This window comes from Fluviibacter sp., assembly GCF_057744235.1.
Genome location: NZ_JBIJFP010000011.1, coordinates 1 through 57671 on the forward strand (window position 1 = coordinate 1; position 57671 = coordinate 57671).

The 57671-nt window shown below is 56.5% G+C and carries 51 protein-coding genes, 2 tRNA genes, 1 other RNA gene and 1 pseudogene; 39 read left to right on the plus strand and 16 right to left on the minus strand.

Features of this window, described 5'->3' with window-relative positions; translation table 11 throughout:
• Positions 1–488: 488 nt before the first annotated feature.
• From AC3GOJ_RS06810 to AC3GOJ_RS06830, 5 genes are all read left to right on the plus strand, one after another.
• Positions 489–1217, plus strand: coding sequence for a glycosyltransferase (locus tag AC3GOJ_RS06810; RefSeq protein WP_488236715.1), 729 nt, complete (start codon positions 489–491; stop codon positions 1215–1217).
• A 66-nt stretch (positions 1218–1283) separates the two neighbouring features.
• A complete protein-coding gene (locus AC3GOJ_RS06815; protein WP_488236716.1) occupies positions 1284–2345 on the plus strand; it encodes a tetratricopeptide repeat protein in 1062 nt (353 codons plus the stop codon).
• Positions 2346–2430: 85 nt separating this feature from the next.
• Positions 2431–2505, plus strand: a tRNA-Arg gene (locus tag AC3GOJ_RS06820).
• A 28-nt stretch (positions 2506–2533) separates the two neighbouring features.
• A complete protein-coding gene (locus AC3GOJ_RS06825; protein WP_488236717.1) occupies positions 2534–3079 on the plus strand; it encodes a peroxiredoxin in 546 nt (181 codons plus the stop codon).
• Between the two features lies 1 nt (position 3080).
• Positions 3081–5006 carry an ATP-binding cassette domain-containing protein gene (locus tag AC3GOJ_RS06830; RefSeq protein ID WP_488236718.1) on the plus strand — a complete coding sequence of 642 codons (1926 nt, stop codon included), beginning with the start codon at positions 3081–3083 and terminating at the stop codon, positions 5004–5006.
• 9 nt (positions 5007–5015) lie between these two features.
• Here AC3GOJ_RS06830 and AC3GOJ_RS06835 read toward each other — a convergent pair whose 3' ends face one another.
• Genes AC3GOJ_RS06835 through cls form a run of 3 tightly spaced genes read right to left on the minus strand, consistent with a single transcriptional unit; the run spans position 5016 to position 8477 of the window.
• Entirely contained in the window at positions 5016–6110 is a 1095-nt protein-coding gene (locus AC3GOJ_RS06835) for an alkene reductase (RefSeq protein WP_488236719.1), read from the minus strand.
• 32 nt (positions 6111–6142) lie between these two features.
• Positions 6143–6994 (minus strand): 23S rRNA (adenine(2030)-N(6))-methyltransferase RlmJ, encoded by an 852-nt coding sequence (locus tag AC3GOJ_RS06840; protein WP_488236720.1) that lies wholly within the window; start codon positions 6992–6994, stop codon positions 6143–6145.
• A 13-nt stretch (positions 6995–7007) separates the two neighbouring features.
• Complete coding sequence (cls, locus tag AC3GOJ_RS06845; protein WP_488236721.1) at positions 7008–8477, minus strand: cardiolipin synthase; 1470 nt, start codon at positions 8475–8477, stop codon at positions 7008–7010.
• A 168-nt stretch (positions 8478–8645) separates the two neighbouring features.
• Between cls and AC3GOJ_RS06850 the strand changes: the two genes are divergently transcribed.
• Genes AC3GOJ_RS06850 through AC3GOJ_RS06860 form a run of 3 tightly spaced genes read left to right on the plus strand, consistent with a single transcriptional unit; the run spans position 8646 to position 12165 of the window.
• Entirely contained in the window at positions 8646–10616 is a 1971-nt protein-coding gene (locus AC3GOJ_RS06850) for a heme lyase CcmF/NrfE family subunit (protein ID WP_488236722.1), read from the plus strand.
• On the plus strand, positions 10616–11149 hold the full coding sequence (locus tag AC3GOJ_RS06855; RefSeq protein ID WP_488236723.1) for a DsbE family thiol:disulfide interchange protein: 534 nt from the start codon (positions 10616–10618) through the stop codon (positions 11147–11149). The genes AC3GOJ_RS06850 and AC3GOJ_RS06855 overlap by 1 nt, the downstream gene beginning before the upstream one ends.
• Complete coding sequence (locus AC3GOJ_RS06860; protein ID WP_488236724.1) at positions 11149–12165, plus strand: cytochrome c-type biogenesis protein CcmH; 1017 nt, start codon at positions 11149–11151, stop codon at positions 12163–12165. The genes AC3GOJ_RS06855 and AC3GOJ_RS06860 overlap by 1 nt, the downstream gene beginning before the upstream one ends.
• 72 nt (positions 12166–12237) lie before the next feature.
• Here the strand turns inward: AC3GOJ_RS06860 and ccmE are convergent, their stop codons facing one another.
• On the minus strand, positions 12238–12684 hold the full coding sequence (ccmE, locus tag AC3GOJ_RS06865; protein WP_488236725.1) for a cytochrome c maturation protein CcmE: 447 nt from the start codon (positions 12682–12684) through the stop codon (positions 12238–12240).
• Positions 12685–12773: 89 nt separating this feature from the next.
• On the opposite strand from ccmE, the gene AC3GOJ_RS06870 reads away from it, so the two are divergent.
• The 4 genes from AC3GOJ_RS06870 to AC3GOJ_RS06885 all read left to right on the plus strand — a co-directional run bounded on the left by AC3GOJ_RS06870 (position 12774) and on the right by AC3GOJ_RS06885 (position 16172).
• Positions 12774–12941, plus strand: a complete 168-nt coding sequence (locus tag AC3GOJ_RS06870) for a hypothetical protein (RefSeq protein ID WP_488236726.1) — start codon at positions 12774–12776, stop codon at positions 12939–12941.
• A gap of 154 nt (positions 12942–13095) precedes the next feature.
• Positions 13096–14946, plus strand: a complete 1851-nt coding sequence (locus AC3GOJ_RS06875) for a sensor histidine kinase (protein WP_488236763.1) — start codon at positions 13096–13098, stop codon at positions 14944–14946.
• A gap of 108 nt (positions 14947–15054) precedes the next feature.
• Positions 15055–15735, plus strand: coding sequence for a response regulator transcription factor (locus tag AC3GOJ_RS06880; RefSeq protein ID WP_488236727.1), 681 nt, complete (start codon positions 15055–15057; stop codon positions 15733–15735).
• A gap of 80 nt (positions 15736–15815) precedes the next feature.
• On the plus strand, positions 15816–16172 hold the full coding sequence (locus AC3GOJ_RS06885) for a hypothetical protein (RefSeq protein ID WP_488236728.1): 357 nt from the start codon (positions 15816–15818) through the stop codon (positions 16170–16172).
• Between the two features lie 4 nt (positions 16173–16176).
• On the opposite strand, the gene ccmD is transcribed toward AC3GOJ_RS06885, so the two are convergent.
• Genes ccmD through AC3GOJ_RS06910 form a run of 5 tightly spaced genes read right to left on the minus strand, consistent with a single transcriptional unit; the run spans position 16177 to position 19357 of the window.
• Positions 16177–16344, minus strand: a complete 168-nt coding sequence (ccmD, locus tag AC3GOJ_RS06890) for a heme exporter protein CcmD (protein ID WP_488236729.1) — start codon at positions 16342–16344, stop codon at positions 16177–16179.
• Positions 16344–17087, minus strand: coding sequence for a heme ABC transporter permease CcmC (ccmC, locus tag AC3GOJ_RS06895; protein WP_488236730.1), 744 nt, complete (start codon positions 17085–17087; stop codon positions 16344–16346). The genes ccmD and ccmC overlap by 1 nt, the downstream gene beginning before the upstream one ends.
• Positions 17088–17110: 23 nt before the next feature.
• On the minus strand, positions 17111–17779 hold the full coding sequence (gene ccmB / locus AC3GOJ_RS06900) for a heme exporter protein CcmB (RefSeq protein ID WP_488236764.1): 669 nt from the start codon (positions 17777–17779) through the stop codon (positions 17111–17113).
• Between the two features lie 5 nt (positions 17780–17784).
• Complete coding sequence (gene ccmA, locus AC3GOJ_RS06905; protein WP_488236731.1) at positions 17785–18417, minus strand: cytochrome c biogenesis heme-transporting ATPase CcmA; 633 nt, start codon at positions 18415–18417, stop codon at positions 17785–17787.
• A 7-nt stretch (positions 18418–18424) separates the two neighbouring features.
• Positions 18425–19357 carry a ZIP family metal transporter gene (locus AC3GOJ_RS06910; RefSeq protein WP_488236732.1) on the minus strand — a complete coding sequence of 311 codons (933 nt, stop codon included), beginning with the start codon at positions 19355–19357 and terminating at the stop codon, positions 18425–18427.
• A gap of 131 nt (positions 19358–19488) precedes the next feature.
• On the opposite strand from AC3GOJ_RS06910, the gene AC3GOJ_RS06915 reads away from it, so the two are divergent.
• Both AC3GOJ_RS06915 and AC3GOJ_RS06920 read left to right on the plus strand, forming a co-directional pair.
• Positions 19489–21645, plus strand: coding sequence for a site-specific recombinase (locus AC3GOJ_RS06915; protein WP_488236733.1), 2157 nt, complete (start codon positions 19489–19491; stop codon positions 21643–21645).
• Positions 21642–22259 carry a methyltransferase domain-containing protein gene (locus AC3GOJ_RS06920; protein ID WP_488236734.1) on the plus strand — a complete coding sequence of 206 codons (618 nt, stop codon included), beginning with the start codon at positions 21642–21644 and terminating at the stop codon, positions 22257–22259. The genes AC3GOJ_RS06915 and AC3GOJ_RS06920 overlap by 4 nt, the downstream gene beginning before the upstream one ends.
• Before the next feature lie 3 nt (positions 22260–22262).
• Here the strand turns inward: AC3GOJ_RS06920 and cphA are convergent, their stop codons facing one another.
• Both cphA and AC3GOJ_RS06930 read right to left on the minus strand, forming a co-directional pair.
• Positions 22263–24842, minus strand: a complete 2580-nt coding sequence (gene cphA, locus AC3GOJ_RS06925) for a cyanophycin synthetase (RefSeq protein ID WP_488236735.1) — start codon at positions 24840–24842, stop codon at positions 22263–22265.
• Positions 24843–24845: 3 nt separating this feature from the next.
• Entirely contained in the window at positions 24846–27002 is a 2157-nt protein-coding gene (locus tag AC3GOJ_RS06930; protein ID WP_488236736.1) for a cyanophycin synthetase, read from the minus strand.
• Positions 27003–27245: 243 nt separating this feature from the next.
• On the opposite strand from AC3GOJ_RS06930, the gene AC3GOJ_RS06935 reads away from it, so the two are divergent.
• The 6 genes from AC3GOJ_RS06935 to AC3GOJ_RS06960 all read left to right on the plus strand — a co-directional run bounded on the left by AC3GOJ_RS06935 (position 27246) and on the right by AC3GOJ_RS06960 (position 32340).
• Positions 27246–29549 carry a cyanophycin metabolism-associated ABC transporter gene (locus AC3GOJ_RS06935; RefSeq protein WP_488236737.1) on the plus strand — a complete coding sequence of 768 codons (2304 nt, stop codon included), beginning with the start codon at positions 27246–27248 and terminating at the stop codon, positions 29547–29549.
• Positions 29546–30043 (plus strand): cyanophycin metabolism-associated DUF1854 family protein, encoded by a 498-nt coding sequence (locus tag AC3GOJ_RS06940; protein ID WP_488236738.1) that lies wholly within the window; start codon positions 29546–29548, stop codon positions 30041–30043. The genes AC3GOJ_RS06935 and AC3GOJ_RS06940 overlap by 4 nt, the downstream gene beginning before the upstream one ends.
• Before the next feature lie 13 nt (positions 30044–30056).
• Positions 30057–30398 (plus strand): YkgJ family cysteine cluster protein, encoded by a 342-nt coding sequence (locus tag AC3GOJ_RS06945; protein ID WP_488236739.1) that lies wholly within the window; start codon positions 30057–30059, stop codon positions 30396–30398.
• A gap of 72 nt (positions 30399–30470) precedes the next feature.
• A complete protein-coding gene (locus tag AC3GOJ_RS06950) occupies positions 30471–30800 on the plus strand; it encodes a type II toxin-antitoxin system PrlF family antitoxin (protein WP_488236740.1) in 330 nt (109 codons plus the stop codon).
• A complete protein-coding gene (locus tag AC3GOJ_RS06955) occupies positions 30797–31297 on the plus strand; it encodes a type II toxin-antitoxin system YhaV family toxin (protein WP_488236741.1) in 501 nt (166 codons plus the stop codon). The genes AC3GOJ_RS06950 and AC3GOJ_RS06955 overlap by 4 nt, the downstream gene beginning before the upstream one ends.
• Before the next feature lie 71 nt (positions 31298–31368).
• Complete coding sequence (locus AC3GOJ_RS06960; RefSeq protein ID WP_488236742.1) at positions 31369–32340, plus strand: MBL fold metallo-hydrolase; 972 nt, start codon at positions 31369–31371, stop codon at positions 32338–32340.
• A 61-nt stretch (positions 32341–32401) separates the two neighbouring features.
• On the opposite strand, the gene ssrA is transcribed toward AC3GOJ_RS06960, so the two are convergent.
• The 5 genes from ssrA to AC3GOJ_RS06985 form a co-directional block, all read right to left on the minus strand.
• Positions 32402–32765: a transfer-messenger RNA gene (ssrA, locus tag AC3GOJ_RS06965) on the minus strand.
• 29 nt (positions 32766–32794) lie between these two features.
• Positions 32795–33460, minus strand: a complete 666-nt coding sequence (gene gph / locus AC3GOJ_RS06970; protein WP_488236743.1) for a phosphoglycolate phosphatase — start codon at positions 33458–33460, stop codon at positions 32795–32797.
• The gene (ubiG, locus tag AC3GOJ_RS06975) at positions 33460–34179 is read right to left on the minus strand and encodes a bifunctional 2-polyprenyl-6-hydroxyphenol methylase/3-demethylubiquinol 3-O-methyltransferase UbiG (protein WP_488236744.1); all 720 of its coding nucleotides are present in this window, start codon (positions 34177–34179) and stop codon (positions 33460–33462) included. Before ubiG ends, gph begins: the two co-directional genes overlap by 1 nt.
• Before the next feature lie 133 nt (positions 34180–34312).
• A complete protein-coding gene (locus tag AC3GOJ_RS06980; RefSeq protein WP_488236745.1) occupies positions 34313–34948 on the minus strand; it encodes an OmpA family protein in 636 nt (211 codons plus the stop codon).
• 65 nt (positions 34949–35013) lie between these two features.
• On the minus strand, positions 35014–36354 hold the full coding sequence (locus tag AC3GOJ_RS06985; RefSeq protein ID WP_488236746.1) for a TRZ/ATZ family hydrolase: 1341 nt from the start codon (positions 36352–36354) through the stop codon (positions 35014–35016).
• A 125-nt stretch (positions 36355–36479) separates the two neighbouring features.
• Between AC3GOJ_RS06985 and gyrA the strand changes: the two genes are divergently transcribed.
• From gyrA to AC3GOJ_RS07080, 19 genes and pseudogenes are all read left to right on the plus strand, one after another.
• Positions 36480–39038 carry a DNA gyrase subunit A gene (gene gyrA, locus AC3GOJ_RS06990; protein ID WP_488236747.1) on the plus strand — a complete coding sequence of 853 codons (2559 nt, stop codon included), beginning with the start codon at positions 36480–36482 and terminating at the stop codon, positions 39036–39038.
• 15 nt (positions 39039–39053) lie between these two features.
• Positions 39054–40154, plus strand: a complete 1101-nt coding sequence (gene serC, locus AC3GOJ_RS06995; RefSeq protein ID WP_488236748.1) for a 3-phosphoserine/phosphohydroxythreonine transaminase — start codon at positions 39054–39056, stop codon at positions 40152–40154.
• A gap of 59 nt (positions 40155–40213) precedes the next feature.
• Complete coding sequence (gene pheA / locus AC3GOJ_RS07000; RefSeq protein WP_488236765.1) at positions 40214–41293, plus strand: prephenate dehydratase; 1080 nt, start codon at positions 40214–40216, stop codon at positions 41291–41293.
• A 49-nt stretch (positions 41294–41342) separates the two neighbouring features.
• Positions 41343–42455, plus strand: coding sequence for a histidinol-phosphate transaminase (gene hisC, locus AC3GOJ_RS07005; RefSeq protein WP_488236749.1), 1113 nt, complete (start codon positions 41343–41345; stop codon positions 42453–42455).
• Between the two features lie 12 nt (positions 42456–42467).
• Entirely contained in the window at positions 42468–43328 is an 861-nt protein-coding gene (locus AC3GOJ_RS07010; RefSeq protein WP_488236750.1) for a prephenate dehydrogenase, read from the plus strand.
• A gap of 9 nt (positions 43329–43337) precedes the next feature.
• Positions 43338–45296 carry a bifunctional 3-phosphoshikimate 1-carboxyvinyltransferase/cytidylate kinase gene (locus AC3GOJ_RS07015; protein WP_488236766.1) on the plus strand — a complete coding sequence of 653 codons (1959 nt, stop codon included), beginning with the start codon at positions 43338–43340 and terminating at the stop codon, positions 45294–45296.
• A gap of 131 nt (positions 45297–45427) precedes the next feature.
• The gene (rpsA, locus tag AC3GOJ_RS07020; protein ID WP_488236751.1) at positions 45428–47125 is read left to right on the plus strand and encodes a 30S ribosomal protein S1; all 1698 of its coding nucleotides are present in this window, start codon (positions 45428–45430) and stop codon (positions 47123–47125) included.
• Between the two features lie 7 nt (positions 47126–47132).
• Positions 47133–47411 (plus strand): annotated as a pseudogene (locus AC3GOJ_RS07025) (integration host factor subunit beta); the annotation flags it as partial.
• Positions 47412–47577: 166 nt separating this feature from the next.
• Positions 47578–47874 carry a lipopolysaccharide assembly protein LapA domain-containing protein gene (locus tag AC3GOJ_RS07030; protein WP_488236752.1) on the plus strand — a complete coding sequence of 99 codons (297 nt, stop codon included), beginning with the start codon at positions 47578–47580 and terminating at the stop codon, positions 47872–47874.
• Between the two features lie 13 nt (positions 47875–47887).
• A complete protein-coding gene (gene lapB / locus AC3GOJ_RS07035) occupies positions 47888–49054 on the plus strand; it encodes a lipopolysaccharide assembly protein LapB (RefSeq protein WP_488236767.1) in 1167 nt (388 codons plus the stop codon).
• Between the two features lie 116 nt (positions 49055–49170).
• Positions 49171–50340: a nucleotide sugar dehydrogenase gene (locus AC3GOJ_RS07040; protein ID WP_488236753.1), complete on the plus strand. Its 1170-nt coding sequence runs from the start codon at positions 49171–49173 to the stop codon at positions 50338–50340.
• Entirely contained in the window at positions 50340–51410 is a 1071-nt protein-coding gene (gene rfbB / locus AC3GOJ_RS07045; protein WP_488236754.1) for a dTDP-glucose 4,6-dehydratase, read from the plus strand. Before AC3GOJ_RS07040 ends, rfbB begins: the two co-directional genes overlap by 1 nt.
• An 8-nt stretch (positions 51411–51418) precedes the next feature.
• On the plus strand, positions 51419–52315 hold the full coding sequence (gene rfbD, locus AC3GOJ_RS07050; protein WP_488236755.1) for a dTDP-4-dehydrorhamnose reductase: 897 nt from the start codon (positions 51419–51421) through the stop codon (positions 52313–52315).
• Positions 52316–52338: 23 nt separating this feature from the next.
• A complete protein-coding gene (gene rfaE1, locus AC3GOJ_RS07055) occupies positions 52339–53268 on the plus strand; it encodes a D-glycero-beta-D-manno-heptose-7-phosphate kinase (protein ID WP_488236756.1) in 930 nt (309 codons plus the stop codon).
• Between the two features lie 20 nt (positions 53269–53288).
• Positions 53289–54293 carry an ADP-glyceromanno-heptose 6-epimerase gene (rfaD, locus tag AC3GOJ_RS07060; protein WP_488236757.1) on the plus strand — a complete coding sequence of 335 codons (1005 nt, stop codon included), beginning with the start codon at positions 53289–53291 and terminating at the stop codon, positions 54291–54293.
• A complete protein-coding gene (cysM, locus tag AC3GOJ_RS07065) occupies positions 54271–55185 on the plus strand; it encodes a cysteine synthase CysM (RefSeq protein WP_488236758.1) in 915 nt (304 codons plus the stop codon). Before rfaD ends, cysM begins: the two co-directional genes overlap by 23 nt.
• Before the next feature lie 12 nt (positions 55186–55197).
• Positions 55198–55995 (plus strand): 3'-5' exonuclease, encoded by a 798-nt coding sequence (locus AC3GOJ_RS07070; RefSeq protein ID WP_488236759.1) that lies wholly within the window; start codon positions 55198–55200, stop codon positions 55993–55995.
• Between the two features lie 23 nt (positions 55996–56018).
• Positions 56019–56109 (plus strand) — tRNA-Ser (locus tag AC3GOJ_RS07075).
• A gap of 168 nt (positions 56110–56277) precedes the next feature.
• Positions 56278–57516 carry a tyrosine-type recombinase/integrase gene (locus tag AC3GOJ_RS07080; protein WP_488236760.1) on the plus strand — a complete coding sequence of 413 codons (1239 nt, stop codon included), beginning with the start codon at positions 56278–56280 and terminating at the stop codon, positions 57514–57516.
• Positions 57517–57671: the final 155 nt, after the last annotated feature.

The window sequence follows — 57671 nt, forward strand, 5'->3', positions numbered from 1 at the left end:
TGATTGAAACCAATATCTTTGAAAAAATCTCGCTGGATCAACTGGTCAATAATGCAATGTCGGGTGATTTTGAACCAGACGTCGCTAACCAATTGATCCTCCTTTAAAATCTACCGGACAGTAGTGACAGTCAAGATTTGTTTGCATCGATTTCGCATGGTCATGATGAGCGCTTTAAGTATACAAACATGAACGGCGTGAGGCCAACACGAGAATATTTGATAGCTTTAAATATGTTGTACAGCACAGTTAAGTATGACCTTGAAGCAATCAAAGGGGGGGTGAGTCAGCCTGATCGAAATTTGATTAGAGAGCTTGCGACAAATTCGATCAATAAATTTATAGAGCAAAATTATCAACCAGTGGAAATGTATTTAGACATTGGCGAGCGCACCGATTGTACAAGGCTGTCAGATTTAAAGTTTGGGCGCAGGATCTTATATAAGATAGAAAAGATATAAATAAAAATATGCTCAAGGAAAATTGGCGTGAAAATTAATCAAATATTAATTACTGAAGATGATTCGCTCCCTATTTCGCCGTATCTGTTAGATGCGATTGGGACTGTGAGAAAACATTATCCCTATGCTGATTATCGACTGTATAGGCATGAGGATTTGCGTTCATTTATTGAGTCGGCCTATGGTTCGACTATGCTAAAGGCTTTTGACAAGCTCCGCCCTTATGCGTACAAGGCTGATTTAGCAAGATATTTACTGCTCTACGAATTTGGCGGCTGGTATTTTGATATTTCAACGCGCCTTATGTCACACGTGGCGATATCTGATGAAGTTGATCTTGTCGCATTCATTGATCCTCCTCAATATACCGGTACATCGTTTGCTTGTAGTCAGGGGGTTGTCTATTCTTCTGCAAAGAATCAATTATTTGGTGATTTGATAGATAGAGTCTTGGCTAATATAAAAAACGAGTATTACGGGTTTAATTCTTTATGCCCAACTGGGCCAATACTATTTGGGCAGTCGATAGCGATGTTAGGGCCAAATAAGAGAAATGTTTTTGGGACTTTTATGGAGTTGACTCCAGGGTTTCAAAATAGAAACAGAGCTCATGTTTTTCACGATGGCACAATTTTTGCTTTGCACAAGCCGGGAAATTTAGGTGGAGATTTGACTCGTTTGGGAGTTGTTGGTGCAAATAACTACGGTGAATTGTATAGCCAAGGACAGGTTTATGACCCAAACATAACTTTTTGATATCTAGTTGTCACTTTATATGTTCGCATCCATATGCGCTTTGGTTATTAGTGGTAGACGTTTAAGATGAGGGTGGATATAACTAATTGTCCGCATAGCCGCTATGAGTATGGTGAATCAGACATTCTGGTCAAATTTGCTTTACTTTACGCGCTTCGCCACATTTTCTACTTGATGCCCATCATCCGACAGATGTTGGGGAACTGGACGGAGGTGGAAGCTAATGTCTGGTTTTTGGCCGGTGACCTAGTCGCCATCGTTTTGCTCTACACTTGGTTCAATCGTGTTCCTACGGCGGGTAGCGGCTTCAGAACGATTTGGCGCTACGGCCGTGAGTTGTTGACGTTTGCTTACCTGTGGTCTGCGGGATGCCTGCTTTGGCTAAATTGGGCAGCGTTATTTAATGCCGATCACCGACATTTTGTGGCTGTCGTTGTTCTGTTGGCCTTGGATGGATTGGTTATCGCCTATTTGTTAGGTTCGTCACAGGTCAAGGCGGTTTTTGCGAGTTTCCCGCCGCCAGATCAGGCAGATGAATTAAAACGCCTTGCGACTGAATCAGCTAACGCGAAGCGCCAACTGATAGCGGCTGCAAAGCTGGCGGTGCCAATCGCTAAAGAGGGCACACCTGAAAGCGTGCGAGAAAATGAGCTTCGAGCGCTTGTTGACGTTGAGCCGAGCGATGCCATGGCATGGTTTGAGCTTGGTGTACTGGCCTACCAGCACCAGAAAAGCGAGCAGGCGCAGGCTTTCATGAATAAAGCCTTGTCATGCGATGCTCAAAACGCCATCATCTTGCGCAGCCTGTGTGAGTTAAACCGCCAACAGGGCAGGGTTTCCGATGCCGTCCGTTATGGTCTACAAGCCGTTAAATTTGCGCAGGAGGATGAAATAGCCCATCTGAACCTGGCGCTAGCGCTCACTGACAAAAAAGACTTTGATGCTGCCATAACTCACTATCACCGTGTTCTTGATAGTAATCCGCAAAATCTCCAGGCTTGGTTGAATATGGCGGTGTTGCTTGCGCAGCAGAAGCGACGAGACGATGCGCTAGCTGCACTGGAGGCAGTAATGTTGATTGAGCCGGAAAACCCACACGCGACATCACTTAAAAGCCAGTTGCAATAGATTTTTTGGGACGATTCAGTCAGGTTGATTGTTAGAATTTCAGCCATATTGGCCTCCTGTTCATACCGGTATAATCCGTTATGGCGTCTCCGTAGTTAAATGGATATAACTTTCCCCTCCTAAGGGAAGATTAGTGGTTCGATTCCACTCGGGGACACCACGTTACTTATCCGTGGATACCGCACCCCATGAAATATTTTATTACCCTGGCAATCATTGGCCTGCTGGTTTGGCTGTGGCGTGCGCAATCACGCAACAAAGCCACAGACTTAGGTTTGCCTATGGTGGGTGCGCCAGCGCCAGCCTTTGAGTTGCCCGATACCCGGGGTAATCGTCATACGCTGGCTGATTACCGTGGTCGCTGGGTCGTGCTCTATTTCTACCCCAAGGCTGATACGCCGGGTTGCACACGTCAGTCTTGCAAGTTCCGTGATGACTGGCACAGCTTTCAGCAAATGGGCGTAGCCCTGGCGGGCATTAGTGCCGATTCGCCAGCGGCCAATGCGGCCTTTGCCCTCAAGTTTCATCTGCCGTTTCCGCTTTTTTCAGACACCGGCGGTGCGTTTGCCCGCCAATATGGCGCCTGGATGAATTTGGGTATCACCGGTTTTCCGCGTCGTTACACGTACATCATTGATCCGGATGGTCGTATTGCCAAGGTCTACACCGACGTTTCGGTCTCTGAGCACAGCGAAGAAGTCCTGGCAGACCTCCAGCGTTTGATGGGGTTCTGAGATGCCATTGTTATCGGTCAATGCAGGCTGTTTGGCCTATGGCGATGTGCCATTGCTGGATCATGTAGATTTTCAAATTGATGCCGGAGAGCGTGTTGCGTTGATCGGTCGCAATGGCACGGGTAAATCCTCTTTGCTGGCGGCCATTGCCGGTTTACGCGCACTGGATGATGGCCAGGTCTGGAAAGCGCCGAATCTGCGTATTACCTATGTCGCCCAGGAACCCGAATTTGAACCGGGTGCGACCGTGTTTGATGCGGTGGTGGGCGGATTGGGCGATCAGTCCCGGTTACTGGCGGCTTATCACGAGTTGTCGCACCGCCTGGCGGATCTGCCAGAAGCCGAGCGGTCCAGTGCCCTCGATGAATTGGCGAGATTGCAGCATGAGCTGGAAGCCAGCGATGCCTGGCAACAGAATGCCCTGGCCGAACGGGTGATTGCCGAGTTTCATCTCAATGCCGATGCCCGTATTGACGATCTGTCCGGTGGACAGAAGAAACGGGTGGCCCTGGCCTGTGGCCTGGTTTGCGAACCCGATGTGTTGTTGCTCGATGAGCCGACCAACCACCTGGATATTGCCGCCATCGACTGGCTGGAAAATTTGTTGCTGGTCCGCAATGTCGCGTTGTTGTTCATTACCCACGATCGGCGGTTTCTGGATCGCCTGGCAACACGCATTGTTGAATTAGACCGTGGCCTATTGAGTAGCTACCCCGGTTCGTTTACCAAATACCAGGAGCGCAAAGCCCAGCGCTTGCATGAAGAATCGCTGGAGCAGGCACGCGCCGATAAGCTGCTGGCGCAGGAAGAAATCTGGATCCGCAAAGGCGTGGAGGCTCGCCGTACGCGTGCCGTCTTTCGAGTGCAACGGCTCGATCAATTGCGCGCTGAACGTGCGGCACGACGCAATCAGCAGGGCCAGGTCGCGATGCGCGTTGATTCGGGGGATGCCTCTGGTGCATTGGTGGCTGATCTGATCAATGTTTCCAAATCTTATGGCGACCGCAAGATTATTGATGACTTCAGTGGACGCATCATGCGCGGTGATCGTGTCGGCCTGATTGGTCCGAACGGCGCCGGTAAAACCACGATGCTGCGATTGATATTGGGTGAGATCGAACCCGATAGTGGCACGGTGCGCAGAGGCACGAAACAGCAGGTGGCGTACTTTGACCAGTTCCGCACGGCGCTGGACCCGGATGCACCACTGCATGAAGTCATTTCCCCGGGTTCGGATTATGTCGAGGTCGGTGGTCATCGCACGCATGTCATGAGCTACCTGGGTGACTTTCTATTCTCGCCGCAGCGTGCGCGTTCTCCGGTTAAATCGCTCTCTGGTGGCGAGCGTAACCGCCTGCTGCTCGCCCGATTGTTCGCCCGACCGGCCAATATTCTGGTACTCGATGAGCCGACCAATGATCTCGATATCGACACGCTGGAATTGCTGGAAAGCTTGTTGCAGGACTACCAGGGCACCATTCTTCTGGTCAGTCACGACCGGAGCTTTCTCGATAATGTGGTGACGCAAGTCATTGCTGCGGAGGGCGACGGGCAGTGGCGCGAATTCGTGGGCGGCTATAGCGATTGGGCTGCGTGGCATGCTGCACAGAGCAAAGCCGTAGAAAAAGTCGGTACGGCCAAACCGGCGAACAAGGCTGCTGAAACGGTAGCATCCCCTGCCACTGGTAGCCGCGCCACCAAGTTGAGTTACAAGGAACGGCAGCAGTTGAATGCGCTACCGGGACAGATTGAAGCCCTGGAAGCCGAACAGGCCGCGTTAATGGCACAGGTCAACGATCCGGCTACTTACGCCAGCGACCCCGGGGCCGCGCAGGTGATGGCGAATCGGCTGGCAGCGATTGACGAAGAACTGCTGGAACTCCTCGAGCGCTGGGAGGCGCTCGAGGCTAAAACCGGTAAAGCTTAAACCAAGTGATCAGCTCAGTGCCGGGTAATCGGTGTAGCCCACTTCGGCGCCACCATAAAAGGTATTCGGGTCCGGTTCGTTGAGCGGGGCGTTTTCTCGCAGTCGGCGCACCAGATCCGGGTTGGCGATAAAAGGCCGGCCAAAGGCCACCATATCGACCAGATTGGCACCCAACAAGGCTTCCGCCGTCGTTGCGTTATAGCCTCCGCAAGTAATCAGTGTGCCGACAAAGGCTTCACGGAGTTGTAGACGGAATGCCGGTGTCAGTGGGGCGCCACCGGCCCAGTCCGGTTCTGCAATGTGCAGGAAGGCGATGTTGCGCTGGCTGAAGGCTTTCGCCAGGTAAAGCGCCATTGCGGTGGATTCCGGGTCGTCGATGTCGTTGAACACACCCTGCGGCGAGAGGCGGACGCCGACCTTGTTGGCACCAATGGCGGCAACCACGGCATCGAGTACTTCCAGCACAAAGCGTGCCCGGTTTTCCAGGCTGCCACCGTAGGCATCCGTGCGCTGGTTGCTGTTGGGCGACAGAAACTGGTTCAGCAGGTAGCCGTTGGCGGCATGCACTTCCACAAAATCAAAACCGGCCTTCACGGCGTTATGGGCGGCGGTTGCGTATTCGGCCACGATGCCGGGCAGTTCGTTGGCTTCCAGTGCGCGGGGCATGGCCGTGGGCACATTGGCCGGTGTGCCATCGGGCTGGATGACAAAGCACTGGCCTTTGGCCTGAATGGCTGACGGCGCCACCGGGTCGGTGCCGCCCGGTTGCAGGAGTGGGTGAGAGATGCGGCCGACGTGCCAGAGTTGCAGCGCCATGTGGCCAGCTTTGGCATGGACAGCATCAACGACGCTTTTCCAGCCGGCAATCTGCGCATCACTGTAAATACCGGGTGTCCAGGCATAGCCCTGACCCTGTTGTGAAATCTGCGAGGCTTCACTGATGATGAGTCCTGCGCTGGCACGTTGTGCATAGTAGGTGGCGTTGAGTGCTGTTGCGGCATCACCGGCACCTGCGCGGGAGCGGGTCATGGGTGCCATGGCGATACGGTTACTCAGGCGGGTATTGCCAACGGTGGTGGGTGTAAACAGTAGGGCGTCACTCATACGAAGCTCCGTCTTTAAAAAGTTGCTGAGGGTTACTGAATCTGCCAATCCAGGGTGAATTCGCCGTAACCGTTGGTGGCCAGGTGTTCGGCCAGCCAGGGCATGCAGTTTTCCAGTGTTTCGGGCAGTGTCCAGGGTGGGTTAATGATGAACATGCCGCTTCCGGTCATGCCCAGGCCATCACTCGCTGCTGGCTGGGTCGATAGCGTGACATGCAGCCAGTTAGGTGTGCCCAGTTTCAACAGGCGCTGCGGCAGTTCAACGGCTTCCCGGCGCGCCAGTTGCGGATACCACACGGCATAGGTGCCGGTGGCAAATCGTTGGAGGGTGTCCTTCAGGCTGGCGACGACTTTGCCGTAGTCGGTCTTGTCTTCATACGACGGGTCAATCAGCACGGCAGCACGGCGGGCCGGTGGCGGCATCAGTGCCTTGAGCCCGGCCAGGCCATCGGCCACATTAATCTGTGTACGCTTCTGAACAAACTTCATGGTCTGAGCGAGTAGCGGGGCATCGGTGCTATGCCGCTCGAAAAAACGCAGCGGATCGGCAAAGCGCGTGCAGTAGCCCGAAATCCAGGGAGAGCCCGGGTAGTGTTTCAAGGCCGGGCTGGCGTTGGCCGCTTTCACGATTTCACGATAGCGGGCCACGGCCTCCGGGAGTTCGTCTTCCGGGAGCTCCCAGAGCTTGCCAATGCCGGTGATCCATTCACCGGTTTTGCGGGCCATGGTGCTTTCCACCAGATACATACCGGCGCCAGCATGGGTGTCCAGCACCATGAAGGGTTTGTCCTTCTGGCTGTAATAATCCAGGATCTGGATCCAGACCAGGTGTTTGAGCACGTCAGCAGGGTTGCCGGCATGAAAGGCGTGGCGATAACTCAGCATGGGGTTTCTAAGGTTAGAGGAGAGGCGCCATCAACTGGGCGGCGTTTTCTTTCAGGCGTTCGAGTAATGGGCGATCCTGCCAGCCGGTGGCATCGACGGGCACTGATCGTGCCAGATAATGCGCTTGCAAGTCACGGACCTGACGGCTGAAGGCCGCATCATAGATCATGAGGGTGATTTCATAGTTCAGACGCAGGCTACGCATGTCCAGATTGACGGAACCAAAAATGGTGAAGCGGCGATCAACCACCAGACTCTTGGTGTGCAGTAGCCCGCCAGTAAATTGCTGAATCTTCACACCCGCTGACAGCAGATCGCCCATATAACTGCGGCTGGCGTAACGCACCAGCTTGGAGTCCACCCGTTGCGGCACAATCAGTGTGACATCCACGCCACGGCAGGCGGCTGTTTGCAGGGCCTGGAACAGGGCATCATCCGGTACAAAATACGGGGTCGTCAGCACCACTTCCTCGCGCGCGTCGAGCACGGCACTCAGAAGGATATGTGACATGTTGGCGACCTTGTAGCTCGGGCCTGAGGGCACAGCCTGTACCATCAGATCCCCCGATGGCGGCGGAATTTCGGTGTCGCGCATCTGATCCAGAAAGCGACTGAAACCTTTGATGTTGCCAGTCTCGACAGCCCAGTCACTTTCAAAGACCGCGGTCAGCGCGCAGGCGACCGGGCCAACCCCCCGCGCCATAGCATCAACCCACTCGCCCACACCGGCGTCCTGTTTGAAAAAGGCGGGGTCGACCAGGTTCAGGCTGCCAGTCCAGGCAATATGCTGGTCAATCGCCACAATCTTGCGGTGCAGGCGCAAATCGGCACGGCCGAACTGCAGCCGCAGCGGGTGAATGGCACAGGCTTTGGCTAAGTGGATGCCGGCAGCGCGCAGGCGCTCCGGCCAGTGGCTCTTCCAGAACGTCGCGCTACCCAATTCATCCAGCAGTACCCGGCAGGCAATGCCGCGCTGCGCGGCACGAATCAGGGCTTCGCCCACTTCATCGGCCGTACCGCCGGGATTCCAGATGTAGAACTCGATGTCACAGCGGGACCGGGCTGCGTCAATGTCGTCGATGATGCCATGCAGAATGGTCTGAGCATCGGAAAACAGGTTGAGCTGATTGCCGGGCAGGGGTGGCATACCGCCATGGTGTTCGGCCAACATGGCCATGGACTGAAAATGTGCTTCGATGCGGTCTGTGACGTCGGGAAAGCGCGCGTCAAAAAGTGCCGTCATATCTTCGTATGCGGGCTTGATGGCTTCGATGTGCTGTTTTCGGGTTCGACCTGTAGGTCGTTCTCCGATCAGCAGATAGGAACAGACGCCAATGACCGGCATCATCGTGACGATCAGAATCCAGGCCATAGCCACCCCGGGTGGTCGGCGGACCCAGATAATGCGTAGTGCAAAAAGCAGTACGATGACCGGATGAATCAGATATAACCAGATGGAATCAGTGGCGAAGGCCCAGACCATGTCTTTACCAGGATGTCTTAACAGGTAGTTGGCAGTTTACCCTGTTCTTCCGACTTGCATCGGACGGCGGGCTCCTTTAGCATCACGGGTTCAATAAACGTAAAGTGTCCACGCCAAGACCGGGGTTTTACCCGCGATAGTCGACATCGGTTGTAAAAGGGTTGAATAATGATTCCTGAACTTGGGCAGTTGGCCCTGTCGCTGTCGTTGTTTGTGGCGTTGTCATTGTCCGTTTCGGGCCTTGCCGGTCCACAACTTGCCATGCCTGTCTGGGTCCGTCTGGCCAAGCCCCTGGCGCTCACCCTGTTCGCGCTTTTAGCGGCCGCTTTCTTCTGCCTCACCTGGAGCTTTGTCACTAACGATTTCTCAGTGGCGTATGTGGCCGGGCATTCCAATACCCAATTGCCTATGGAATACCGCTTTGGTGCCGTCTGGGGGGGGCATGAGGGTTCGTTGCTCCTGTGGGTATTCATGCTCACTGCCTGGACAGGCGCTGTCGCGATATTTTCTCGGACCCTGCCGGCCGAGGTGGTGGCGCGAGTCCTGGGTGTCCTGGGTCTGGTCAGCTTTGGTTTCATTCTGTTTATTCTCTTTACGTCGAATCCCTTCACTCGCTTGCTACCGGCCGTGATGGAAGGACGTGATCTGAATCCGCTGCTGCAGGATCCGGGCCTCGTTTACCACCCGCCCATGCTCTATATGGGGTATGTCGGCTTCTCGGTCGCGTTTGCTTTTGCCATTGCCGCTTTGTTGGCCGGTCGGCTGGATGCCACCTGGGCCCGCTGGTCGCGCCCCTGGACGTTAGCGGCCTGGGTGTTTCTGACCATCGGTATTGCGCTGGGTTCCAACTGGGCCTACTACGAATTGGGCTGGGGTGGCTGGTGGTTCTGGGATCCGGTAGAAAATGCCTCGTTTATGCCTTGGCTGGTGGGGACGGCCCTGATTCACTCACTGGCCGTGTCAGAAAAGCGCGGTAGTTTCAAAAACTGGACGGTATTGTTGGCTATTGGTGCTTTCTCGCTGTCGCTGCTGGGCACCTTTATCGTCCGTTCCGGTGTGCTGACTTCGGTGCATGCCTTTGCTGCTGATCCGGCACGGGGCGTTTTTATTCTCGTGTTTCTGGTCATGGTGGTGGGCGGCTCACTGGGCCTGTTTGCCTGGCGCGCGCCGACAGTGGGTCGTGGTGGCGCATTTGCCCTGGTATCTCGTGAAACCCTGCTGCTGATGAATAATGTGCTGCTTCTGGCCGGCACGGGTGCTGTGCTGTTGGGTACCGTGTACCCGATGGTCATTGATGCGCTCAATCTGGGTAAGCTGTCCGTGGGCCCGCCGTACTTCAATGCGGTGTTTGTGCCGATCATGCTGCCGTTGTTGTTGCTGTTGCCGTTTGGGCCGGTTGCACGCTGGAAGCAGGATCAGCTGTTGCCGCTGATCAAACGCCTGCGTATCGAAGCGGTGCTGGCAATTATTGCTGCTATCGTCTTGCCGCTACTCATGGGTAGTTGGCGGCCGATGGTGGCGGTCGGTGCCGGGCTGGCTGTTTGGGTTATGGCGGGCGTGGTGCGCCAGGTGGTTGTGCGGGTTAAAACCAGTTGGCCACCGCGTGCCTTCTGGGGCATGCAGTGCGCGCACTTAGGTTTGGCTGTGTTTGTGATCGGTGTCACCTTCGTGAGTAGTTATCAGGTGGAGCGCGATGTCAGCATGGCGCCAGGGGATACAGTCTCCATTCACAACATTCAGCTCACGCTCAAGGGTGTGAGCCCGGTGCGTGGCCCCAACTATGAGGGTGCACGCGGCGAGGTCCTTTACGGCCCTTTGGATCAACCCGAAAAAACCACCGGCACGCTCTATAGTGAAAAGCGGACGTATTTTTCCTCCACCATGCCGATGACCGAAGTGGGCATTGACAGCAGTATTACCCGCGATCTGTATGTGTCCATGGGCGAACCCACGGGCAACAATGCCTGGGCCGTGCGTGTGTATTACAAACCGTTTGTTAGCTGGATCTGGGCCGGTTGCGCCCTGATGGCGCTGGGCGGCATTCTAGCGGCATCGGATCGCCGCTACCGTGCGCGCCCCTCGGAAGCGGATGAGGTGTCGGCACAGAACGATACTAACGAAGAAAAGAGTACATCCTGATGAAACGTTTCTGGTGGTTTCTGATCCCGCTGCTCGCCTTTGCCGTACTGGTGTTTTTCCTGGCGAAGGGTCTGACCAAGAACCCGAGCTATGTGCCGTCACCGCTGGTGGGCAAGCCAGCACCCACCTTCGATTTGCCGCAATTGCATGATGCCAAGCAGACCTTCGCCCCGGAAGATCTGAAGGGCCGCGTCTGGCTGTTGAACGTCTGGGCTTCGTGGTGTGTGTCCTGTCGTGCCGAGCACCCGGTGCTCATCGACTTTGCCCGGTCGCACCCGGATGTGCCGCTGATTGGTCTGGACTACAAGGATCAGCGTCCGGATGCGCTGGCCTGGCTCAAGCAACATGGCAACCCTTATGTGCTCTCGGTCTTTGATGCGGATGGCCGTGTCGGTATCGACTACGGTGTTTACGGCGTACCGGAAACCTATGTGATCGATCAGACAGGTGTTATTCGTTACAAGCATGTGGGCCCGCTGACCCCGGAGGTGGTGCAGACCCTTATTGATCCCATGCTGAAAGGGTTGAAGTAATGAAGGGGCTCCTTAAGTACGTGGTCGCATTGCTGTTGCTCACCAGCGGTGCCGTTTATGCCGCAGAGGCCCAGCCGCTAGCGCAGAACCCGGTGGTGGAACAGCGCCTCAATGCCATTTCAGAAAACTTGCGCTGTCTGGTTTGTCAGAACGAATCGCTGGCCGGCTCCCGGGCCGATCTGGCCGAAGACCTGCGCCGCGAAGTGCGCCATCTGATCGAAGCTGGCAAGTCCGATAAGGAAATCATCGACTTCCTGGTCAGTCGTTATGGGGATTATGTGCTTTACGATCCTCCCTTTAAGGCCACAACCTTGCTGCTCTGGCTGGGCCCGTTTGCACTCCTGGCGGGTGGTCTGATTGGCCTGGTGGTTTTTTTGCGTCGGCGCAGCCGGCAAGGGCTGGTCGATGAAGACGATGCGCCTGTGGCGCTGGATGCATCTGCCGCTGGCGTAACACCGGTTGCCAAACCTCGGACCGCCGGGCGCTGGCTGGTCTGGCTAATCATGGTGCTCATCCCTGCGGGTGGGGTTCTGGTTTACCTCAAGGTGGGGAATCCGGCCGCGCTCAATGCCGCTAACGTCAAACCGGCCCCGGATCCCAATGTCATGGTGGCCCGCCTGCAGGCCAAAATGGATGCCAATCCGGATGATCCTGCTGGCTGGCAACTGCTGGCACGTGCCTATATGGTCATGAACCGGCCGGATGATGCGGTGAAAGCCTTTAACCATATCCTGCCCATCATCAAGCAGGAGCCGCAGTTGATGGCCGACTATGCCGAAGCGCTGGCTGCATCAGGGGATATCAAGGGTGCACGCGTCTGGATCCAAAATGCCGTCAAGCAAGGCAGTCAAGATCCCAAGGTCCTGTTTATGGCTGGTGGTTTGGCTTTTGATGACGGCAACTACAAGCAGGCGATCCAGTATTGGGAGCGTGTGATCAAGATCGTCGGCCCGGATTCACCGGAAGGCAAGTTTGTGCAGGAAAACCTGGGTGAAGCCAAAGCCCGTCTGAAATAAGCCCGCGGATTACTGTTGCCAGAAATGCAAAGGGAGCCTAGGGCTCCCTTTGTGGTTGGAACGCTGCAAAATTTACTTCAAGGTCTTCGACGCTTTTTCTACAGCGGCTTTGTCCAGCGCCTGTTGTGCTTCGGGCGGCATGTAGTTTTCGTCATGCTTGGCCAGCACTTCCGAGGCTTTGAACAATGAACCGTTGTCCTCCAGCTTGCCTTGGGCAACCACGCCTTTGCCTTCGCGGAAGAGGTCCGGCAGGATGCCGGTATACGTCACCGGCACATCGTGGGCCGTATCTGTGACGATAAATCGGACATTGACGCCATCTCGCTGGACGCTACCGTCTTTCACCATGCCACCAATGCGGAAGGCGCGGTTCTTGGGGGCCTCTCCAGTCGCCACCTGCGTTGGGGTGAAGAAGAACACCAGGTTTTCTTCAAAGGCGTTGAGTACCAGTGCTGCCGCGGTGCCAATGACAGCCAGCGCTCCAATGATCAGGGCAAATCGTTTGTGTCGTGCTTTCATCTGCACATTTTATCAATTTATAGACGGGCAGGTTTTATTTTTAGTGCCTTATTATGTAGAATCAGTGTGTTAGATCAACGGGCAGACCAATGCTGCGTGAACAGAAAGTCCAATTATTTGATTTTCTTGCGGGCCAGGCTAAAGCCTTTAATAAGGCGGACGCGCTGGCTGGTGCGGTGTTGTTCGCACATCCCTCGATTTTGGCAGCTGTGCTATTTTTTCTTGGCCAGCATCGCCGATATTCGGGTGTTTGCTAAAAAAACTTTGTACTGCTCATGAATTTGAATAGCGAGCCCTGGATGCGGCTAATGGCTGCCCGTGTAACCGGGAGCGAACGCTCAGTTCCCTTCGGCTCCTGGTTGAGAAGATCAACGCCTTGTGATTCTTAGAAGCATTCGAGCGCTCCTCTGTGTGTGGTTGTTGGCAAGTGCATGGGTTGCACATGCTCACGACTTCGTTACTGAGCGCACCTGGGTTGAAGACCCGACGGGCACCATGAGCCTGGCTGAGGCACAGCGGGCCAAAAGCACGCCTTTCGAGACCAAATACTTCACCCGCGGTTTCAGTCAGTCCACATTCTGGTTACGTTTGCGCATCAACCCGGACCTGAGACAGGATCATTCGCCCGTAGACAAACTGGTCATCCGGATCCGCCCACCGTATCAGGATCAGATTCGTCTTTATGATCCATTGGTATCCCAGGATCGTATTCGAGAGACCGGGGATTACTTTGACTGGGCGCATGACGAATACCGTTCACTGAATCTGAATTTCGTCATCCCGGTCGGTGATGCCCCGCGCGATGTCTGGCTAAGGCTGCGGACTGAACAGAGCACCATGACCGTGGTTGAAGTGATGTCGGAAGACGAAATACGGGCAGCCGATCGACGTCAGGAAATTGCGACGACGCTTTACTTTGCGGTTTTGCTCGTCTGTATGGGTTGGGGCTTGCTCAGCTATCTGAATCACAGAGACCGACTCGTCGGTATCTATATTGTTCGTGAATTGCTCGCCATTGCCTATGCGATGGTTATGTTGGGCTACTGCCGGGTTTTTACCTCCGGCTGGTTGCCAGCAGACTGGCTTGATGCCCTATCCAGCAACATTGTCTGGATCTTTGTGGCGTATGTGATCTGGTTCGACACCCAACTGATACGCGACTTCAAGCCACATCCGTGGCTGCTTAAAGTATTGCGGATACTACCTTTCGTCCTTCCTCTCAACTTGCTTCTCTTTGTTTGGGGAAAGGCCTATCTGGCGAATCTGATCAACTCCTATCTGGTCATTTTTGCAATCGTCGTTATTTTACTGGCGGCGCTGTCAACCCGTGCCTGGGATGAGGCTTGCGGTAAACCCGAAGACGAACAGCCGGTTTTTTCCAAAGCCTTTCTCGTTGGCATCTACAGCATTGTGTTGCTCGTGGTCTTCTTTAACCGCTTGCCGATTATGGGGTACGTGCCGGCACAGGATGGTTTTCTTTATCTGAACCTTGTGTATGCGCTTCTGAGTAGTATCGCCATGATGGTGCTGATTCAGGTGCGGGCACACCGTTTGGCCAAGCGTCAGCAGGAGGCCCAGCACCGGTTGGAACTGGCGAAACTGGAAGCTGCACAGGAACGTGCGCAACGCGTCGAGCAGTCGAACTTCCTCAAGATGCTGGCTCATGAAATGAAGACGCCGCTTTCGGTTGTGCGTATGACGATTGGTGCAGATCATCCTGACCCGCGATTTACGGATATGGCGGATCGCGCTGTTCAGGATATGAATAGCATCATCGAGCGTCTGCTGGAAGTGGAGAAGCTGAAGGATCATCAATTATCTGTTCATCAGTCCGAATTTGATCTGGTGAGCATGATTCATGGTGTCCGCGAGGCTTTGCCCTCAGGCTTGCGCGTGGCCGTTATGCTCCCGGATTCATTCACGATCAAAAGCGATGCGCGCTTTGTTCAGATCGTACTTTCCAATCTGATGGAGAATGCGCTGAAGTATGGTGCTGCGGATCGGCCTGTATCGGTGACTCTGCAGGCTATGGCAGCGGGACAGATCAGATTGTCGATCTGCAATGGCATCGGGAGTGCCGGTGTCCCGGATCCGGAACAGATCTTTGAAAAATATTATCGTGCGCCTGGAGCTCACGAACGAACGGGGTCAGGTCTTGGACTCTATCTGACTAAAGCACTGGTTGAATTGTTGCGTGGACAAATCCGTTTTAGTGCCGAAAATCAACGGGTATGTTTCGATGTCATTTTGCCTGTTGCATAGGCCTGAAAGTTTTTGTAAGTTTTAAAAGGCGCGACTAGGTACATTATTGCCTAAATCTATTTAGGACTATGATGCTGTTTGCATTCAGCTGAAATCCTGTTTCGACCTATGAACATCGTTGTCGTTGAAGACCATCAGGATTTGCGAGAACTATTCGTGCAACATCTGTTGCGGGATGGGTTTCATGTCGTCGGTGTTAACTGTGGCGAAGAGCTGGATGATTATCTGGCTAATGCAACGGTCGATCTGCTGATCCTTGATCTGAATCTGCCCGGTGAGAATGGCCTGGATATTGCACGTCGGATGCGTGCAGCGCATACCGCTCTGAGTATCATCATGCTGACCGCCCGGACCTCGGAAAGCGACCGGATCATCGGTTATGAAAGCGGCGCTGATCTCTATCTCCCTAAACCGATTTCCGCACAGGAGTTATCGGCAGCGGTGAAGGCAGTTGATCGACGCTTGCGATCGACAACTGAGATGGGGTCTTTGCTCACGTTGAATTTATCCCGGATGGTCATGGTCTCATCGATGGGTGAGGTCAGTTTGAGCAAGTCGGATACATCGTTACTCAAAGCCTTGGCCTCAGCGCCTGATCGACGTCTAGCCTATTGGCGATTGTTTGAAGTCACTGAACGTGGTCAGAGTGAGCTGGCTAAAGGTCAGCTCGAACTTCAAGTCTACCGGCTGCGCAGGAAGCTCGCAGAGATTGGTATTGACGAAGATTTGATTAAGGCCGTCCGACGAGAAGGGTATCAACTCACACAGCCACTCAACGTACAGAACTGAGGTGCGTTGTCAGTATTGGTTGCAGTTGCTTTGTTGATGTCATTCAGAATTTGTAGTCATTTTGATGTTCCTCGTTTTTTATGAATTTATTTCTTTCCAATATGCTGCATGGTCGTTTGTCGACCGATGTGCCCAAAGGTCAGGGCCGGGTGGTCTCGTTTGCCGGGTCGGATGCCGATATCCGTCTTGCCACCGGCTCCATGCGCGAACGCGTGCTGGGTTACCTGTATCTGAGTGGTGTTCCCAGTGTGGCGCGGGATATAGCCACAGCAATTAGAAGCAACCCGAGCCGTGTGACAAAAACACTCAGAGATCTGATTGATCTGGACGATGTGGTTGCCATCAAGCATGACGGCTGTGTCACGGAATACGGACTGACACCACAGGGATTGAAGACGCTAAAGGGGTCCCCGGTATTTGCCGGATTAAAACCCTGAGGCTTTAGGTATCGTCCTGATTCTGCTGAATCTGACGGATTGCCCGTTGACGGCGTTGGCGAACGAGTAAAGGCTCGGCCAGCATGGCGAGAGCACAGACGCCAAAGCTGCCCCAGACATACAGGCCATAGCCGCCCATGGCGAAGAATTCAGCAGGGCTATTCCAGAGCATTATGCAGCTTCCTTCACGTCGGGCAGGTGGTTAACCCATTCGGTTGTGGCTTCGCGTTCCAGCATGATGGTGCGGGCGCGCATCAATGCAACGGCAATCGTGTAAGCCCAGAAAGCCAGGGCCATGATCAACATGCCCCAGAGCATGGTGCTGGCCATGCTGGGGGATTTGGTCAGTGACACCGAAGCACCCTGATGCAGGGTGTTCCACCATTTGACCGAGAAGTAGATGATGGGTACGTTGACGACACCTACCAGCGACAGCAGGGCACCGGCACGGTCCGCACGGCGCGGATCATCAATGGCAGCATGCAAGGCCATGTAGCCGAGGTAGAGGAAGAAGAGAATCAGTTCGGAGGTGAGACGGGCATCCCAGACCCACCAGGCACCCCACATGGGTTTTCCCCAGAGTGCACCCGTCCACAGTGACAGAAAAGCGAACAGGGCACCGGTCGGCGCTAGCGCGCTGGTCATCATGCCTGAGAGGCGAGTGTTGAAGGTCAGGCCGAGCAGGGACCAGAAGGCCATGACGCAGTAGATGAACATCGACATCCAGCTGGCTGGCACATGAATGAAAATGATGCGGTAGCCTTCACCTTGTTGGGCGTCCGTGGGGGCAACGAAGAAGCTGATATAGAGGCCAATAGCGCCAAGGATGGCGGTGAGCGTCCAGAACACGGGGATAAGCTTGCCAGCGAGAGGATAAAAGGTGCTGGGAGCGCTGTATTTGAACCAGTTGATCATGATGCGATTTTATTCCAACAAAATTATTCCAGCGAAATCCGGAGTGCTGCGGTGGTGGCCCACGGAGAGAAGGCAGCGGCCAGCATGAGTAGCGCGCCGAGCAGCGACAGATGGCCGTCGGCCCCAAGGCCGGCAATATAGGATTCCACGGCACCCGCACCAAAAATCAGTGTGGGGATATACAGCGGCAAAACCAGCAGAGAAACGAGCAGGGCGCTACCACGCGCGCCCAGCGTGAGGGCGGCACCAATGGCGCCAATAAACGACAGCAGCGGGGTGCCGATAAGCAGGGTGAGCATAAGAATCCCGATGGCATCAGCTGGCAGGTCAAACTGCAAGCCGATCACGGGTGCCAGCAAGACCAGGGGTAAACCACAGACCAGCCAGTGGGCGGTGATTTTGCCGGCAATCAGAATGCTTAAGGGTTCCGGCGATAGCACCATCTGTTCCAGTGTCCCATCGGCATGGTCAGCCGCAAACAGACGTTGCAGGCCGAGCAGGGTGGCCAGCAGTGCGGCAATCCACATGGCACCGGGTGCGATTTTGCGCAAGAGATCGGGCTCCGGGCCGATGCCGAGCGGGAGTAGTGTGGTGACGATGACGAAAAAGAACAGTGCCGTGAGCACCTCGGTCTTGCGTCGCATGACCAGGAGCAGATCGCGCTGCAGAGCGGCAAAGTAGGCAGACAGCATCGGCATCAGTGTGGCACCGACAGGTTGAGGATGAAGCCCGGGGCATCGCCACCCAGGTCCGGTGTTTGATGGCTGGTCAACACCAGCATCCCACCACCGGCCAGGTGATCCTTGAGCAATGTTTGCACATCCGCGATGGCGTTGATGTCCAGCGCATTGAAGGGTTCATCCAGAATCCACAGTCTGGCAGGACGCAACAGCGCCCGTGCCAGTAGGCCCCGGCGTTTCTGCCCGGCAGAAAGTACACGGGCCGGCAGATGCTGGCGCTTGGCGAGCCCCATGCGGGTCAGTGCCTCGCGGATGGCGATGTCGGAGACCTTGACGCCATCCATGGTGAGTTGTGCACGCAGATTCTCGGTGAGTGTCAGGTCTTCTTTCAGACCGGCGTGGTGGCCGATGTAGAGCAGATCCTGATGAAACTGGCTGCGTTGCTTGCCGATAGGTGAGCCCTGCCAGAGCACCTCGCCATCGGCAGGGAGGGTCAGGCCGGCCAGAATACGTAACAGACTGGTTTTGCCCGCCCCGTTTTCGCCTTGTAGGTAAAGCCACTGGCCCTGATCCAGTTGCAGATCCAGACACTGGAAGAGCGTCTGATTGCCACGAATGCAGCACAGATTGCGGGCTTGGAGTGTAGGCATCTGCATATCAGCCCAGAACCGTATCCAGTGTCATCATCAGCGCAAAGCCGATTACGAGCCCGACCGTCGCGAATTTCTGATGTCCGTTGCGATGGGTTTCGGGAATCACTTCGTTCGATACAACAAAAATCATGGCCCCCGCGGCCAGGCCCAGACCGACGGGGTAGGCAACAGCCAGACCACTGGATAGCGTGAGGCCGATAATCGAACCCAGGGGTTCCAAGAGGCCGGTGAGGGAGGCGATACTGACGGATTTGAGTGGGCTGTATCCGACGCTGCGTAATGCCATGACCACAGCCAGGCCTTCGGGAATATCCTGCATCGCAATGGCAGAGGTGAGCGGAATACCAACCTGCAGGTCGCCCTGGGCAAAGCTGACGCCGATTGCCATGCCTTCGGGCAGATTGTGCAGGGCAATGGCCAGCACAAATAGCCAGATCCGGCTGACACGATGAGATTCTGGGCCGTAAGTGCCGGTCTTAGCATGCTCATGAGGCGTGAATTCGTCCATGCCCAACATCATCATGACGCCCAGGGCCATGCCTAGAACCACGGTCATGGCACCAAGAAAAGCATTGCCGGCAATGACCTCACCGGCTTTGATGCCGGGCAGAATGAGCGAAAATGAGCTGGCCGCCAGCATCATGCCGGCTGCCAGACCGAGTAGGCCATCCTCGATGCGTTGCGGCAGTGCCTTGAGGAAGAAGCCGGGAAATGCGCCAGCGGTGGTCAGCGCAAACCCGGCAAAGCCACCCCACAAGGCATAACGCAGATGGGTACCGGTGTTGTCGGTCAGCAGATCATGTAGCCCACCGAGAAAGAGCAGCAAAACCGCCAGGCAAGAAACGGCCAGCCCGATGGCGGTCAACGGGTGTGCTTCAACATGACGCCACCAGGCGTGCTGTCGTAGGGAGCCGGGTAAGCGACCAGATAAGGCCATCAGGCTGCCGTCGGGTCGCAAAAGTTACAAAAACTCATAAGTGATATCGTACCGGAGGGGGCGCATCCCGTCATCTTTGTTGGTCCGCCGCATGTCATGAATGCTTTGTTGCGCTGCGTTAGAATGCACTCATGAAGAACCTGAAGGACGACATTCGAGACGGGCTTAGCGGGCTGAGCGATGCTGTCCGGCGTTTGCGTGGTGGATCTGATGACCCGTTGACGACGGCGTTGGTGGCGTTTGGCCATGCCGAGGCCGATGATCTGGTGTTGCTACAGCAGCTTTTTGGCGTATTACGGCCACACCGGGGTGAGTCGGCCGAGGAGGCCGTTGAGCGCTTTAACCGGATGGTGGGAATTCTGCGGGAAGATCCGGCACTGGCTGCCAGTTTCCGGCGGCATTTCGTAGGCTTTTTCACCCACCGTCGGATGATTGGTTTTTTTGCGGATAGCGGCATTCTGCCGGCGACGGGGTTTTTCTCCGAATGGTCGCGCATGCTGGTGCATCGGGTATTGCCGGCCGTACCAGATGAGCGGGATGTGAAGGACTGTCTGCATGTCTTTCTGACCCATCCGGACGACTGGCAATGGCTGGCGACCATTTCCCAGGAGTCGATGATGCGCTTCTGGCAGCTGCAGGCACCGGCCGATGAAATGGAAACCCAGGACTGGCAGCAGCTGATCCATGAGCTGCTTGATGCCATCCGTTTGCTGGCGCACCGGATCAGTGGTCTCGGTATGGATTCGGCGTTGCTCAATGCGTCGACGCACCTGGAGAACTTTGCCCCCAGTTTTCTGGAGTTGCCCTCCGAAGCCCACCATTATTATCAATCGCTGCATGCGCACTTTGCTGACCCGTCGGTGTTACCCGATGATGGCCGGCATCTGCTGGTGCTGGTGGCGCAGTGCCTGGATGGCCTGCAGCGGGCGCGACGCTATTTTCTCAGTGCGGGAACCAGCTTGCACATGACCTATCTGCTCACGCGCTGTCAGCAGAGTCTGGAACGTCTGGCCGAACTGGTCACGATGATGAACACCTTTCTGCAGTCGCCGGCAGTGACGGAGGCGTTGCTGGAAGAAGGCGGTGCTGCCGCTAGCATTGTTACGCCCGGCAGCCGGTTGGTCAGTGAAGAAACCCGCGCCCTCAAAGCCTGGGCACAGTTTGTGCACCGCTCTCTGGTGGCGGAAAACCGCCGTAACAACTTTGGTGATTACTGGCAGCGCCTATCTGAGCTACTGGCGCTGCGCGTGGCAGAAAATGCGGCGCAGTCCGGCGAGCATTACCTGTGTACGAATCGACGGGAATACGGTGCCATGTGGTTGTCCGCCATGGGGGCCGGCGTTTTTATCGGCGTGATGGCGCTGCTCAAGGTCTTCGCTGGTGAACTGCATGCTTCGCTGTTTATGACAGCAGTGATGTACAGCCTGATCTACGGACTGGGCTTCACCGTGATTTACCTGCTCGGTTTTACAGTCGCCACCAAACAGCCGGCGATGACGGCGCAGACCCTGGTTGGCCAGCTCTCCAGTATCAACAGTGAACGGCCCGATGATCTGACACCGGTGGTCGATCTCATTGCCGCCGTGTGCCGCAGCCAGTTGGCCGCCATTGCCGGTAATATTCTGGTCGCCTTTCCGGTGGCGATTCTTCTGGGCATGGGTCTCGGCCAGTGGCTGGGTGAATCGCCCGTCAGTGCCGACAAGGCGGCGCATCTGCTGCATGATCTAGATATTTTCGGCTGGGCCATTCCGCATGCGGCACTGGCCGGGGTCTTTCTCTATCTGGCGGGGCTGATCAGCGGTTACTTTGATAACCGTGCCGCCCACAATCAGGTGGGTCCGCGTATTGCCCGCTTGCCCTGGTTGCAGCAACTCCTGGGGCGACAACGGGCTCACCGGTTTGGTCAGTACATCGGTAACCATCTGGGGGGCATGATGGGGAATTTTCTCTTCGGCTGTATGCTCGGCTCTGCGGGTATTTTCGGGGTGATTCTTGGCTTGCCGGTAGATATCCGGCATATTGCCTTTTCCTCGGCCAATCTCGGCTATGTGCTGATTGGTAGTGACGTTATGCCCGCCTGGCAGACCCTGGCATGGGCGGTGCTGGGGGTACTTTGTATCGGCCTGACCAATCTGCTGGTCAGTTTTATGCTGGCCTTGCGTACGGCTTTCCGTGCACGGCGTTTGCAGTTCAGTGGTGCCCGTGTGCTGGCTCGTGCCGTCTGGCAACGGTTTCGTGAAGCGCCCGGTTCCTTTTTTATCCCACCCAAACAGACAGAATCCTCATGACCCAACTCTCGCCCAATTTCTGGCAGGAAAAATTCGAAATGCAGCAAACCGGCTGGGATCGTGGTCAGGCCAGCCCGCAGTTGATGCAGTGGCTGGCGGATAGCGTATTGAATCCGCAGGAAAGCCCGAGAATCGCCGTGCCCGGTTGCGGCAAAGGCTGGGAAGTCGCTGAACTCAGTGCCGCGGGCTTTGATGTGACAGGGCTGGATTACACGCCGGCTGCTGTTGCGGCAGCCCAGGAGCGGTTGCAGGTGGCCGGTTTGGCAGCCAAAATCGTGCAGGCGGATGTTCTGGGCTTTATGCCGGAGCAACCCTTCGATGCCGTTTACGAGCAGACCTGTCTGTGTGCGTTAACACCGGATGCCTGGGTGGCCTACAGCCAGCAGCTGGCCCGCTGGATCCGGCCGGGCGGTCATCTCTATGCGCTATTTATGCAGGTGCAGCGGCCGGGTAGCCCACAGGGCTTACTCGAGGGCCCGCCGTTCCACTGTGATATCAATGCCATGCATGCCTTGTTTGACCAGCGCCACTGGCGGTGGCCCGAGGGTGCCCTGACGCAGGTGCCGCACAAGAACGGCCTGTTTGAATTGGCCTGTGTTCTTGAGCGACTTTAACCCTTAGGCGGCCGCTTCAGCGACCCGCTGCTGGATATGGGCCAGGGCTTCTTCCACCTGGTCTACCAGAATCAGACAGATATCACCGGGTTGCAGCTTGCTGAGAGCGGTATCAATGGCCAGGAACTCACCTTTGATTTCCTCGATTTCCTTGACCTGATGCGCTTCATTCAGACCTTCACGCAGTAGAGCAACGACTTCACCTTCGCGGCGGCCACGCTGGCAGGCATCTTCGTACAGCACCACATGGTCGAAAACGTTACCCAGAATACGGGTCTGGCGACGGATGTCGTCATCACGGCGATCGCCGGCGCCACTGATCACCACGGTGCGGCTGCGCGCCGGCATGTCGTGAATGGTGTCGGCCAGGGCGCGAATCGCATCCGGGTTGTGACCGTAGTCGGCAATCAGGGTGGCGCCTTTATAGTCAAAACGATTGAAGCGACCGGGCACGGTGCTGGCATCGCTGTTGAAGCTGGCGAGACCCGCCACAATGGCTTCCCAGGGAATATCGAGCGCCCAGGCCGCACCAACGGCAGCCATCACGTTTTCGACCTGGAAGCTGATCTGGCCTGCATCGGTCAGCGGAATATCCTTCAGCGGCAGACGCACCATGGTTTTTCCCTGGGCGGCAATGATTTCGCCGTTTTCGCGGTAAATGACGCGATGCCCCTGGGCGCGGTGCTTGGCCATCACCGGGTGTGCCGCACTTTGTCCGGCAAAGAAAGTGACATTGCCGGTACAGAAGCGGGCCATGCGTGCGACCAGCGGGTCGGCCGCATTGAGCACCGCGGTGCCGTCAGAGGAAACGTTCTGAACGATCACGCGCTTGACGGCAGCCAATTCGGCCGCCGTGTTGATGAAGTTCATCCCCAGATGATCACCCTCGCCAATGTTGGTGATGACGGCGACGTTGCAGCGGTCGAAGCCCAGACCTTCGCGTAACACACCACCGCGGGCGGTTTCCAGCACGGCGGCATCCACATCCGGATGACCGAGTACGTTGCGGGCACTGCGCGGGCCGCTGCAATCACCGGTGTCGATGAGACGGCCATTGGCGTAAACGCCGTCCGTCGTGGTCATGCCAATACGCTTGCCAGTCTGTGCAATCAGGTGTGCCGTCAGACGAATGGTCGTGGTTTTACCGTTGGTGCCGGAAACGGCCACCACCGGAATACGGCCGTTATCGCCGGTGGCAAACATCTGGCGGACAATCGCTTCACCGACCGGACGGCCTTTGCCGTAAGAGGGACTGAGGTGCATACGCAGACCGGGGGCGGCGTTGACTTCGACAATGCCACCGCCTTGTTCCTGCAGTGAGCGATAGACGCTGTCGCAGACCACGTCGACGCCACAGATATCAAGGCCGACCATGTGTGCCGCTGCAACGGCGCTGGCCGCCATATCCGGGTGGACATCATCCGTGACATCGGTGGCGGTGCCGCCGGTGCTCAGGTTGGCATTCTTGCGCAGGTTGATGCGTACGCCACGCGGGGGCACCGATTCCGGCGTCATCTGTTGTTCTTCCAGCGTTGCCAGACCAATGGCATCCAGGCGGATTTTGCTCAGTGAGGTGGCATGACCATCGCCCCGCAGCGGGTCGCTGTTGATCACATCAACCAGCTGTCGGATGGTGTGCTGGCCATCACCAATGACGAAAGGTGGGTCGCGTCGGGCAGCAGCAACGAGTTCGTTGCCCACCACCAGCAGGCGGTAATCATGGCCGGGCAGGAAGCGTTCGACAATAACGTCGTCACTGATCTTATAGGCGACTTCAAAAGCGGTGGTGATCTGCTCCACCGTTTGCAGGTTGACGGCAACGCCCTTGCCCTGGTTGCCGTCGCGCGGTTTGACGACGACCGGGCCCTTGATCCATTGAGCGGCCGCCAGCGCATCTTCCAGCGTGCTGACGACGCGACCCTGCGGTACAGGTACACCGGCCGAGTAGAGCAGGGTTTTGGTGAGATCCTTGTCTTGGGCAATCGATTCGGCGATGGCGCTGGTGTGGCTGGTTTCCGCGGCCTGGATGCGCTTCTGCTTGCTGCCCCAGCCGAGCTGGACCATGCTGCCTTCTGTCATGCGGCGGTAGGGGATGCCCCGCGCGAGTGCCGCGTTGACGATGCTGCCAGTGCTCGGGCCCAGACGCAGGTCTTCGTCCAGTTCATTCAGTTCGTGCAGTGACGCGTCCAGATCAAACATCCGGTCGTCCAGCGCCGCCTGGCAGAGCGTCATGGCGTGTTCAAACGCCAGTTTGCCGACTGCTTCTTCCGTGTATTCCACGATCGTGATGTAGGTGCCTTTTTCCGGTGTCTGCACGGTACGGCTGAAGGTTACCGGGCAACCGGCGGCAGCTTGCAGGCCGAGCGCCGCAACTTCAAGGGCATGAGCCAGTGTCAGCGGTTCGTTATGGCCGCTGGCAATGAGTGGCCCCATTTGCGGGAAGCGCGCACGCAGTCGCGTTTCAAAACCGGCCAGGTTGGTGATCTGGCATTCGTCATCAGTGCAGTTGATCAGCGCTTCGATCATGGTGTGGCGACCCCAGAGGTTGGGGCCACGCAGGGCGCGCAGGCGGACAATTTCCATGGATTACTGGTGTGTAAAGGTTTGGATACCGGTGCTCATGATTTCCCGTGAGAGGTTCATGGCAACGCCGACGCCAACCGCGGCCAGAATGCTTTCCAGAGCATCACCGCGGAGTTGCAATAAAGGAATGCTGTTGATGGCCATCAACGGTTCGATGCTGTCACCCTGAGCCAGCACAATCTGGCCATCCCGGCTGAATACGGCACGGCCTCCCTTGGCTAAGTGTTCCTGTAACGGGGCGGCATCGCCATAACGGCTGAAGAAGACGACTTCGCCCTGGCACAGGCGGGCCATGTCGGTGACTTCAGTGTCGTCTGCATTGAGCACGGCGGTGCCGCTCGGCAGGACGACGTCAACCTGAGTCCGCATCACCTTCCAGATGCCGACCTCGTCTTCGATCGAGCATTCCGGTACGGTATCGGTCGGGTCCAGATTGGTGACCACGCCCACCGTACAGCAACGGTAGGGTAGGCCATGGTTGAGAATGACGCGGTTGTCGTTTTCGATGATCGCCACTTTGACCTGGCGGTTCAGCATCAGGCGATGGCCACTTTCCCAGTTGGCGCAATCTCGGCCATCAATCTGGCGCTGGTTGAAGTACATGCCTTTGCTGCAGGCCAGGCCAACGCCGTCGTTGGTCAGGTGCAGAATGCTGGCGACGAGTTCGGCCACAATCGATTTGCCCCGGGAACCGGCAATACCGATGATGGGTAGGTTGAAATCCTGTTCCGGCGGGAACAGATAATTGACGATGGCTTCGCCCACTGGCCGCGGTGCACCCGCCGATGGGCGCAGGTGCATGAGCAGTCCGGGACCAGCGTTGACTTCCACAATGGCACCGCGTTGATCGGCCAGTGGTTTGCTGATGTCTTCACAGACCAGATCGATACCGGCGACATCCAGCCCCACGACGCGGGCAGCCAGCGCCACCGTGTCCGCCACATCCTGGTGGACCTGATCCGTAATATCGATTGAGACGTTGCCATTGCGCTGGATGAGTACATCCCGGCCCTGATCGGGTACCGATTGTGCCGTCAGGCCCTGGCGCTCCAGTTCCAGACGGACCGCAGAGTCGACGCGGACAAAATTGAGGGTATTTTCTTCGGCGGGCCCGCGGCTGGGGCTGCTATTGATCTGGGCTTCGATCAGCTGTTCGATGCTCGATTGGCCATCACCGGTGACAAAGGCAAAGTCACCCCGGGCAGCAGCGACCATTTTGCCGCCCACCACCAGTAAACGGTGCTCGTTCCCCTGGATAAAGCGTTCCACGATGACGCTGCTGCCTTCTTCGTCGGCGACCGCGTAGGCGGTCCGGACTTCCTGCTCGGTCATCATATTGGTGAAGACGCCGCGGCCATGGTTGCCGTCAGACGGTTTGACCACCACGGGCAGGCCGATATCCTGAGCCGCTTCCCAGGCATCATCGGCATTTTCGACGACGACGCCTTCCGGCACGGGCACGCCGCAGGCCTTGAGCAGGCTCTTGGTGAGGTCTTTGTCGCGTGAGATGGTTTCGGCAATGGCGCTGGTCTGGTCGGTTTCGGCTGTCCAGATACGACGCTGTTTGGAGCCATACCCTAGCTGGACGAGGTTGTTGTCGGCCAGCCGAATGGTGGGGATGTTACGGGCCATGGCGGCCGTAACGATGCTGCCGGTGCTCGGGCCGAGCAGCCGGTCTTCTGCCAGATCCTTGAGGTCTTCCACCGTTTGGGCGACATCGAACGGACGATCCTCGATGGCGGCCATGATTAGATCGCGCGCGGCAAACAGCGCCTGCTTCGTCACCTCGTCGTTGAGGTTGTGCACGATCAGCTTGTATAAGCTGCGGCGATTGGCTTCGCGGGCGCGGCCAAAACCGCTCTGGACGCCCGCCATGCCGAGCAGCTCCAGCGTCACGTGTTCCATGATGTGCACCGGCCAGGTGCCTTCGTGCAGACGGCGAACGAAGCCGCCGTATTCCTCATAACTGCAGCGGTGTTCCATGAGCCCGGGTAGCCAGGCCACAAGTCGTTCGGGCAGCCCCGGAATCTTGTCGGAGGGAAAATCCTCCAGATCGCCGATGTCGACCCATGCCTCGATGATCGGTATATAGAAGTCCGTCCACATGTTCGGACCGTATATATACTTTATGTCTATGATTTCAATCGATTTGTGGCTCATGTTGGCTGGAGGTGTCTCAAGATTTGTTGAAACTTTATTACGGCGCGTTTCCTATCATTGTAAACAGAAACCCTATGCCCCGTGTGCCTCATAACGCACCAGTTGGGTAACGGATGACGGGATCGTAATCTTTCCGCAGAAAACCTGCTGGCGTGTCAGCCAAAGCCGGGGTCTGTGCGTTTAATCTGGCAGAATTCGAGGATCCGGACCACCGGACCGTTAATGACCGTCAGACCATCACAATTGAACTCTCAAGCTCACCCCATGCAGACCATGGTGTCTGCTCAGGCCGCCGCTCAGGCACCTGAACTCTGGCAACCGGCCGTGCGTGCCCATCTGGTTGATGGCGAAACGCTGCTGGCCACCATCGAAACGGATCTGGATGATCAGCTGCAGTTTGCTCGCGGCCTGATTGTGCTGACCCATCAGCGCCTCTGTGCGTTGTCCCCGCAGGGGATCTGGTCAGAATGGCCGCTGACGGCTGACCTGGTTTTGAAGCTGGGGGATCATGCCGGGATTGCGACACTGGATTTGCTGACACCATCAGCCCGTCTGACCCGCTGGCGCTTTACCCTGGCCCAGAACCCGGCGGCGCTGCGTCTGGTTCGCCAGCTCGATACCTTGCGGCAGAAAACGGGCGATGTCATTGCCGAGCTTGAGGATGCCGAGGAACCCGCCCTGTGTCCTAATTGCTGGATACCACTGCCGCCGGATCAGGAGGAGTGTCCGGCCTGTTACAGCGAAAACCTGACATCCCCCTCGACCTGGACGCTGTTGCGTCTCTGGCGTTTTGCCAAGCCCTACAAAAAAGAACTGCTCATCGGCTTTGTGCTGACCCTGTTGGGTACGGCCGCCACCCTGGTGCCACCGTATCTGACCATGCCACTGATGGATCAGGTGCTGATTCCGTTCCAGAACGGTAAGAACATCCCGGTGGGCCTGACGGTCATGCTGCTCAGTGGCCTGCTGATCAGTGCATTGGTGGCTTGGGGCCTGGGTTGGGCCCGCACCTACATTCTGGCCTTGGTCAGCGAGCGCATCGGTGCCGATCTGCGGACGGCTACGTACGATCACCTGCTCAAGCTGTCGCTGGAGTACTTTGGCGGTAAGCGAACGGGCGACCTGATGGCCCGGATCGGGACCGAGTCTGATCGTATCTGTGTGTTCCTATCGCTGTACGCCCTGGATTTTGCGACCGATGTCATCATGATTCTCATGACGGCGGCCATTCTGGTATCGATTGATCCATGGCTGGCCCTGGTGACGCTGGCACCGCTGCCCATGATCATGTGGCTGATCCACATGGTGCGTGACAAGCTGCGCTTCGGCTTTGAAAAGATCGACCGCATGTGGGCCGAAGTCACCAGTGTGTTAGCCGATACCATCCCCGGTATTCGCGTCGTCAAGGCCTTTGCTCAGGAGCAGCGCGAGTCCGCCCGCTTCCGTACCGCTAATGCCCATAACCTGGCGATCAACGACCGGGTCAACAAAGTGTGGAGCATGTTCACACCGACCGTCACGTTGCTGACAGAAATCGGTTTGCTCATTCTCTGGGCCTTCGGTATCTGGCAGGTGGCACAGCACCACATCACGGTGGGTGTACTGACCGCCTTTCTGGCGTACATCGGCCGCTTCTACACCCGGCTGGATTCGATGAGCCGCATCGTCTCGCATACCCAGAAGGCGGCAACCGGTGCCAAGCGCATCTTCGATATTCTCGATCATGTCTCCAGTGTGCCGGAGCCGATCAACCCGGTTCATGTGGATCAGGTTACCGGTCGCATTGAAATTAACCGGGTGGGTTTTCGTTATGGTAACCGTGCCGTACTCCGTGATGTGAGCCTGAACATCCAACCGGGCGAAATGATCGGCCTGGTGGGCCATAGCGGCTCGGGTAAGAGTACGCTGGTGAATCTGATCTGTCGTTTCTATGACGCCTCTGAAGGCAGCATCAAGATCGACGGTATCGATATCCGTTCTATCCCCGTCTCGGAATACCGTCAGCACATTGGTCTGGTATTGCAGGAACCGTTCCTGTTCTTCGGCACCATTGCCGAGAACATTGCCTATGGCAAACCCAATGCCACCCGTGAAGAAATCGTTGCGGCGGCGCGAGCGGCCCATGCCCACGACTTTATCCTGCGTTTACCGCATGGCTACGACTCCATCGTCGGCGAGCGCGGCCAGGCCTTGTCGGGTGGTGAGCGTCAGCGCATTTCGATTGCCCGTGCCTTGCTCATCAATCCGCAGATTCTGATTCTGGACGAAGCCACCTCGTCGGTCGACAGCACCACCGAGAAGGAAATCCAGAAAGCGCTGGATAACCTGGTGCAGGGGCGGACGACCATAGCGATTGCGCACCGCCTGTCAACGCTGCGTAAAGCCAATCGTCTGATCGTGCTGGATCGCGGGCAGATCATTGAAGAAGGCTCACATGATGATCTGATGCTGCGGGATGGCACCTACCGCCGCATGGTAGAAACCCAGGCTCGCCAGGAGGCGGAAGATAAAGCCTCGGCCATGGCCCCGTTGGGAGCAAGTCAATGACGAATGAATTGCAGCCCGTACAGCGGGGTTATCAGCTGCGCCAGGACGCCTTCGGCAATCTGGATCTGGTCTGGTCCGATGGACAGATTATTGAGCGGGTCACCCCGGTGCGCGCTTTTCCTTTTTCCGATCCGGAGCAGGGTTTGTCCCTGGTTGATACCGAAGGCCATGAGGTGTTATGGCTCGACAGCATCAATCAACTGACCTCTGCGGATCGGGCACTGGTCGATGATGTTCTGGCCGGCCGCGAGTTCATGCCGGTGATTACGTACATTGAAAGTGTCTCGTCCTTCAATACGCCCAGTACCTGGCTGGTTCAGACGGCACAGGGTAAAACCCAGCTGGTACTGAAAGGTGAGGAGCATATCCGCCGTATTCACGGCATGGGCGGCAATACGCTGCTGATTTCGGACAACCACGGGATCCAGTTCCTGATCCGTGATCTGGCCGGGCTGGATAAGCACAGCCGCCGCCTGCTGGATCGCTTCCTCTAACGCCTGGGCTCCCGTGAGTAGCGAATCACCCTGTATACACTGCGGCGCCTGCTGTGCCATGTACCGGGTGTCGTTCTACTGGGCAGAGGCCAACGATGCGCCGGGTGGCTGGGTGCCCGCCGACAAGACGGAGCAACTCACACCCACCATGCGCTGTATGCGCGGCACCAGCAGTAAAACCCCACGCTGCGAACAGCTGAAAGGCGAAATCCCCGGCGCATTGTGTGGCATTTACGAAAACCGACCCTCAGTATGCCGTGAACTGGAACCTTACGATGCCGACGGCAAACCAACCGATCAGTGCACGCGGGCGCGGGCGGCACATGGGTTGCAGGTTTTAGAACAAGTTAGATAATGCAACTGCATTGCCAAAGTAATGCGATTGCATTATATTGTGCGCGGTAAGCCAATTAGATCGGAGAACATGATGGCTAGCACGCTCGAAGTTGAATCCACGCTGACCGATCGTTATCAAACTACGGTGCCTGAGACGGTTCGTCGCGCCCTGGGGCTGGGTAAGCGTGACAAGGTTCACTATTCGATTCGACCAAGCGGTGAAGTGGTAATCTCGCGGGCAGTGGCGGAACAAGAAGCAGATCCGGTGCTAGGTTCATTCCTAAGCTTTCTGGCACGTGATATTTCAGATCACCCGGAGCGTTTGCAGTTAATTGATGCCGCATTCGTTCAACGCCTGCGTGCCTTGGTTGGTGATGCAGCCATTGATTTGAATGCACCTTTGTTGGCAGAGGATGAATGAGTTCGCTGGCTAAGTCAGCGCCTCATGGGTGGGCGGTATATGCCCATCCGTTGTTTCTGGTACAGGTTGAAGCGCTGACACGTCAGGTTGAGGCTTTGAAGCAACGTGATCCTGTCGGCTACGTTAAAAAGAACGCGTATAAACGGCTGCTGGCGATTACCAACTTGGTCTCTGAGATCATTCCACAAGATCCGACCCGGCCAGAATATCGACAGGGCGGTAGCTTAGGCAATGATCATAAGCACTGGCTACGTGCCAAATTTTTCCAGCAGTACCGGTTGTTTTTTCGTTATCACGCGGCGAGTAAGATCATTGTGCTGGCTTGGGTCAATGACGAAGATACTAAGCGCGCCTACGAGAGCAATGATGATGCCTATAGGGTATTTCGTAAGATGCTCGCCAGCGGTCATCCACCAGATGATTGGCGTGAATTGTTAGCTGAAGCACGCAACGAAGGGTTGCGCCTACAGCAACTGGCAAGTTCTTATTCGCCATAGCGCATTGAATCATCCTAAATTTCTTATTTAGCAATAAGATAGAGCATATGTAACTGGATGATTGAACCAATATGAAAAAAACACTGATTGCTCTGTTTGGCGCTTTTGGGCTGGTGATTTCTGCTTTAACGCTTGCTCCCGTGGTTTCAGCCCAGGAAGTCTCTGCAGGGGTGCCGGCGATGCAGGTCAAAGAGGTTGCCCCTAATAGCTACTATGTGCAGGGTTTGGCCGAGTTGGGTTCATCGGCAAATCAGAATTTTATTTCGAATGCCGGATTTGTGATCACGCCGGCAGGCGTGGTGGTGATTGATGCGCTGGGCTCACCGGAATTGGCACGGCGGTTGATTGCCCAGATCCGCAAGATCACCGATAAGCCGCTCAATACGGTGATTGTGACGCATTACCATGCCGACCATGTCTATGGCCTGCAGGTCTTTAAAGAGGCGGGCACCCGCATTGTGGCGCATGAGGCCTCGGGTGAATATCTGAATTCGGATACGGCGCGATTGCGTCTGGATGCTTCGCGTCAGGAGCTTTTCCCCTGGGTAGATGAGAGCACCAGACTCTTGCCGCCGGACGAACCGATCAAGGGCGCAAAAAAGCTGGTGGTTGGTGGCGTAGATTTCGAGCTAATTCCTGTGGGTCCATCCCATACGCCGGATGATCTGGTGGTCTGGCTGCCGCAATCGAGGGTGTTGTTTGCCGGAGATCTGGTGTTCCGCAACCGCATTCCCTTCGTTGGCCAGGCCGATAGCCGCCAATGGATCGAATCTCTGAATACGCTGCTGAAGTTCCCGGCCAAGGTGATGGTGCCCGGTCATGGCCCGGCATCCACCAACCCCAAGCAGGATATGTCGCTGACGCGAGATTATCTTGTGTACCTGCGGCAAACCATGGGCAAAGGGGCGGCAGAGCTGGTGCCGTTCGATGAGGTTTATAAAAATACAGACTGGAGCCGTTTCAGCAAGGTGCCGATGTTTCAGTATGCCAATCGGATGAACGCCTATAACACCTATCTGCTCATGGAGCGGGAAGGGCAGTAGTCGCAGTGCTTAACGCGCTATAAAAGAGAAAGCCTGACCATTTCTGGTCAGGCTTTTGAGTTGGTGGAGCCGGCGGGAATCGAACCCGCGTCCGAAAGTCCGCGACAAGCAGTTCTACATGTGTAGTTCGGTCAATTGAATTTAGTCTTGGCGCGCCGGCCGAACAGGCTCGCTTCAGACGATTCACTAAATTTTCGAGTCGGGCCCCGTGACATGACCAAACCTTATCTCGTGTTCATGATCCCGATGTAGCTTTCGCTACCTGACCCATGAGCAAGTCAGTTCGGGAGCCAGCTGCAATTAAGCAGCTAGAGCGTAGCGCTCGTCGTTGGCGATTGTGTTGTTTTCAGTTGGTTTTACGAGGTAGCTGAGCCTCGACATGCCCTGTCTTGCTTTGTAACCCCCGTCGAAACCAGGTCGGCCCCGTGAGTCTTACATCACATAAGTGGGGAGTCTAGCACAGGGTTTCAAGCAGGTCGTGCAGATCTTTCGGGGTGCGCACAATATAGTCAGCGTTCCATTGCTCGATGGGCGGTCCATCACCCAGGTAACCCCAGCGTACCGCCACGCTGGTCATGCCGGCGGCATGGGCGGCCTGCACATCACGCAGGTCGTCGCCCACATAAAGGCAGGCTTCTGGCGCTACATTAATGGCTTGGGCCGCATGGAGCAGGGGATCGGGTGCGGGTTTGGGGTTGGGCGTGGTATCACCCCCCACGGTAATGGCGCAGCGCTCGGCGAGACCGAGTTGCCGCATTAACGGCTGGGCAAAGAATTCCACCTTATTGGTCACAATGCCCCAGGGTAGACCACGGGCTTCGATACCCTCTAGCAGTTGCGGGATGCCGGGAAAGAGTTTCGTATGAACACATAAGTTGTGTTCGTAGAAAGACAGAAAGCGCAGTCGGGCGTGTTCAAAGCCAGGGTCATCCGGCGTGAGTCCCACGGATTCTTTGAGGAGGCCACGGGCACCCTGGGAGGCCAGAGGGCGGAGAATCTCGACAGGCAAAGGCGGCACCCCATCGGCCAGGCGCAAACTGTTGGCCGCGTAGGCGAGGTCAGGCGCGGTATCAGCGACCGTGCCGTCTAGATCAAAGAGAACTGCCTGAATTTTAGGCATCAGGCGCTGCGACGCAGATGAACCATGTAGTTCACGCTGGTGTCGTCGCCTAGACTGTACACCTTGGTGAGCGGGTTGTAGCTCATACCGGTCATGCTGACCAGATCCAGCCCGGCTTCGCGTGCCATGCGCACCAATTCGGCCGGTTTGATGAACTTGGCATAGTCATGCGTGCCCTTGGGCAGCATGTTGAGGATGTATTCCGCACCAATAATGGCGAGCAGATAGGCTTTGGGATTGCGGTTGAGCGTAGACAGGAAGACATCGCCACCCGGTTTGACCAGTTTGGCGCACGCCGTAATGGTTTGTGCCGGGTCAGGCACGTGCTCCAGCATTTCCAGGCAAGTCACGGCATCAAAGCTGCCGGGATGTTCGGCCGCCATGGTCTCAGCCGCAATGTGGCGGTAGTCGACCTGCTGGCCACTTTCCAGGAGATGCAGTCTGGCGACGCCCAGTGCTTTGTCGGAGAGGTCGATGCCGGTGACGTGCGCACCTTTGGCCGCCATGGATTCCGACAGGATGCCGCCACCGCAGCCAATATCAATGATCTTTTTGCTACTCAGGCCGATGGCCTGGTCAATCCAGTTCAGACGCAGGGGGTTGATTTCGTGCAGCGGTTTGAACTCGCTGTTCGGGTCCCACCAGCGGTGGGCCAGATCGGAGAATTTCTGGACTTCAGACGGGTCTGCGTTGGTGCTTTGTTGGAGCGGGGCGTTCATGACAGTCTTTGCAGTGCTGAGAGAATGCCTCGATTATAAAGCCAGGGGCTGTGCTCTGGGGCAGGGCTGGTTCTGCGGGCATTAAAAAAGCCACCCGAAGGTGGCTTTTTCTCGTGCTTTGAAAACCGGGCGATTACTTGGTGCCGATGATTTCCAGAACTGCACGACGGTCCGGCTGCAGGCAGTCGACCAGCTTCTTGTTGCTGCCGTTCTGAGCGCCACCGATCTTGTCACAGGTCTTGCCTGTGACCGGGTTAGCTTTGCCCTTGCCTTCCGTGTAGATCTTGTCAGCCGGGATACCCTTCGAAACCAGGTATGCCTTAACCGAGTTGGCGCGATGCTGCGACAGCTTCAGGTTGTAGGCGTCCGAACCGATACGGTCGGTATAACCAACAGCAACGATCACTTCAACTTTCAGTGCCTTGGCTTGTTCAACAACATTGTCCAGAGCCTTCTTGCCTTCCGGCTTCAGGTCGGCCTTGTTGAAGGCGAACAGCGTGTCGGCAGCCAGGGTGATCTTGGCACCAGCCGGAGCACCGGCCTTCTTCATCGTGCCATCGCACTCTTCAACGGCGTTAGCCGGTGTCCAGTAGCCAGTGCGCCAGCACAGGCCAGCACCGCTCTTGACGACGTTAAAATCCTTGTCGACCAGATAGGCAACGGTGCCGTTCGGGTCGATACCAGGGGTGGCAGCGTGCGCAACGGTAGCACCCACGCCCAGGCCGGCAACGATTGCAGCCAGGACGGCTTGCTTAGCAGAAATACGCATGGTCATTCCTCATTCGTGTTGTGATGGATAACAGCAGGAACGGGCACTCCTTTGTTTGAGCACACCTAACCTCTGAACCGATTCTGCCATGTTTTGGCTTTGGCGTATATCTCTTCCTGCGAAATTTGCGTTAAGTGTTTCATTTTTACAACAGGTTGACCGTCGACCCAGACGTCGGTGACCTGTTCGCGGCCAGCGCTATGCACAATTTGTGATGCCGGATCAAATACCGGGAGTGTTCTGGCATCGTTCAGTGATATTGCACACAGGTCAGCGTGCTTTCCGATCTGCAATGATCCGATTTGGCTGTCGAGGCCAAGAGTGCGGGCACCGCCCAAGGTTGCCATATATATAAGACGATGTGCGGGTAAGAGGCTGGGGTCCTGCTGCACACCTTTAGCGAGTAGACCCGCCAGACGCATCTCGGACAGCAGGTCGAGCCGGTTGTTACCGGCGGCACCGTCGGTGCCCAAGCCGATGTTAATGCCGGCGGCATCCATATCGCGGGTGCGGGCAATGCCCGATCCTAATTTAAGATTGGCTGCCGGGCAGTGACTAATGTGCATATTGTGACGGGCGACCCGGGCGATGTCTTCGTCATTGAGCGCCACAGCGTGCACTCCCAAGGTTTGGGGGCCAAGAATACCCAGGCGTTCCAGGCGTTCCAGGGGGCGCTCTCCATGTTGCTCCAGGCTCTGGATGACCTCGTGCTGGGTTTCATGGATGTGAATATGAATGCCCAGCCCGGTCTGGGCCGCCAGCGTCGCCACTTTTTCGAAGGTGGCATCGGCTACAGTGTAAGGGGCATGCGGTGCCAGCATGAAGCTCAGTCGGGGGTGGTTCCTTAAAGCGTCGCGGGTCGTCAGACCCCGGTACAGATAGTCGTCGGCGCCCAGACCGTAGGCCGTGGGCACTTCAAACGCCAGAATGCCCAGGCTGGCCCGGATACCGGCCTGATCCACGGCTTCGGCGGCGGCCTCCGGAAAGAAATACATGTCATTGAAGGTGGTGATGCCCCCCAAAAGCATTTCGGCACTGGCCAGTAGGGTGCCATCACGCACCATTTCGGTGCTGACCCAGCGGCTTTCCAGGGGCCAGATCCAGTCTTCCAGCCAGGTTTTGAGGGGCTGGTCGTCGGCAATGCCGCGCATCAAGGCCATGGCCGCATGGGTGTGCGTGTTGACCAAGCCGGGGATCAGTACATGCTCAGGCAGAATCTCGGTGGCTGCGGGGGCGTATTGCTGTAAGGCCAACTCACGGGGGAGGAGATCAGCAATCCGGCCCTGGTTGATGATCAGGGCGTGATCTTCCAGGACCAGATCGCGTGGTTCGACCGGAATGATCCAGCGCGGGCAGATCATCAGGTCGACCGGCGTGTACTTCCGAGCATGTTCGTGGTGTGGCATGGTCTGCATGTTAAACTTGAACAATTTTTCCGGATACTGGTTTCCGACGATTTTGTCGCCTAACCACCCGTTTTTTACCGGAAAGTTTCTGAACCGTAACATTTTTGCCCAGTCACGAAAGTTCTATGGACAATTTCGCCAAAGAAACACTGCCGATCAGCCTCGAAGACGAAATGCGCCGTTCGTACCTCGATTACGCCATGAGCGTGATCGTGGGGCGCGCCCTGCCAGATGTGCGGGATGGCCTCAAGCCGGTCCATCGCCGGGTGCTGTTTGCCATGCACGAGCTGAACAATGACTGGAACAAACCTTACAAGAAGTCGGCTCGTGTGGTCGGTGACGTGATCGGTAAGTACCACCCGCACGGCGATACCGCGGTGTACGACACCATCGTTCGTATGGCGCAGGATTTCTCGCTGCGTTACATGCTGGTGGATGGTCAGGGTAACTTTGGCTCGGTCGATGGCGATAACGCGGCAGCCATGCGTTATACGGAAGTGCGTATGGCCAAGATTGGCCACGAGCTGCTGGCCGATATCGAAAAAGAAACCGTCGACTTCGGGCCGAACTATGACGGTTCGGAGCAGGAACCCCTAATTCTGCCCGCCCGTATTCCGAACCTGCTGATTAATGGCTCGTCGGGTATTGCCGTGGGTATGGCCACGAACATTCCGCCGCACAACCTGTCGGAAGTGGTCGCGGCCTGTCTGGCCCTGCTCGAGAACCCGGATCTGACGATTGATCAGCTAATTGACATTGTTCCGGCCCCGGATTTCCCGACCGCCGGCATTATTTACGGTATCTCGGGGGTGCGTGATGGTTACCGCACCGGCCGTGGCCGCGTGGTCATGCGTGCCAAGACCCACTTCGAAGATCTGGACAAGTCGGGCAACCGCCAGTCGATCATTGTTGATGAGCTGCCGTACCAAGTGAACAAACGCACCCTGCTCGAGAAGATTGCCGAGCTGGTGAACGAAAAGCGCATTGAAGGTATTTCAGAAATCCGCGATGAATCGGATAAGTCCGGTATGCGCGTGGTGATTGAGCTGAAACGTGGCGAGATCCCCGACATCATCCTGAACAATCTGTACAAGATGACGCAGCTGCAGGATACCTTCGGTATGAACATGGTGGCGTTGGTCGACGGCCAGCCGCGCCTGCTCAACCTGAAGCAGATGCTGGAATGCTTCCTAGCACACCGCCGTGAAGTGGTAACCCGTCGAACGGTCTTTGAACTGCGCAAGGCCCGTGATCGTGGCCACATCCTCGAAGGTCTGGCCGTTGCGCTGTCGAACGTGGATGACATCATCGCCTTGATCAAGGCCGCGCCGACCCCTGCGGATGCCAAGGTCGGCCTGATGTCCCGCGTCTGGCGTAGCCCGCTGGTTGAAGAGATGCTCAAGCGCGCCGCAGCCGAAGCCTCGCGCCCGGAAAACATTGCGCCGGAATTCGGCATGAGGGAGAAGGGTTACCGTCTTTCGGACGTTCAGGCGCAAGCCATTCTGGAACTGCGTCTGCAGCGCCTGACCGGTCTGGAGCAGGATAAGATCGTCAATGAATACCGTGAAGTGATGGAAAAGATTGCCGACTTGCTCGACATTCTGTCCAAGCCGGCGCGCATTACCGAAATCATCGTTCAGGAACTAACCGATGTGCGCGAGCAGTTTGCCATTGGTACCAAGGACAAGCGTCGCTCGGAAATCGTCACGTACACCCAGGATCTGGGTGTCGAAGATCTGATTGCACCGCAGGACATGGTCGTTACCCTGTCGCATACCGGTTACATCAAGAGCCAGCCGCTGACTGATTACCGCGCTCAACGTCGTGGGGGTCGTGGTAAGCAGGCGGCAGCCATCAAGGACGACGATTTTGTCGAGCACCTGTTCGTGGCCAACACCCACGATTACATCCTGTGCTTCAGCAACCGCGGTCGTTGCTACTGGCTCAAGGTTTACGAAGTGCCGCAGGGCTCGCGGATCTCGCGCGGCAAGCCCATCGTCAATATGTTCCCGCTGGACGAAGGCGAAAAGATCAACGCCATTTTGCCGGTCAAGGAATTTGCCGAAGACCGTTACGTCTTTATGGCCACCTCGCTGGGTACCGTGAAGAAGACGCCGCTGTCGGATTTCTCTAACCCGCGTAAGGCCGGCATTATCGCCGTGGCGCTGGATGATGGAGACTTCCTGATTGGCGCCCAGTTGACCTCAGGCAGCAACGACATCATGCTGGTCTCCGATGCCGGTAAAGCTGTCTGGTTTGACGAAGAAGATGTGCGTCCGATGGGTCGCCCGGCGCGTGGTGTGCGTGGCATGAAGCTGCAGAAGGATCAGACGGTGCTATCGCTGCTGGTGGCCCATGATGATGCGGAAACCGTGCTGGTGGCCACCGAAAACGGTTTTGGCAAGCGCACGGCGCTGGCTGATTTTCGTCACTCGGGTCGTGGTACGCAAGGCGTCAAAGCCATTGCCGATAGTGCCCGTAACGGCAAGGTTGTTGCCGCCAAACTGGTGAGCGATGAAGACGAAATCATGCTCATCACTACCGGTGGTGTACTCATCCGCACCCGCGTCAAGGAAATCCGCGAACTGGGTCGTGCGACTCAGGGTGTGACGCTGATCTCTCTGGATGACGGCGAAAAACTGGCGGGTCTGGAAAAGATTGTAGAAACCGACGACGAAGAATAATCAAGGCTGAATAACATGCGTCTCTGGAACTTTGCGGCAGGTCCTGCCACCATTCCTCTGGCCGTACTGGAGCAGGTGCAGGCAGAGTTGCCTGATTGGCACGGGGTGGGGTGCGGGGTCATGGAAATGAGCCACCGCGGCAAGATCTACACCGGTATCTATGAAAAGATCGTGACCGATCTGCGCCAGCTCATGGATATCCCTGAAGATTACGCCATCCTGTTCTTGCAGGGTGGTGCCACCCTGCAGTTCTCCCAGATTCCAATGAATCTGCTGGACGGCGGTTCGGCCGATTACCTGACCACCGGTGCTTGGTCGGAAAAGGCAGTCAAAGCCGGTCAGCGTCTGTATGGGGATGCGATTCGTGAAGCCGGCACTAGTGCCGATGCATCGTTCACGCGTCTGGTTGACCCGGCCTCGATGCAGCTCAACCCGAACGCCAAGTACCTGCACTTCTGCAGCAACGAAACGATTGGTGGCGTTGAAGTCTTTGACCTCAAGCAGCTGGGCGGCGCAGTGCAGAAAGACGTGCCGTTGATCGCCGATATGTCGTCGAACATTCTGTCACGCCCGATGAATGTGCGCGATTACGGCATGATCTACGCCGGTGCACAGAAGAACATTGGTCCGGCCGGTGTGACGCTGGTCATCATCCGTAAGGATCTGCTGGGCAGGGCTGCAAAAGCCATCCCGGCGCTGCTAGATTACACCGAGCAGGAAAAGAATACGTCCATGCTCAACACACCGCCCACCTTCGGTATCTATATGGCCGGTCTGGTGTTCGAGTGGCTGCTCAAGCAGGGTGGTCTGCCGGCCATTGCCAAACAGAATCAGGCCAAGGCTGAATTGCTGTATCAGGCCATTGATGGCAGTGGTGGTTTCTATACCAACCCCATCGCCAGGGATTGTCGCTCCTGGATGAATATTCCTTTTACGCTCAAGGATCAAGCCCTGGATCCGCTCTTCCTCGAAGCGTCGGACAACGCCGGCCTCCTCGCGCTGAAGGGGCATAAGCTGGTCGGTGGCATGCGTGCCTCGATCTATAACGCCATGCCCATGGAAGGTGTACAGGCGCTCGTCAGTTTCATGAATGACTTCATGAAACGTCACGGCTAATTGAGACGCAGATCAACCGGAGCTGTGTAATGAGTTCAGGCAACACCGCAGGTGAAACGATCCAGGATGCACTGGCTGTCGTTCGTCAACGCATTGATGGTATTGATCAGACCATGCTGGAACTGCTCAACCAGCGTGCCCAGTGCGCGCGCGAAGTCGGCGAGATCAAGGCACGCTTTGGTGATGATGGATTCATCTATCGCCCCGAGCGTGAGGCGCAAGTGCTGCGCCGCCTGCAGGATCTGAATCAGGGGCCGCTAGCCGATGAAACCATTACGCGGTTGTTCCGCGAAGTGATGTCAGCCTGTCTGGCACTGGAGCAGCCGATTGGCGTGGCTTTCCTCGGCCCACTTGGTACCTTCTCGGAATCTGCCGCCGTCAAGCAGTTTGGTCATGCAGCGCGTCTGTTGCCACAAGCCTCGATTGATGACGTGTTCCGTGCGGTCGAAGCGGGTCACTCAGACTATGCTGTCGTGCCGGTGGAAAATTCCACCGAGGGCGCCATTGGTCGTACGCTGGACTTGTTGCTCGGTACCTCGCTCAAAATTTGCGGTGAGGTGGTGGTGCGCATTCATCAGAACCTGTTGTCCAAGGCCTCAGGGCTGAATGACATCACGCAGGTAGTGTCCCATGCGCAATCACTGGCGCAGTGCCATGAATGGCTGAATCGCCATCTGCCTGATGTGCCGCGCATTCCGGTGGCCAGTAACGCGGAAGCGGCCCGTCTGGCCGCCGAGAATCCGACCTGGGCCGCGATTGCCGGCGAAGCGGCGGCCGAGCGTTATCAGCTGCCGCATCTGGCCAGCAGCATTGAAGACGAACCGAATAACACCACGCGATTCCTCGTCCTGGGTCGTTTCGCCGCCGGCCCATCCGGGCAGGATAAAACTTCGCTGATTCTGTCCACGCCCAATCGCACCGGTGCGCTGCAATCACTGCTGGCACCTCTGGCCGAGGCTGGTGTGTCTATGACCCGCCTCGAGTCGCGCCCGGCGCGACATGCGCTCTGGGAATACGTGTTCTTTGTGGATATTGAAGGCCATGTTGATGCCGAGCCGGTGAAGACTGCGCTCGCCAAACTGGCAGCGGACGCCGCCTATCTCAAGGTGCTGGGTTCCTATCCGATCGCTGTGTACTAATTTCCGAATCGCTTCACGGTTTCACGATGACCTATAACGGATACCTGCCATGAGCCTGCTGGATCACGCGCTGTCGAACATCAAGAAAATTGCCCCCTATCAACCGGGCAAGCCGATCACCGAAGTGGCTCGAGAGCTGGGCTTGCCGGTTGAGTCGATCATCAAACTGGCCTCGAATGAAAATCCACTGGGCATGAGCCCCAAGGCGCGTGCCGCGGTGCAGGCAGCGATTGATGGCCTGGCCCGGTATCCGGATGATTTCGAATTGAAGGCGGCGCTGGCCAGACATGCCAGCGTGGCTACCAACCAGATTGTGCTGGGTAATGGCTCGAACGATGTGCTAGAACTGATTGCGCAGGTGTTTCTGGCCCCGGGGCGCTCGGCTGTGTTTTCGGCGCACGCCTTTGCCGTCTATCCGCTGGCCACGATGGGTGTGGGCGGTGAATGTATCGCCGCACCTGCCAAAGATTATGCACATGATCTGCCCGCTATGCGCGCCGCTGTGCGTGACGATACACGATTGGTCTGGATCGCCAACCCGAACAACCCTACCGGCACCTTCCTGCCCTACGCCGAGCTCAAAGCATTTATTGCCAGCCTGCCCAAGGACGTGATCGTGGTTCTTGATGAGGCCTACAACGAATATCTCTCGCCGGCGCTGCGTGTGGATACGACCGAATGGCTGTCGGAGTTCGACAACCTGGTCATCACGCGAACCTTCTCCAAGATTTACGGTATGGCGGGTCTGCGGATCGGTTTTGCTCTATGTAGTGTGGCGGTGGCCGACCTGATGAACCGTGTGCGTCAACCCTTCAACTGCAATAATCTGGCACTGGGCGGCGCGATTGCTGCGCTGGAAGATGCTGATTTTCTGGCGGAAAGCTATGAACTCAATGCTGCCGGTATGCAGCAGATCGTTGCGGGTCTGGATGCCTTGGGGCTCAAGCATCTGCCGTCTCATGCCAACTTTGTGACCTTTCATGTCACAGATGCCGGGGGTGTGAACCAGAAACTGCTCAAGCAGGGCGTGATTGTGCGTCCGCTGGCCGGTTATGCGATGCACGACTGGTTGCGGGTGACCATTGGTACCGAAGCTGAAAATGCGCGTTTCCTTGATGCACTCAAATGCGCGCTCAAGCTTGCCGTGCAAGCCGGCGTCTGAGAAAGCAACGCGATGCACTTTGGCAAGGTTCTGATTTTTGGTGTGGGTCTCATTGGCGCATCATTTGCCCGTGGCCTCAAGGCCGCCCACGCCGTCGATGAGGTTATCGGGTTCGGTCGGACGCCCAAAAGCCTGAAGGCGGCTTACGACCTAGGGATTATTGATGAAGTGGGCATTAATCCCGGCGCCGATGTCCGCGAAGCGGATCTGATTCTGGTCGCAACACCCGTCGGGCAGATGCCGGAGATTTTTGCCCGTATTGCACCCTACCTGGGCGAACATACGATCGTGACGGATGCTGGCAGCACCAAGGGCGATGTTGTGGCTGCAGCCCGTGAGGCGTTTGGTGAAAAAATCCGCCAGTTTGTACCGGGGCATCCGATCGCCGGTGCAGAGACCAGTGGCGCTGCAGCCTCACGCGTTGATCTGTATCAGGGCCGCAAGGTGGTGCTGACGCCGTTGCTGGAGAACGCGGTCGAAGATATCGAAAAGGTGAAACGCGCCTGGGAGCTCTGTGGGGCCGATGTGCGCATTCTCGATGCAGAAACGCATGATCGGATCTTTGCCGCTGTCAGCCATCTGCCACATCTGCTGGCCTTTGCCCTGGTCGATGAATTTGCCCGCCGTCCGAATGGGGAGCAACTGTTTGATTATGCGGCAGCCGGTTTTCGGGATTTCACGCGGATTGCTGGTAGCCACCCGGAAATGTGGCGGGACATCTCCCTCGCCAATCGCACGGCCCTGCTGGCCGAACTGGATCGTTACAGCGCGGCACTGATGCGCTTGCGACAGGCGCTGGTCAATAGCGATGGCGAGGCACTGGCAAGTATTTATGGCAATGCGCGCGATGCGCGCCAGAATTGGTCACACTGAATGAGCACACTGCATTTTCTTGATCTGCCGGGCATGTTGTCTGCACGGGGCACCGTGCGTCTGCCGGGCTCCAAAAGTCTGTCGAACCGGATTCTCTTGCTGGCGGCGTTGGCCGAAGGCGAGACCGAAGTGCGTGATCTGCTGAAATCTGACGATACGGACCGGATGCTGGAAGCCCTGAACATGCTGGGCATTGCCGTGACGCCGGTGGGTGAGGGTGCGAGTGTCAACGCCATTAAGGTTCAGGGTTGTGGCGGCAAAATACCCGTTAAAACTGCCGACCTGTTCCTGGGTAATGCCGGTACCGCCTTCAGGCCCCTGACGGCGGCACTGGCACTGGCCGGTGGCGCGTATCGTTTATCGGGTGTAGCGCGTATGCACGAGCGCCCCATTGGTGATCTGGTCGATGCCCTGCGACACCTGGGGGCTGATGTCGTTTACGAAGTCAACGACGGCTATCCACCGTTGAAAATCAGTCCCGGCGTTGATCATGGTGCCCAAACGGTGCCGGTCAAAGGCAATGTGTCCAGCCAGTTTCTGACCGGGCTGCTGATGGCGTTGCCCTTACTGGATCGCACGATTACCGTGGAAGTGGTAGGTGAGCTGATTTCCAAGCCCTATATCGAGATCACGCTGGCCACCATGCGCCGCTTCGGTGTTGAGGTGCAGCGCGATGGCTGGCAGCGGTTTACGGTGCAGGCGGGCGCACGTTATCGCTCACCGGGCGTGATTTATGTCGAAGGCGATGCCTCGTCGGCCTCGTACTTTCTGGCGCTGGGCGCGATTGCCGGTGGTCCGGTGCGTGTCGAGGGTGTGGGTGCAGACTCGGTGCAGGGCGACGTTCGCTTTGCTGATGCCCTGGCCGCCATGGGCGCCCGTATCACCATGGGACCAAACTGGATTGAAGCATCGGCGCCGGTAGACGGCGTGTTGAAGGGCATTGAGCAGGATTGCATTGCCATTCCTGATGCCGCCATGACGCTCGTGCCGGTGGCCGCGTTTGCCCAGGGGCCAACCCGGTTGACGGGGATTGCCAGCTGGCGCGTCAAGGAAACGGACCGTATTGAGGCTATGGCCAACGAGCTGCGCAAGCTTGGCGGTACCGTGGAAACGACCGCCGACACGCTCACGGTTTATCCGCCGGTGGACGTGTCGGCCTGGCATTGTGCCGAAATCGAAACGTATGACGATCACCGCATTGCCATGTGCTTTTCGCTGATGACGCTGGCGACGCCGCTGCGTATTCTGGACCCGGGCTGTACGGCCAAGACCTTCCCGGATTATTTCGAGCGTTTTGCCGAAGTCACGCAGCCGGTGCCGGTGATTACCATTGATGGTCCCTCGGCATCGGGTAAGGGAACCGTGGCGCAACGGGTCGCGGATGCGCTCGGCTGGCACTATCTGGATTCGGGCGCGCTCTATCGTCTGACGGCGCTGGCCGCCCGTAAGGCGGGCGTGGACTGGAACGATGAAACGGCGGTGGGACAGATTGCGGCGCAGCTACCGGTGCGCTTTGTCGGAGGTCAGACTTTCCTTGGTGCCGAAGTGGTGGATGATCAGATGCGTACGGAAGAGATGGGGATTGGTGCCTCGACGGTCGGGGCCTTGCCCACGGTACGTGATGCTTTGCTGCTGCGACAACGCGCCTTCCGCCGGACGCCCGGTCTGGTGGCCGACGGGCGGGATATGGGCTCGGTGGTTTTTACCGATGCCGCTACCAAGATCTTCCTGACAGCAACCGCGGCCGTGCGCGCCGAACGGCGTTACAAGCAGTTGATCGAAAAAGGTTTTTCCGCTAATATTAAAGAGATTCTGCAGGATCTGGAGGATCGGGATGCCCGCGATGCGGCGCGCCCCGTGGCACCACTCCGGCAAGAAGCCGATGCCCGGCTTCTGGAAACGTCTGATCTGACCATCGTTCAAGCGGTGGATCAGGTACTGGACTGGTTCGGCAACAGGGCGTCGTAACCCAACGACAACGGGCGGGTCCGGGTGGCCGATCAACGGCTGCAAGGGCAGGCTTTTTGTCTTTTTTAACTACCCACCAGGTGGCGCTGTTCCGGATTTCTGTACAGTGCTTTTCAGGAAACAACCCTCTCATGTCTCAAGCTGATACGTTCGAAAGTTTTGCCGCTCTATTTGAAGAAAGCCTTGCCCGCCAGGATATGCGCGCAGGTGAAGTCATCACCGCTGAAGTGGTGCGCGTTGACCAGAACTTTGTGGTCGTCAACGCCGGACTCAAGTCCGAAAGCTATGTCCCCGTACACGAATTCCTGAACGATCAGGGTGAACTGGAAGTCGCTGTTGGCGATTTCGTCCAGGTCGCCATTGAATCGCTCGAAGATGGTTTCGGCGAAACCCGCCTGTCGCGTGATCGCGCCAAGCGTATTGCAGCCTGGAATGCTCTGGAAGCTGCTCTGAACGACGGTTCGCTGGTCACTGGCGCCATCACCGGTAAGGTGAAGGGCGGCCTGACGGTGATGGTCAACAGCGTTCGCGCATTCCTGCCGGGTTCGCTGGTCGACACCCGTCCGGTCAAGGACACCACGCCCTTCGAAGGTAAGAGCATGGAGTTCAAGGTCATCAAGCTCGATCGCAAGCGTAACAACGTTGTGCTGTCGCGCCGCGCTGTTCTCGAAGAGAACATGGGCGAAGACCGCCAGAAGCTGCTGGAAACCCTGCAGGAAGGCGCCATTATCAAGGGCGTCGTCAAGAACATCACTGACTACGGTGCATTCGTTGACCTCGGCGGCATCGATGGTCTGCTGCACATCACTGATCTGGCTTGGCGCCGTGTCCGTCACCCGTCCGAAGTTCTGGCCGTGGGCGATGAAGTCACTGCCAAGGTCCTCAAGTTCGATACCGAGAAGAACCGTGTCTCGCTGGGCCTCAAGCAACTGGGCGACGATCCGTGGGTCGGCATTTCGCGCCGTTACCCGGCACAGACCCGTCTGTTCGGCAAGGTCACCAACCTGACCGACTACGGTGCGTTCGTTGAAATCGAGCAAGGCATCGAAGGTCTGGTCCACGTGTCTGAAATGGACTGGACCAATAAGAACATTCATCCGTCCAAGGTGGTTCAGCTGGGTGACGAAGTTGAAGTCATGATCCTCGAGATCGACGAAGACCGCCGCCGTATTTCGCTGGGCATGAAGCAGTGCCAGTCGAACCCGTGGCAGGATTTCGGCCTGAACTTCAAGAAGGGTGACAAGATCAAGGGCGCTATCAAGTCGATCACCGACTTCGGTATCTTCATTGGCTTGGAAGGCGGCATCGATGGTCTGGTGCACCTGTCGGATCTGTCCTGGAATGTTGCCGGCGAAGAAGCCATCCGCAACTTCAAGAAGGGCGACGAAGTTGAAGCCATCGTTCTGGCCATCGACATCGACAAGGAGCGTATCTCCCTGGGTATGAAGCAGATGGACGGAGACCCCTTCACCTCCTTCGTGGCCATGAATGACAAGAACAGCCTGGTCAACGGTACTGTGAAGAGCGTTGACGCTCGTGGCGCCGTGATCCAGCTGGCTGATGATGTCGAAGGTTACCTGCGTGCTTCCGAGTTCGCCCGTGACCGTATCGATGATCTGAGCCAGCACGTCAAGGTTGGCGAAACGCTCGAAACGATGATCACGAATGTGGATCGCAAGAGCCGCTCGATCAATCTGTCGGTCAAGGCCAAGGATCAGGCTGAACAGCACGAAGCCATGCAGAAGCTGGCCTCGGACAGCGCTGGCGCAGCCACCGGCACGACCAATCTGGGCGCGTTGCTGAAGGCCAAGATGAACCAGCAGGGCTAATCAGCGAATGACCAAGTCAGAACTGATCGCACGGCTGGCGGAGCGCTTTCCCCAGCTGGTTGCGAAAGATGCTGAGCTCGCCGTTAAGGTGATTCTGGACGCGATGGCAGAAGCGCTCGCTCATGGCGATCGCATCGAAATTCGCGGCTTCGGCAGCTTTTCGCTTAACCATCGTCCGCCGCGTGTCGGTCGCAACCCGCGTTCGGGTGAGCGTGTCGAAGTCCCCGAGAAGTGGGTTCCCCACTTTAAGGCGGGTAAAGAACTGCGCGAGCGGGTCGATGCGGCGGATCTGACCGATGTCATGAGTGGTTCTGATGAAACCGAGTCGCCCGTTTTTGCGGTAGCGGCCCAGGGTTCGGTGAACGCACTCTAAGCTGAAAGCCTCAATTGCGGTACACTAAAAGCGCTGGTGAAAACCAGCGCTTTTTTTATGTCGTGCTCAGGAGACAAAGATGCGTGTGATCGCATGGTTGATTCGAATTCTGGTGTTTCTGATTTTTCTCGGATTTGCGCTGGAGAACACAGAACCGGTGGTCATCAACCTGTTCCTAGGCTACTACCTCGAAGCGCCGCTGGTCGCAGTGCTGCTGGCCGTGTTAGTTGCCGGCTGCTTGATAGGCGTGTTGTTGATGCTGCCCGGTTTACTGCGCCATCGTCGAGAAGCTGCCCGGTTGCGCCGTGAAGTTGCTCGGATTGGCGTGAATGCCTTGCCGAAGGAATCGGAAGCACAGGCGGCTCCCAAGCTTTGAAAGAAAAACCATGCTGACTCTGGAGCCCTGGGCCTTACTCATTCTCCCGCTCTTTTTTGCGCTGGGCTGGATTGCGGCGCGCATTGATATCAAACATGTGGTGGCTGATTCGCGCCGTTTGCCGAAAGCCTATTTCCAGGGCTTGAATTTTCTGCTCAACGAGCAGCCGGATCGCGCTATTGAAGCGTTCAACGAAGTGGTGCGCGTGGATCCGGAGACTGTGGAATTGCACTTTGCCCTTGGCTCACTCTTCAGGCGACGTGGCGAGCTGGAGCGCGCATTGCGGATTCACCAGAACCTCATGAACCGTGAGGATCTGCCGCAACCCTTGAAAGAACAGGCCGTTTTCGAGCTGGGAATTGATTATCTGAAGTCGGGCTTGCTGGATCGCTCGGAAGAGATTTTCAAGCGTCTGGCTGACGGTGAACGCCGTGAGGAAGCACTCAAGCAGTTGCTCGAGATTTATCAGCTCGAGAAATCCTGGGACAAAGCCATCGAACTGGCCGAAAAAGTGCCTGAACTTGCATCCCAGCACGAGGTTGCCGAATTCTGGTGTGAAATGGCTGAAAACGCCCTGATCCGCTCTAAGACTGACGAAGCCCGACGACATGTGCAGCAGGCACTTTCGTTACATCGTCAGTGCGTGCGGGCCAGCATTATTGCCGGTGATATCGAACGCAAGGAAGGGCATCCGGAGCGGGCGATTGATGCTTGGTTGCGGATTGAGCAACAGCAACCCGAGTTTCTGGCACTGGTGGCTGGGCGTATTGCTGATGTCTACAAGGGTATGGGCCGTCAGGCAGAGGGTATGCAGCTGCTCAAGGGCTTTCTGACGCGATACCCCTCTGTCGACATGCTGGATGTGGTGTGCCAACAGGTGGTAGAAGAAGCGGGTGCCCAAGCTGCTTACGACTTTGCGCTGTCCGAACTGCACCGCACGCCCAGCTTGATTGCTCTGGATAAGGCACTGGAAGCCCGTTCAGCGATTACGCCAGCCGAACAGCTGGCTGATCTGGATCTGGTTAAAAAACTGATTAAAAACCAGACGCAGCGGCTTTCCCGCTATACCTGCAAGTGCTGTGGTTTCAAGGCGCGTCAGTTCTACTGGCGCTGCCCGGCTTGTAGTGAATGGGAGTCCTATCCCCCCAAGCGTTCGGAAGAGTTTTCACTGGTTCAGTAAGCGGAGTCGCGCGAAGTTCGATAGGTCGGGGTGGTCGAGTTTAACCCGTCTCAACCCCTGAAATTACGCGGGCTCGCTGGTAAAATATTCATATCTATCACGCAGGGATGCTTTGCATGAAAATCGCCATTGCCGGAACCGGTTACGTAGGTTTGTCGAACGGTGTACTGCTCTCGCAGCACCATGAAGTGGTTGCTCTCGACATCGTTCCCGAGAAGGTTGAGAAGATCAACCGCAAAGAATCGCCCATCGAAGACAAAGAGCTCGAGGACTACCTCAAAAATAAGCCTTTGAACTTCCGTGCCACGCTCGATAAGAAAGAAGCCTATGAAGGGGCGGACTACGTCATCATCGCCACGCCTACCGACTACGACCCGGAAACCAACTACTTCAATACCAAATCCATTGAAGCCGTGATTCGTGATGTCATGGCGATCAATCCGAACGCCACCATGGTCATCAAATCGACTATCCCGGTTGGCTATACCGTCAAAACCCGTGAAGCTCTCGGTACGAAAAATCTGATTTTTTCACCTGAGTTTCTGCGCGAAGGCCGTGCGCTGTATGACAACCTGCATCCGTCACGCATCGTCGTCGGTGAACGCTCCAAGCGTGCTGAAATATTTGCCGATTTGCTCAAAGAAGGTGCTGTCAAGGAGGATATCCCGGTCCTCTTTACCGACGCCACCGAGGCCGAAGCCGTCAAACTCTTCGCCAACACCTACCTCGCCATGCGGGTCTCGTACTTCAACGAACTCGACACCTATGCCGCCACCCATGGCCTCGATAGCAAGCAGATTATTGACGGCGTTGGCCTCGACCCCCGCATCGGCACTCACTACAACAACCCCAGCTTCGGTTACGGCGGCTACTGTCTGCCTAAAGACACCAAACAGCTCCTGGCTAACTACCGGGATGTGCCGCAGAACCTGATTCACGCGATTGTTGAATCGAACACCACCCGTAAAGACTTCATTGCTGACGAAATTATCCGTCGCAAGCCCAAAGTCGTCGGCGTCTACCGCCTCATCATGAAGGCCGGATCGGACAACTTCCGTGCTTCTTCCATTCAGGGCATCATGAAACGTATTAAAGCCAAGGGCATTGAAGTCATCATCTATGAACCGGCCCTCAAAGACAGCGAATTCTTCAATTCTCGTGTCGAGACCGATCTAAATACCTTCAAAAATGAAGTCGATGTCATTATTAGCAACCGTATGGCGGACGTGCTCGAAGATGTGGCTGACAAAGTTTATACCCGTGACCTGTTCGGGGGTGACGCATAATGACGATTCTCGTTACCGGCGCTGCCGGCTTTATCGGTTCCAACTTTGTGCTGGATTGGCTCGAGCAGAGCAACGAACCCGTCGTGAACCTCGACCTGCTCACTTACGCTGGCAACCTCGAGAACCTTAAAGAACTGGAAGGTGACCCCCGCCACCAGTTCGTCTTTGGCAACATCGGCGATCGTGATCTGGTGAGCAAGCTATTAGCCGACACCCAACCACGAGCCGTGATTAACTTCGCCGCTGAAAGCCATGTCGATCGTTCTATCCATGGCCCGGGTGAATTTATCCAGACCAACATCGTCGGCACTTTCAATCTGCTCGAATCAGTGCGTGGTTACTGGAACGACCTGCCAGAAGCCGAGAAGGCTGCCTTCCGCTTCCTGCATGTGTCTACTGATGAAGTTTACGGATCGCTCTCTAAAGAAGATCCACCCTTCTCGGAAACCAACCAGTACGAACCCAATAGCCCCTACAGTGCCAGTAAGGCCGCCAGTGACCATCTGGTACGTGCCTGGCACCATACCTACGGGCTACCCGTTCTCACTACGAACTGCTCCAATAACTACGGGCCTTACCACTTCCCGGAAAAGCTCATCCCGCTCTGCATCCTCAATGCACTAAACGGTAAACCACTCCCCATCTACGGTGATGGCCAGCAGATTCGCGACTGGCTCTATGTCAAAGATCATTGCAGCGCCATCCGCCGCGTACTCGACGCTGGAAAACTGGGCGAAACCTACAACGTCGGTGGCTGGAACGAAAAAGCCAACCTCGATGTGGTGAATACCCTGTGTGCCATCCTCGACGAATTGCAACCACGGTCTGACGGTCAGAGCTACACCACACAAATTACCTTCGTCCAGGATCGTCCTGGCCACGATCGCCGCTACGCGATCGATGCCCGTAAGCTGGAAAAGGAACTGGGTTGGAAACCCCAGGAAACCTTCGAGACCGGTATCAAGAAGACCGTACAGTGGTATCTGGATAACGAGGAATGGGTTAACCACGTTACCAGTGGCGAATATCGCAACTGGGTAGAAGCACAATACGCCACACAGGACGCCTGAGGCACGACATGGGATTCTATAAAAAAATCCTCTTGCTCGGTAAAGATGGTCAGGTTGGCTGGGAGCTGCAGCGTGCCCTGGCGCCGCTAGGTGAACTCACATCGCTCAACCGCAGCGAATGCGATCTGGCGGATAAAGCCCAAATTCAGGCTACGCTTGAAAAATACGAGCCTGAAGTCATCGTTAATGCCGCGGCCTACACCGCGGTGGATAAAGCTGAGAGTGATCAGGTGTTGGCACGCCGCATCAATGTGGATGCCGTTGCTGAATTAGCCCTGTATGCGCGTGAAATGGGTTCGCTGCTGGTACATTACTCCACGGACTATGTGTTTGACGGCTCCAAGCCCGAAGCCTACGTGGAAGACGACACCACCCATCCGCTCAGTGTGTATGGCCAAACCAAGCTCGAGGGTGAACACAGAATCCGTGATGCCTTGTGTCGCCATCTGATTTTCCGCACCAGCTGGGTCTATGCGGCTCGTGGCGGCAACTTTGCCCGTACCATGCTGCGGCTGGCTGCTGAACGAGAAACGCTGAATGTGATCGATGATCAGATTGGCGCACCGACCTCCGCCGAACTGATTGCCGATGTCACCGCCCATGCGCTGCGAGATGTGCTTTCCGGTCGTGCACCTGGCGGTACTTATCATCTGGCCGCCGCTGGTGAAACCAGCTGGTATGGCTATGCCAAATTTGTGATTGACCGTGCACGCCAGCAAGGCCAGACTCTGGCTTTAGCGGCCAACGGTCTCAAACCCATTCCGGCCAGTGACTACCCGTTGCCCGCCCGACGGCCGCAGAACTCCCGTTTGAATACGCACCTCCTGGAGCGTAGCTTTGCACTGAAGCTTCCCCACTGGGAAGCCGGTGTGAGCCGTGTGCTTGATGAATGGCAATCGAACTAACGCTGAATCCTATAAGAAAAACCATGACCACGATCGATTTCTCCAAGACCCGCCTGCTCGTTGTTGGTGATGTGATGCTCGACCGTTACTGGTTCGGTGAAGTATCGCGGATCTCGCCTGAAGCACCTGTGCCGGTGGTGCACGTTCACAAAGAAGAAGTACGACCGGGGGGGGCCGCAAACGTTGCCCGCAATATCGTCGCGCTGGGCGGTCAGGTGTCGTTGCTTTCCGTCGTGGGTACCGATGAAGCTGGCCAGACACTGCGTGGCCTGCTCGAAGAGGCGGGTGTTGCTACCGGCTTGCATGACGATGCCAATATCCGCACAACCGTTAAACTGCGTGTGCTGGGACGACAGCAGCAGCTGCTGCGCATCGACTTTGAAACCGCACCGTCGCATGAAGTCCTGGAGGCCAAGCTTGCTGATTTCGAGCGTCAGTTGCCGGATCATGACCTCGTGATTCTGTCTGACTACGGTAAGGGGGGGTTGACCCACATTACCCAGATGATCGACTTGGCTAAAAAGGCCGGTAAGCGTGTCCTGGTTGACCCGAAGGGCGATGATTACGCTCGCTATGCCGGTGCCAGCCTGCTCACCCCGAACCGCTCCGAACTGAAAGAAGTGATCGGCAAGTGGGAAAGCGAAGCCGATCTTAAAACCAAAGCGGACCAGCTGCGTGAACAGCTCGGTCTGGAAGCGCTGCTGCTCACCCGCAGTGAAGAAGGTATGACACTCTTTCGTCCCGAAGGGGTGTTCAATCAGGCCGCCAAGGCCCGTGAAGTGTTTGACGTCTCCGGCGCGGGTGATACCGTGATCGCCACGCTGGCGTTGATGCTGGCCAGCGGTGCCGAATATCCGGAAGCCGTGCGGGTTGCAAACCTAGCCGCCAGCATTGTGGTGGGTAAACTGGGTACGGCTGTTGTCACCCGTGACGAATTGCAGCAAGCTGTCTAAAGCATTTACCGGAGAAGATCATGTCCGTCCTCGTTACCGGCGCCGCAGGCTTTATCGGCGCCAACATCGTCAAGGCACTGAATGACCGGGGGATCACCGACATCATCGCGGTCGACAACCTGACCAATGCCGCCAAGTTCCATAATCTGGTGGATTGCAAGATCAGTGACTACTTCGATAAGAAGGATTTCCTGCCACGACTGCATGCCGGCGATTTTGATGGCGAAATCGATGCCATCCTCCATCAGGGCGCCTGCTCCGACACCATGGAGCATGATGGCCGCTACATGATGGAAAACAACTATCGCTACTCCATTGATCTGCTCAACTGGGCGCAGGATCAGGATGTACCGATGCTTTACGCCTCCAGCGCCGCCACCTACGGCGGCAGCAACGAGTTCCGTGAAGAGCCCGCCTGTGAAGCACCGCTCAATGTGTATGGCTACTCCAAGCTGTTGTTCGATCAGATCGTACGTCGTCGTCTCAAGGACAGCACGACACAGATTGCCGGATTCCGTTATTTCAACGTCTACGGCCCGCGTGAATCGCATAAAGGGCGCATGGCATCCGTTGCCTTTCACAACTTCAACCAGTTCCGTGAAAACGGCAAGGTCAAACTCTTTGAAGGTTCGCATGGTTACCCCAATGGGGGTCAGCAGCGTGACTTCGTGTTTGTCGAAGATCTGGTGCGCGTGAATCTCTGGTTCCTTGAGAACCCGCAGGTCTCCGGCATCTTCAACCTCGGCTCGGGTAACGCCCAGAGCTTCAACGATGTCGCAGCGGCCACGGTCAATACCTGCCGCCGCCTCAAGGGCGAGAGCGAACTCTCGCTGGATGAACTGGTGGCTCAAGGGCTAATCGAATACGTGCCGTTCCCGGAAGCGCTCAAAGGTAAATACCAAGCCTATACCCAGGCTGATCTGACACGTCTACGGTCCGCCGGTTACGACGCGGGCTTCCATACCGTGGAACAGGGTGTCGCTAACTATGTGGAGTGGCTGCATGAGCACCCGCCCAAAGTATAAAACGCTGGCCGATACCGTCGGCAATACGCCGCTGGTCCACATTCAACGGATTGGTGCCGAAGCCCTGACGGCGCAGAACAGCGTGGTGCTGGCCAAGCTGGAAGGCAACAACCCAGCCGGTTCCGTCAAGGATCGTCCGGCGCTGTCAATGATTCTGCATGCCGAGGCCCGCGGCCAGATTAAACCCGGTGATACTCTGATTGAAGCGACATCAGGAAACACGGGTATTGCCCTCGCCATGGCTGCTGCCATGCGTGGCTATAAGATGATTCTCGTTATGCCGGAAAACCAGACCATGGAACGTCGGCAGACCATGAAAGCCTACGGTGCCGAACTGGTACTGACACCAGTCAGTGGCAGCATGGAGCTGGCCCGGGATGTGGCAAACCGCATGGTTGCTGAAGGCAAAGGGGTAGTGCTGGATCAATTCGCCAATCCGGATAATCCGGTGGCGCACTACGAAGGCACCGGCCCCGAAATCTGGCGGGATACCGCCGGGCAGATCACGCACTTTGTATCAAGCATGGGCACCACCGGTACTATCATGGGCGTCTCGCGCTTTCTCAAGGCGCAGAATCCCGACGTCCGCATCATCGGTGTGCAGCCTAAAGATGGGGCGCAGATCCCCGGTATTCGTAAATGGCCGGAAGAATACCTCCCGAAAATTTATGACAAAGCCCGTGTCGATGAACTTGTTTATGTCGGGCAAGCTGAAGCCGAAGCTATGACGCGACGTCTGGCTGCGGAAGAGGGCATCTTCGCCGGTATTTCTTCCGGTGGTGCCATGTGTGTAGCGCTTGATATTGCGCGTAATCACCCGAATGCGACGGTCGTCAGTATTGTGTGTGATCGTGGTGATCGCTATCTCTCAACCGGCGTATTCCCTGACTAATTGACGTTCCAAATGGTTCCCATTCTTGTCTTCGATATTGAAACCATTCCGGATGTTGCCGGTCTGCGTAATCTGAATGAGCTGCCACCGGATCTGTCGGATGATGAAGTTGCCGAACTGGCGTTTCAGCAGCGACGTGCTCAGGGTGGCAGTGATTTTCTGCCGCATTACCTGCACAAGATCGTCACCATCTCTTGCGCCTTCCGCAGTGATGTCGGATTCAAGGTATTTTCCTTATCGGCCCCCGAGCTGGAAGAGGGCGCGATTATCCAGCGCTTTTTTGATGGGCTGGAGCGTCTGACGCCAACGCTGGTCTCCTGGAACGGTGGCGGCTTTGATCTGCCCGTGCTGCACTACCGCGGTCTCATGCACGGCGTGTCTGCACCGCGCTATTGGGATCAGGGCGAGGGTGATTTCTCGGATTCACGTGAGTTCAAGTGGAACAATTACGTCAGCCGTTACCACAGCCGTCACACCGACCTGATGGATCTGCTGGCGCTGTTTCAGCCGCGTGCCTGCGCACCACTCGATGCCATGGCTAAGCTGATGGGCTTTCCCGGTAAGGTCGGTATGGCCGGCAACCTGGTCTGGCCAACCTGGCAGGTGGGCGAATACGGCAAGATCCGCGATTACTGCGAAACCGATGTGGTGAATACCTATCTGGTCTATAACCGCTTCCGCCTCATGCGTGGTGAGATCAATCGTGAACAGGCCGATGCCGAAGAAGCGCTCATCCGCAATACCTTGAAAGAGACTGCCGGTGCTCACTGGCAAGAGTTCCTAGCCGAATGGCCAGAAAAGGTCGCCTGATCTCTGCTATAATCCGCAGCCTCGGACAGGTGGATGAGTGGTTTAAGTCGCACGCCTGGAAAGCGTGTTTAGGGTAATACCCTAACGCGGGTTCGAATCCCGCCCTGTCCGCCACCAACCCCTGTCAAAGTCCACTAATTAGAACTGCCGGACCGAAATATAGCATTGATATATAAGGCTTCCGTTGATTTTTTAGATTTCATGGCATAGTATCTGACCAAAGATTATTTGGTGGGTACAACGATGGAAATGGTGGGTACGACGGTGGGAAGGCACTAGCCTGTGACCGTCACCAAAGACCTCTCTCCGCTGGCGGTTTCGCGCCTGACGCAACCCGGTTTTTATCGGGTTGGCGGCGTTACGGGTTTGTATTTGCAAATCAGTGAACGCGGCGCACGCTCTTGGGTTCTACGGGTGATGGTGGGCGCTAAGCGCCGGGAGCTTGGGTTGGGTGGATTCCCGACCGTTGGTCTGTCTGATGCACGCGCCAAAGCGCGTGCTGTGCGTGAGCAGATCGAGAACGGCATCGACCCCATAGCCGACAAGCGTCGAAAGCGTGAACAGCTGCTGGCCGAACAGCAACGACCCAACTTCAGAAAATGCGCTGAACAGTACATCGCCATGAAAAGCGCTGAATGGCGCAACCCCAAACACTGCAAGCAATGGGCCAGCACGCTTGAAACCTACGCCTTTGGCGTCATCGGTGATACGTCGGTGAATGAAGTCACGCAACGGCAGGTGCTGGAAATCCTGACGCCGATCTGGACCACCAAAACAGAAACGGCCGACCGCGTGCGAGGCCGTATTGAAAACATCCTAGATTGGGCAACCGCGCATGGGCATCGCACAGGTGACAACCCGGCCCGTTGGCGTGGCCAATTAGACAAGTTGTTGCCGTCACCCAATAAGATTGCCAAGGTGGCGCACCATCCAGCGTTGCCCTACGAGCAGATGGCCCGTTTTGTAGCGGTCTTGAAAGAGCATGGCGGCATCAGTACCAAAGCCCTGGCCTTTACGATACTGACCGCAGCCCGATCAGGCGAAGTGCGTGCTGCCCAATGGGACGAGATTGATTTCAAGAAGCGTATCTGGACGATTCCGGCTGAACGCATGAAAGCCGACAAGGAACACCGCGTGCCGCTCAGCCTGCGCGCCATGGCGATCCTTAAAACATTACCGCGCCGTAAATCCGGCCTCATCTTTGCCAGCCAGCGCGACAAGGTCCTGTCCGACATGGCGCTCTCCATGCTCCTACGCGATGTCTGGCCAGGGATTACCGTACATGGCTTCCGCTCCTCCTTTCGTGATTGGGCAGCAGAGCAGACCAACTTTCCGCGCGAAGTCTGTGAGCAGGCGTTGGCGCACACATTAACTAACCAGGTTGAAGCGGCCTACCGGCGCAGTGATCTGTTTGATAAACGCCGTGCATTGATGGATCAATGGGCAGCCTATTGCAAGAAAAGACCCGAAGTGACCTCTAACAAGGAGAAACCTACCAGAAAACCCACCAAAGCAGCCTAAACAGGGCCCTAAAAAGGCGAAGCCCCCTGTGCGTCAACACAGAGGGCCTCAAGTGCACCAAAGCAAGGCCAAAGTACACTTAACTCAAGCTAGAGTGTGCTAAAAGTAGCTCAAACCCCCGTTGTTGTCCAGTAATAGATCGTAATGTGAGACAC

Excerpts from the sequence above, each read along its gene's own strand:
- AC3GOJ_RS06815 (WP_488236716.1), top strand. The coding sequence starts at position 1,284 with ATGAGGGTGGATATAACTAATTGTCCGCATAGCCGCTATGAGTATGGT.
- AC3GOJ_RS06825 (WP_488236717.1), top strand. The coding sequence starts at position 2,534 with ATGAAATATTTTATTACCCTGGCAATCATTGGCCTGCTGGTTTGGCTG.
- AC3GOJ_RS06830 (WP_488236718.1), top strand. The coding sequence starts at position 3,081 with ATGCCATTGTTATCGGTCAATGCAGGCTGTTTGGCCTATGGCGATGTG.
- AC3GOJ_RS06835 (WP_488236719.1), bottom strand. The coding sequence starts at position 6,110 with ATGAGTGACGCCCTACTGTTTACACCCACCACCGTTGGCAATACCCGC.
- AC3GOJ_RS06840 (WP_488236720.1), bottom strand. The coding sequence starts at position 6,994 with ATGCTGAGTTATCGCCACGCCTTTCATGCCGGCAACCCTGCTGACGTG.
- cls (WP_488236721.1), bottom strand. The coding sequence starts at position 8,477 with ATGGTCTGGGCCTTCGCCACTGATTCCATCTGGTTATATCTGATTCAT.
- AC3GOJ_RS06850 (WP_488236722.1), top strand. The coding sequence starts at position 8,646 with ATGATTCCTGAACTTGGGCAGTTGGCCCTGTCGCTGTCGTTGTTTGTG.
- AC3GOJ_RS06855 (WP_488236723.1), top strand. The coding sequence starts at position 10,616 with ATGAAACGTTTCTGGTGGTTTCTGATCCCGCTGCTCGCCTTTGCCGTA.
- AC3GOJ_RS06860 (WP_488236724.1), top strand. The coding sequence starts at position 11,149 with ATGAAGGGGCTCCTTAAGTACGTGGTCGCATTGCTGTTGCTCACCAGC.
- ccmE (WP_488236725.1), bottom strand. The coding sequence starts at position 12,684 with ATGAAAGCACGACACAAACGATTTGCCCTGATCATTGGAGCGCTGGCT.
- AC3GOJ_RS06870 (WP_488236726.1), top strand. The coding sequence starts at position 12,774 with ATGCTGCGTGAACAGAAAGTCCAATTATTTGATTTTCTTGCGGGCCAG.
- AC3GOJ_RS06880 (WP_488236727.1), top strand. The coding sequence starts at position 15,055 with ATGAACATCGTTGTCGTTGAAGACCATCAGGATTTGCGAGAACTATTC.
- AC3GOJ_RS06885 (WP_488236728.1), top strand. The coding sequence starts at position 15,816 with ATGAATTTATTTCTTTCCAATATGCTGCATGGTCGTTTGTCGACCGAT.
- ccmD (WP_488236729.1), bottom strand. The coding sequence starts at position 16,344 with ATGCTCTGGAATAGCCCTGCTGAATTCTTCGCCATGGGCGGCTATGGC.
- ccmC (WP_488236730.1), bottom strand. The coding sequence starts at position 17,087 with ATGATCAACTGGTTCAAATACAGCGCTCCCAGCACCTTTTATCCTCTC.
- ccmB (WP_488236764.1), bottom strand. The coding sequence starts at position 17,779 with ATGCTGTCTGCCTACTTTGCCGCTCTGCAGCGCGATCTGCTCCTGGTC.
- ccmA (WP_488236731.1), bottom strand. The coding sequence starts at position 18,417 with ATGCCTACACTCCAAGCCCGCAATCTGTGCTGCATTCGTGGCAATCAG.
- AC3GOJ_RS06910 (WP_488236732.1), bottom strand. The coding sequence starts at position 19,357 with ATGGCCTTATCTGGTCGCTTACCCGGCTCCCTACGACAGCACGCCTGG.
- AC3GOJ_RS06915 (WP_488236733.1), top strand. The coding sequence starts at position 19,489 with ATGAAGAACCTGAAGGACGACATTCGAGACGGGCTTAGCGGGCTGAGC.
- AC3GOJ_RS06920 (WP_488236734.1), top strand. The coding sequence starts at position 21,642 with ATGACCCAACTCTCGCCCAATTTCTGGCAGGAAAAATTCGAAATGCAG.
- cphA (WP_488236735.1), bottom strand. The coding sequence starts at position 24,842 with ATGGAAATTGTCCGCCTGCGCGCCCTGCGTGGCCCCAACCTCTGGGGT.
- AC3GOJ_RS06930 (WP_488236736.1), bottom strand. The coding sequence starts at position 27,002 with ATGAGCCACAAATCGATTGAAATCATAGACATAAAGTATATATACGGT.
- AC3GOJ_RS06940 (WP_488236738.1), top strand. The coding sequence starts at position 29,546 with ATGACGAATGAATTGCAGCCCGTACAGCGGGGTTATCAGCTGCGCCAG.
- AC3GOJ_RS06950 (WP_488236740.1), top strand. The coding sequence starts at position 30,471 with ATGGCTAGCACGCTCGAAGTTGAATCCACGCTGACCGATCGTTATCAA.
- AC3GOJ_RS06955 (WP_488236741.1), top strand. The coding sequence starts at position 30,797 with ATGAGTTCGCTGGCTAAGTCAGCGCCTCATGGGTGGGCGGTATATGCC.
- AC3GOJ_RS06960 (WP_488236742.1), top strand. The coding sequence starts at position 31,369 with ATGAAAAAAACACTGATTGCTCTGTTTGGCGCTTTTGGGCTGGTGATT.
- gph (WP_488236743.1), bottom strand. The coding sequence starts at position 33,460 with ATGCCTAAAATTCAGGCAGTTCTCTTTGATCTAGACGGCACGGTCGCT.
- ubiG (WP_488236744.1), bottom strand. The coding sequence starts at position 34,179 with ATGAACGCCCCGCTCCAACAAAGCACCAACGCAGACCCGTCTGAAGTC.
- AC3GOJ_RS06980 (WP_488236745.1), bottom strand. The coding sequence starts at position 34,948 with ATGCGTATTTCTGCTAAGCAAGCCGTCCTGGCTGCAATCGTTGCCGGC.
- AC3GOJ_RS06985 (WP_488236746.1), bottom strand. The coding sequence starts at position 36,354 with ATGCCACACCACGAACATGCTCGGAAGTACACGCCGGTCGACCTGATG.
- gyrA (WP_488236747.1), top strand. The coding sequence starts at position 36,480 with ATGGACAATTTCGCCAAAGAAACACTGCCGATCAGCCTCGAAGACGAA.
- serC (WP_488236748.1), top strand. The coding sequence starts at position 39,054 with ATGCGTCTCTGGAACTTTGCGGCAGGTCCTGCCACCATTCCTCTGGCC.
- hisC (WP_488236749.1), top strand. The coding sequence starts at position 41,343 with ATGAGCCTGCTGGATCACGCGCTGTCGAACATCAAGAAAATTGCCCCC.
- AC3GOJ_RS07010 (WP_488236750.1), top strand. The coding sequence starts at position 42,468 with ATGCACTTTGGCAAGGTTCTGATTTTTGGTGTGGGTCTCATTGGCGCA.
- rpsA (WP_488236751.1), top strand. The coding sequence starts at position 45,428 with ATGTCTCAAGCTGATACGTTCGAAAGTTTTGCCGCTCTATTTGAAGAA.
- AC3GOJ_RS07030 (WP_488236752.1), top strand. The coding sequence starts at position 47,578 with ATGCGTGTGATCGCATGGTTGATTCGAATTCTGGTGTTTCTGATTTTT.
- AC3GOJ_RS07040 (WP_488236753.1), top strand. The coding sequence starts at position 49,171 with ATGAAAATCGCCATTGCCGGAACCGGTTACGTAGGTTTGTCGAACGGT.
- rfbB (WP_488236754.1), top strand. The coding sequence starts at position 50,340 with ATGACGATTCTCGTTACCGGCGCTGCCGGCTTTATCGGTTCCAACTTT.
- rfbD (WP_488236755.1), top strand. The coding sequence starts at position 51,419 with ATGGGATTCTATAAAAAAATCCTCTTGCTCGGTAAAGATGGTCAGGTT.
- rfaE1 (WP_488236756.1), top strand. The coding sequence starts at position 52,339 with ATGACCACGATCGATTTCTCCAAGACCCGCCTGCTCGTTGTTGGTGAT.
- rfaD (WP_488236757.1), top strand. The coding sequence starts at position 53,289 with ATGTCCGTCCTCGTTACCGGCGCCGCAGGCTTTATCGGCGCCAACATC.
- cysM (WP_488236758.1), top strand. The coding sequence starts at position 54,271 with ATGAGCACCCGCCCAAAGTATAAAACGCTGGCCGATACCGTCGGCAAT.
- AC3GOJ_RS07070 (WP_488236759.1), top strand. The coding sequence starts at position 55,198 with ATGGTTCCCATTCTTGTCTTCGATATTGAAACCATTCCGGATGTTGCC.